Annotated in this window: 50 protein-coding genes, 1 tRNA gene and 1 pseudogene (1 of these 52 only partly in view); 22 read left to right on the forward strand and 30 right to left on the reverse strand. The window is 71.3% G+C overall.

Annotation, left to right across the window (positions count from 1 at the left end; genetic code table 11):
• Positions 1-85: 85 nt before the first annotated feature.
• Positions 86-1,387, reverse strand: coding sequence for a hypothetical protein (locus IF67_RS0131345; RefSeq protein ID WP_030991406.1), 1,302 nt, complete (start codon positions 1,385-1,387; stop codon positions 86-88).
• A 162-nt stretch (positions 1,388-1,549) separates the two neighbouring features.
• Between IF67_RS0131345 and IF67_RS0131350 the strand changes: the two genes are divergently transcribed.
• Entirely contained in the window at positions 1,550-2,431 is an 882-nt protein-coding gene (locus IF67_RS0131350; RefSeq protein ID WP_030991408.1) for an LppU/SCO3897 family protein, read from the forward strand.
• 49 nt (positions 2,432-2,480) lie between these two features.
• Here the strand turns inward: IF67_RS0131350 and IF67_RS0131355 are convergent, their stop codons facing one another.
• The gene (locus IF67_RS0131355) at positions 2,481-3,152 is read right to left on the reverse strand and encodes a TetR/AcrR family transcriptional regulator (RefSeq protein ID WP_037840110.1); all 672 of its coding nucleotides are present in this window, start codon (positions 3,150-3,152) and stop codon (positions 2,481-2,483) included.
• Positions 3,153-3,293: 141 nt separating this feature from the next.
• Between IF67_RS0131355 and IF67_RS0131360 the strand changes: the two genes are divergently transcribed.
• On the forward strand, positions 3,294-5,882 hold the full coding sequence (locus tag IF67_RS0131360) for a beta-glucosidase family protein (protein WP_030991412.1): 2,589 nt from the start codon (positions 3,294-3,296) through the stop codon (positions 5,880-5,882).
• Positions 5,883-5,980: 98 nt separating this feature from the next.
• Here the strand turns inward: IF67_RS0131360 and IF67_RS0131365 are convergent, their stop codons facing one another.
• The 3 genes from IF67_RS0131365 to IF67_RS0131375 all read right to left on the reverse strand — a co-directional run bounded on the left by IF67_RS0131365 (position 5,981) and on the right by IF67_RS0131375 (position 8,792).
• Entirely contained in the window at positions 5,981-6,679 is a 699-nt protein-coding gene (locus tag IF67_RS0131365) for a DUF4097 family beta strand repeat-containing protein (protein ID WP_030991414.1), read from the reverse strand.
• A gap of 121 nt (positions 6,680-6,800) precedes the next feature.
• Positions 6,801-7,844, reverse strand: a complete 1,044-nt coding sequence (locus IF67_RS0131370) for an aldose epimerase family protein (protein ID WP_030991416.1) — start codon at positions 7,842-7,844, stop codon at positions 6,801-6,803.
• Between the two features lie 57 nt (positions 7,845-7,901).
• A complete protein-coding gene (locus tag IF67_RS0131375; protein ID WP_030991417.1) occupies positions 7,902-8,792 on the reverse strand; it encodes an SGNH/GDSL hydrolase family protein in 891 nt (296 codons plus the stop codon).
• Between the two features lie 322 nt (positions 8,793-9,114).
• Between IF67_RS0131375 and IF67_RS0131380 the strand changes: the two genes are divergently transcribed.
• Both IF67_RS0131380 and IF67_RS0131385 read left to right on the forward strand, forming a co-directional pair.
• The gene (locus IF67_RS0131380; RefSeq protein ID WP_030991420.1) at positions 9,115-9,609 is read left to right on the forward strand and encodes a DUF3145 domain-containing protein; all 495 of its coding nucleotides are present in this window, start codon (positions 9,115-9,117) and stop codon (positions 9,607-9,609) included.
• A 67-nt stretch (positions 9,610-9,676) separates the two neighbouring features.
• Positions 9,677-10,567, forward strand: a complete 891-nt coding sequence (locus IF67_RS0131385; protein ID WP_030991421.1) for an NAD(P)-dependent oxidoreductase — start codon at positions 9,677-9,679, stop codon at positions 10,565-10,567.
• A gap of 58 nt (positions 10,568-10,625) precedes the next feature.
• Here the strand turns inward: IF67_RS0131385 and IF67_RS0131390 are convergent, their stop codons facing one another.
• The 5 genes from IF67_RS0131390 to IF67_RS0131410 form a co-directional block, all read right to left on the reverse strand.
• Positions 10,626-11,891 (reverse strand): beta-ketoacyl-[acyl-carrier-protein] synthase family protein, encoded by a 1,266-nt coding sequence (locus IF67_RS0131390; protein ID WP_030991423.1) that lies wholly within the window; start codon positions 11,889-11,891, stop codon positions 10,626-10,628.
• A gap of 77 nt (positions 11,892-11,968) precedes the next feature.
• Positions 11,969-12,217 carry an acyl carrier protein gene (locus IF67_RS0131395; protein WP_030991425.1) on the reverse strand — a complete coding sequence of 83 codons (249 nt, stop codon included), beginning with the start codon at positions 12,215-12,217 and terminating at the stop codon, positions 11,969-11,971.
• A 105-nt stretch (positions 12,218-12,322) separates the two neighbouring features.
• Entirely contained in the window at positions 12,323-13,369 is a 1,047-nt protein-coding gene (locus IF67_RS0131400) for a ketoacyl-ACP synthase III (protein WP_030991426.1), read from the reverse strand.
• Positions 13,370-13,382: 13 nt separating this feature from the next.
• Entirely contained in the window at positions 13,383-14,324 is a 942-nt protein-coding gene (locus tag IF67_RS0131405; protein WP_030991428.1) for an ACP S-malonyltransferase, read from the reverse strand.
• Positions 14,325-14,413: 89 nt separating this feature from the next.
• Positions 14,414-15,598: a PucR family transcriptional regulator gene (locus tag IF67_RS0131410; protein WP_030991430.1), complete on the reverse strand. Its 1,185-nt coding sequence runs from the start codon at positions 15,596-15,598 to the stop codon at positions 14,414-14,416.
• Between the two features lie 57 nt (positions 15,599-15,655).
• On the opposite strand from IF67_RS0131410, the gene IF67_RS0131415 reads away from it, so the two are divergent.
• Positions 15,656-16,327, forward strand: coding sequence for a pirin family protein (locus IF67_RS0131415; RefSeq protein ID WP_030991431.1), 672 nt, complete (start codon positions 15,656-15,658; stop codon positions 16,325-16,327).
• 75 nt (positions 16,328-16,402) lie between these two features.
• On the opposite strand, the gene IF67_RS0131420 is transcribed toward IF67_RS0131415, so the two are convergent.
• Entirely contained in the window at positions 16,403-17,224 is an 822-nt protein-coding gene (locus tag IF67_RS0131420) for a serine hydrolase domain-containing protein (RefSeq protein ID WP_030991432.1), read from the reverse strand.
• A gap of 184 nt (positions 17,225-17,408) precedes the next feature.
• Here IF67_RS0131420 and IF67_RS0131425 point away from each other — a divergent pair, with 184 nt between their 5' ends.
• Together IF67_RS0131425 and IF67_RS0131430 are read left to right on the forward strand one after the other, a co-directional pair.
• Entirely contained in the window at positions 17,409-17,894 is a 486-nt protein-coding gene (locus IF67_RS0131425) for a MerR family transcriptional regulator (RefSeq protein WP_030991433.1), read from the forward strand.
• Positions 17,895-17,901: 7 nt separating this feature from the next.
• Positions 17,902-18,927 (forward strand): aldo/keto reductase, encoded by a 1,026-nt coding sequence (locus IF67_RS0131430; RefSeq protein WP_030991434.1) that lies wholly within the window; start codon positions 17,902-17,904, stop codon positions 18,925-18,927.
• A 148-nt stretch (positions 18,928-19,075) separates the two neighbouring features.
• Here the strand turns inward: IF67_RS0131430 and IF67_RS0131435 are convergent, their stop codons facing one another.
• The 7 genes from IF67_RS0131435 to IF67_RS0131465 all read right to left on the reverse strand — a co-directional run bounded on the left by IF67_RS0131435 (position 19,076) and on the right by IF67_RS0131465 (position 27,258).
• Complete coding sequence (locus IF67_RS0131435; protein WP_030991435.1) at positions 19,076-20,314, reverse strand: acyltransferase family protein; 1,239 nt, start codon at positions 20,312-20,314, stop codon at positions 19,076-19,078.
• A gap of 116 nt (positions 20,315-20,430) precedes the next feature.
• The gene (locus tag IF67_RS0131440) at positions 20,431-21,597 is read right to left on the reverse strand and encodes an alpha/beta hydrolase (protein ID WP_030991437.1); all 1,167 of its coding nucleotides are present in this window, start codon (positions 21,595-21,597) and stop codon (positions 20,431-20,433) included.
• Between the two features lie 205 nt (positions 21,598-21,802).
• Entirely contained in the window at positions 21,803-22,483 is a 681-nt protein-coding gene (locus IF67_RS0131445; RefSeq protein WP_030991439.1) for a response regulator, read from the reverse strand.
• Entirely contained in the window at positions 22,480-23,856 is a 1,377-nt protein-coding gene (locus IF67_RS0131450; RefSeq protein WP_234341453.1) for a sensor histidine kinase, read from the reverse strand. Before IF67_RS0131450 ends, IF67_RS0131445 begins: the two co-directional genes overlap by 4 nt.
• A gap of 189 nt (positions 23,857-24,045) precedes the next feature.
• Entirely contained in the window at positions 24,046-24,924 is an 879-nt protein-coding gene (locus tag IF67_RS0131455; RefSeq protein ID WP_030991443.1) for a DUF4429 domain-containing protein, read from the reverse strand.
• 208 nt (positions 24,925-25,132) lie between these two features.
• Complete coding sequence (locus IF67_RS0131460; protein WP_030991445.1) at positions 25,133-26,347, reverse strand: alpha/beta hydrolase; 1,215 nt, start codon at positions 26,345-26,347, stop codon at positions 25,133-25,135.
• Between the two features lie 245 nt (positions 26,348-26,592).
• Entirely contained in the window at positions 26,593-27,258 is a 666-nt protein-coding gene (locus IF67_RS0131465) for a TetR/AcrR family transcriptional regulator (protein ID WP_030991447.1), read from the reverse strand.
• Positions 27,259-27,373: 115 nt separating this feature from the next.
• Here IF67_RS0131465 and IF67_RS0131470 point away from each other — a divergent pair, with 115 nt between their 5' ends.
• Both IF67_RS0131470 and IF67_RS0131475 read left to right on the forward strand, forming a co-directional pair.
• Positions 27,374-28,975 carry an MFS transporter gene (locus tag IF67_RS0131470; protein WP_030991449.1) on the forward strand — a complete coding sequence of 534 codons (1,602 nt, stop codon included), beginning with the start codon at positions 27,374-27,376 and terminating at the stop codon, positions 28,973-28,975.
• Between the two features lie 577 nt (positions 28,976-29,552).
• Positions 29,553-29,972 (forward strand): peptidase inhibitor family I36 protein, encoded by a 420-nt coding sequence (locus IF67_RS0131475; protein ID WP_030991450.1) that lies wholly within the window; start codon positions 29,553-29,555, stop codon positions 29,970-29,972.
• A 128-nt stretch (positions 29,973-30,100) separates the two neighbouring features.
• On the opposite strand, the gene aceE is transcribed toward IF67_RS0131475, so the two are convergent.
• A complete protein-coding gene (aceE, locus tag IF67_RS0131480) occupies positions 30,101-32,833 on the reverse strand; it encodes a pyruvate dehydrogenase (acetyl-transferring), homodimeric type (RefSeq protein WP_030991452.1) in 2,733 nt (910 codons plus the stop codon).
• A gap of 516 nt (positions 32,834-33,349) precedes the next feature.
• On the opposite strand from aceE, the gene IF67_RS0131485 reads away from it, so the two are divergent.
• From IF67_RS0131485 to IF67_RS0131510, 6 genes are all read left to right on the forward strand, one after another.
• Complete coding sequence (locus IF67_RS0131485) at positions 33,350-33,781, forward strand: DUF3052 domain-containing protein (protein WP_030991454.1); 432 nt, start codon at positions 33,350-33,352, stop codon at positions 33,779-33,781.
• A 149-nt stretch (positions 33,782-33,930) separates the two neighbouring features.
• A complete protein-coding gene (locus IF67_RS0131490) occupies positions 33,931-34,389 on the forward strand; it encodes a peroxiredoxin (RefSeq protein ID WP_030991456.1) in 459 nt (152 codons plus the stop codon).
• A 171-nt stretch (positions 34,390-34,560) separates the two neighbouring features.
• Complete coding sequence (locus IF67_RS0131495; RefSeq protein ID WP_030991457.1) at positions 34,561-35,136, forward strand: TerD family protein; 576 nt, start codon at positions 34,561-34,563, stop codon at positions 35,134-35,136.
• A 185-nt stretch (positions 35,137-35,321) separates the two neighbouring features.
• Positions 35,322-35,897: a TerD family protein gene (locus IF67_RS0131500; RefSeq protein WP_030991459.1), complete on the forward strand. Its 576-nt coding sequence runs from the start codon at positions 35,322-35,324 to the stop codon at positions 35,895-35,897.
• Positions 35,898-35,950: 53 nt separating this feature from the next.
• Entirely contained in the window at positions 35,951-37,078 is a 1,128-nt protein-coding gene (locus IF67_RS0131505) for a DUF475 domain-containing protein (RefSeq protein WP_030991461.1), read from the forward strand.
• A 99-nt stretch (positions 37,079-37,177) separates the two neighbouring features.
• On the forward strand, positions 37,178-37,921 hold the full coding sequence (locus IF67_RS0131510) for a TerD family protein (RefSeq protein WP_030991462.1): 744 nt from the start codon (positions 37,178-37,180) through the stop codon (positions 37,919-37,921).
• A gap of 111 nt (positions 37,922-38,032) precedes the next feature.
• Here the strand turns inward: IF67_RS0131510 and IF67_RS0131515 are convergent, their stop codons facing one another.
• Positions 38,033-39,178 (reverse strand): TerD family protein, encoded by a 1,146-nt coding sequence (locus IF67_RS0131515; protein WP_030991463.1) that lies wholly within the window; start codon positions 39,176-39,178, stop codon positions 38,033-38,035.
• 217 nt (positions 39,179-39,395) lie between these two features.
• On the opposite strand from IF67_RS0131515, the gene IF67_RS0131520 reads away from it, so the two are divergent.
• The 4 genes from IF67_RS0131520 (at position 39,396) to IF67_RS0131535 (ending at position 45,001) form a co-directional block, all read left to right on the forward strand.
• Positions 39,396-40,568 (forward strand): HpcH/HpaI aldolase/citrate lyase family protein, encoded by a 1,173-nt coding sequence (locus tag IF67_RS0131520; protein WP_030991466.1) that lies wholly within the window; start codon positions 39,396-39,398, stop codon positions 40,566-40,568.
• Between the two features lie 15 nt (positions 40,569-40,583).
• Positions 40,584-43,259 (forward strand): phosphoribosyltransferase, encoded by a 2,676-nt coding sequence (locus tag IF67_RS0131525; RefSeq protein WP_030991468.1) that lies wholly within the window; start codon positions 40,584-40,586, stop codon positions 43,257-43,259.
• On the forward strand, positions 43,259-44,134 hold the full coding sequence (locus tag IF67_RS0131530) for an HAD family hydrolase (protein WP_420708730.1): 876 nt from the start codon (positions 43,259-43,261) through the stop codon (positions 44,132-44,134). Before IF67_RS0131525 ends, IF67_RS0131530 begins: the two co-directional genes overlap by 1 nt.
• 243 nt (positions 44,135-44,377) lie before the next feature.
• On the forward strand, positions 44,378-45,001 hold the full coding sequence (locus tag IF67_RS0131535) for an O-methyltransferase (protein WP_199812807.1): 624 nt from the start codon (positions 44,378-44,380) through the stop codon (positions 44,999-45,001).
• 149 nt (positions 45,002-45,150) lie between these two features.
• Here IF67_RS0131535 and IF67_RS0131540 read toward each other — a convergent pair whose 3' ends face one another.
• From IF67_RS0131540 to IF67_RS0131570, 7 genes are all read right to left on the reverse strand, one after another.
• Positions 45,151-45,369 (reverse strand): FmdB family zinc ribbon protein, encoded by a 219-nt coding sequence (locus IF67_RS0131540; RefSeq protein WP_030991474.1) that lies wholly within the window; start codon positions 45,367-45,369, stop codon positions 45,151-45,153.
• 25 nt (positions 45,370-45,394) lie between these two features.
• Positions 45,395-46,642: a sugar kinase gene (locus IF67_RS45305; protein ID WP_267959236.1), complete on the reverse strand. Its 1,248-nt coding sequence runs from the start codon at positions 46,640-46,642 to the stop codon at positions 45,395-45,397.
• Positions 46,630-47,250 carry a bifunctional 4-hydroxy-2-oxoglutarate aldolase/2-dehydro-3-deoxy-phosphogluconate aldolase gene (locus IF67_RS0131550; protein ID WP_030991478.1) on the reverse strand — a complete coding sequence of 207 codons (621 nt, stop codon included), beginning with the start codon at positions 47,248-47,250 and terminating at the stop codon, positions 46,630-46,632. Before IF67_RS0131550 ends, IF67_RS45305 begins: the two co-directional genes overlap by 13 nt.
• Positions 47,251-47,571: 321 nt before the next feature.
• Positions 47,572-48,717 carry a galactonate dehydratase gene (gene dgoD / locus IF67_RS0131555; RefSeq protein ID WP_030991480.1) on the reverse strand — a complete coding sequence of 382 codons (1,146 nt, stop codon included), beginning with the start codon at positions 48,715-48,717 and terminating at the stop codon, positions 47,572-47,574.
• A 322-nt stretch (positions 48,718-49,039) separates the two neighbouring features.
• Positions 49,040-49,774, reverse strand: coding sequence for a FadR/GntR family transcriptional regulator (locus IF67_RS0131560; protein WP_030991482.1), 735 nt, complete (start codon positions 49,772-49,774; stop codon positions 49,040-49,042).
• 147 nt (positions 49,775-49,921) lie between these two features.
• Entirely contained in the window at positions 49,922-50,575 is a 654-nt protein-coding gene (locus IF67_RS39645) for a DUF4383 domain-containing protein (RefSeq protein WP_030991485.1), read from the reverse strand.
• A 218-nt stretch (positions 50,576-50,793) separates the two neighbouring features.
• Positions 50,794-52,179 carry a hypothetical protein gene (locus tag IF67_RS0131570; protein WP_051818804.1) on the reverse strand — a complete coding sequence of 462 codons (1,386 nt, stop codon included), beginning with the start codon at positions 52,177-52,179 and terminating at the stop codon, positions 50,794-50,796.
• A gap of 142 nt (positions 52,180-52,321) precedes the next feature.
• Here IF67_RS0131570 and IF67_RS0131575 point away from each other — a divergent pair.
• Positions 52,322-52,396, forward strand: a tRNA-Val gene (locus IF67_RS0131575).
• A gap of 68 nt (positions 52,397-52,464) precedes the next feature.
• On the opposite strand, the pseudogene IF67_RS42205 reads toward IF67_RS0131575, so the two are convergent.
• Positions 52,465-53,260: pseudogene (locus IF67_RS42205) on the reverse strand (tyrosine-type recombinase/integrase); the annotation flags it as partial.
• Between the two features lie 190 nt (positions 53,261-53,450).
• On the opposite strand from IF67_RS42205, the gene IF67_RS45310 reads away from it, so the two are divergent.
• Complete coding sequence (locus IF67_RS45310; RefSeq protein ID WP_234341455.1) at positions 53,451-53,597, forward strand: hypothetical protein; 147 nt, start codon at positions 53,451-53,453, stop codon at positions 53,595-53,597.
• A 485-nt stretch (positions 53,598-54,082) separates the two neighbouring features.
• On the opposite strand, the gene IF67_RS0131590 is transcribed toward IF67_RS45310, so the two are convergent.
• On the reverse strand, positions 54,083-54,823 hold the full coding sequence (locus IF67_RS0131590; protein WP_030991492.1) for a GntR family transcriptional regulator: 741 nt from the start codon (positions 54,821-54,823) through the stop codon (positions 54,083-54,085).
• Positions 54,824-54,904: 81 nt separating this feature from the next.
• Here IF67_RS0131590 and IF67_RS0131595 point away from each other — a divergent pair, with 81 nt between their 5' ends.
• Complete coding sequence (locus IF67_RS0131595) at positions 54,905-55,999, forward strand: DUF1152 domain-containing protein (protein ID WP_199812805.1); 1,095 nt, start codon at positions 54,905-54,907, stop codon at positions 55,997-55,999.
• A 20-nt stretch (positions 56,000-56,019) separates the two neighbouring features.
• Here the strand turns inward: IF67_RS0131595 and IF67_RS0131600 are convergent, their stop codons facing one another.
• Positions 56,020-56,436, reverse strand: partial view of a LysR family transcriptional regulator gene (locus IF67_RS0131600; protein WP_030991495.1) — the 3' portion only. 483 nt of this gene lie beyond the right edge of the window; only the last 417 of its 900 coding nucleotides appear in the window; its start codon lies beyond the right edge, outside the window; it ends in the stop codon at positions 56,020-56,022.

Genomic DNA, 56,436 nt, shown 5'->3' on the forward strand with positions numbered 1-56,436 from the left:
GGGGCGGGGCGGGCGGTCCGGGCCATCGGGCAGCCTTCGCCGCGCCCGCGCCCCCTCCGTCCCGCCCCGCCTCCGAGACGTCCGGCTACCCCCGTGCGCCCCGTGCGCCCCGCGCCGCCGCGGTCTGCGACGCCGCCACCGTCACGATCGCCCGCACCTGCCTGGTGATCGCGACCCGGTTCTGCACGAAGGCCGGATCGGTGACCTGGCCGTTCGCCGGGTCCGTGTTGCCGGGGCCGAACTCCAGCACGGGGGTGTGCAGATGCCCGCCCGGGAGCCCCGGGCGCACCGCATCCCTCAGCAGGGTCGCCCGGTAGGCGATCTCGTTGGACAGATAGTCGCCGCCGCCCCCGGCACGGGCCGTGGAGCCCGGGGTCGGGCCGTCCGGCCGCACGACCGGTCCGGTGCCGCCCGCCGGGATCTCGGTGACCTCGGTGTGGTCGGCCACCGGGAACGGACCGGTCCCGGCCGCCACGATCCGCGCGTAGGGCAGGCTGGTGGTCGTCCACTGCGGCTGCGGCCGTACGGTCGGCACCCCCGCCGGAATCGGCACGGTCTCCGTACGGGAGTCCCGCGCGTTGTCCGGATAGCCGCCCCGCCAGGCCCCGTTGGTCCGCTCGACGTCGAACCGGCCCGGCCGCCCCTGGCTGACCGTCGTGAACAGGTCGGCCTGCCGCGGCCCGCTCCGGAAGTGCGGCAGCAGCGTGCGCTCCACGGTGCCGTCGGCGAAGTCGGCCCACCGTACGGGGAAGACCGCGGTCTCGATCCGGGCCTGCTGCCCCGAGGCGGTACGCACCGTCGTCCCGTCCAGTGCGAGCGCCGCGGCCCCCGACGGGTTGCTGCGCCGCGCGTCGGCGTCCAGCTGGAACGGGTCGAACCCGGTCACCACGATCCGCAGGATGTGCTGGCCGGCGGGCAGTTCGATCGAGTCCTGGCCGCGCGAACCCCGCTCCAGCGACCCGAGCAGGGCGCGGCGCGCGGACTCGGGCAGTCCGAAGTCCGGCTGCCACTGCCGTAGTTGCTTCGTCATCCCCAGCCGGGCCCAGTACAGCGGCCGGTCGTCGTCACGGCTCAGGTCGCCGCCGTCGGGCCCGCGCCCCTGCGCCCGGTCCACGGCCCGCCGCCACAGCGCCCGCCCCCCGTCCGCGACATAGCGCCGGGCCTGCTCGTACGTGGTCACCCGCGCCAGCCCGCGCCCGAACTCCCGCTCCGCCGCGTCGAATCCACTGCGCCGCAGGATCTCCTGCGGCGCGGCCTGCGTCAGCCGGCCCTCCTCCACCGTGACATCCGCCGGGGCGGCCGCGGCGGCCGGCGCCGTCAGGGACAGCGGGACGGTGGCCAGCAGCGCGACACCGAGCGCGCCGATCCTGGTACGTATGCGTCTCATGGGGCGAGTAAAGCGGTGCGCGCCGCGGGGCGGTAGGGGTCCTGGCCTGTGCCCGGCGCCCTGAACCGCACCCGCCGGCCGGCCGCGGATAGGGTTCCTGGTTCAGTCCGCCCCGGTACGCCACCGCGTCCGGCGATATCCACGAGACTCAGGGGGATCTCTGTGGCCACCCCGCCACCACCGCACGGCCCGTACCCGCACGCCCAACCGCCCGCGGGGCCCTACCCGCAACCACCCGCGGGGCCCTACCCGCAACAGCCCGCCGGTGCCGCTCCGCACCAGCCGCCGGGTGCCTACCCGCACCAGCCTGCCGGCCCGTACGCCCCGCAGCCGGGATACCCGGCCCAGGCCCCGTACCCGTACGCCCAGCAGCACCCGCACGCGCACCCGCAGCAGCACCCGCAGGCGTACGCCGCCGCCCCGGGGTGCCGGCTCTGCGGTGCTCAGCCCGCCGTGCAGGCCACCGTGCGCGGGCATCAGGGCCTCCTCTTCCTGATGCGGTTCCTCAGCCGCCGCGGCATGTTCTGCCGTTCCTGCGGGCTGGCCACCTACCGCGAGATGTCCGCGAAGACGCTGTGGCAGGGCTGGTGGAGCCCGCTGTCCGTGGCCATCACCCCGCTCACCCTGCTGATGAACCTCGGTCCCCGGGGCCGCTTCCGCAAACTGGCCGCCCCCGTAGGCGGCTTCGGACCCTCGCTCGACCCGGGCAAGTCGCTGCTGCGCCGGCCGGAGGCGCTGCTGTTCCTGGTGCCGATGGCCCTCGTGGTGCTGGCGATCCCGGCCTTGTTCGTGCTCGGCGCGTTCGTCCAGGGGGCCGGCATCGGGAAGGTGCCCACTCTCGCCGTCGGTGACTGCGTACGCAACGAAGGCGACTGGAAGGACCAGGACCTGGAGATCGTGGACTGCGGTTCGGCCGACGCGGAGTACAAGGTGACCCGCAGGCTCGACGCCCCCAAGGACGAGTGCACCGACGGTGAGCTGCTCGCCGACCTCGAATACAGCCCGGACAAGATGACGGTTTCCTGTCTCGCCCCCGCCCGCTAGGGGCACCGCGGCACAGAGGCGCAGCGGCACAGGGCATACGGGTACGGGGTCAGCCCCCGTCCGGCTCCTCGCCGGATGTGTCGCCGTCGCCCTCCCCGCGCCCGAGCAGCGCCAGGAAGTCCCGGAACGCCGCCGGCATGTCCACCTCGTCCGGGTCCAGCAGCCATTGCAGTTGCAGGCCGTCCATCACGGCGGTCAGCAGCGGCGCCGCCCGCTCCGGGGTCAGGCCGCCGGGCAGGGTGTCGCCGTACTCGGCCCGCAGCACCTCGGCCATCGACGCCCGTACGGTGCGGAAACGGGATTCGAAGAAGGCGCGGGCGGGGTGCTCCTCGGTGACGCTGTCGGCGGACAGCACCGTGTAGGTCCGGACGATGCCGGGACGGGTGGCGTTGTAGTCGACGAGCTGGGCGAGGGCGTCGGTGCGCAAGGTGTCGGACGCCGCGGCGGCCGAGGCCAGGTCCCAGCGGTCGCGCGCCTCCAGCACGCCGACCAGCAGCAGCTCCTTCGTCGGGAAGTGGTGCAGCAGTCCCTGCTGGGTCAGTCCGGCGCGCTCGGCGACGGCGGCGAGCGAGGTGCGGCGGTAGCCGCGTTCGGCGATGAGCTCCATGGCGGCCTCCAGGAGGGCCTCGCGCCGCTCCGCGCGCTGGGCCTCCCGCCCGCCACCGCCCTGCCGGGTGCCCGCCCCGCCGCGGCGGGGCCCGTCCTGGTCTTGTGCAGTCACCGGCCGAGCGTAACTCTCGCGTGGAGATCCCGTACGACTGGTGTAACGGAAAAGTAACGGCACCTACCGGCCGGGAGGTGGGGCGGCAAGAATCCGGGACAGGGGGCCTGCCCGTCCACTGAGGAAGTACCGGAGAGCCGCATGACCGACGCCCAGCCCCACGATCCCACTGATCCCGCCGCTTCCACCGATGCCGATGCCCGTCGCCTTGCCCGTGGCCGCACGCAGGACCACACCGCAGCGGTCGAGCGGGCGCTCGCCGCGCTCGACCTCGACACCAAGGCCGGACTGCTGTCCGGCCAGGACATGTGGACCCTGCCGGCCGTGCCCGCGATCGGGCTGCGGTCGCTGGTGATGTCGGACGGCCCGGTCGGTGTACGCGGCCAGGAGTGGAACGCCGAGGACCCGTCGGTCGCCCTCCCCAGCCCCACCGCGCTGGCCGCCACCTGGGACCCCGGGCTCGCCCGCCGGGCCGGCCACCTCCTCGCCCAGGAAGCCCGCCGCAAGGGCGTGCACGTACTCCTCGCGCCGACGGTCAATCTCCACCGCTCACCGCTGGGCGGCCGCCACTTCGAGTGTTATGCGGAAGACCCGCTGCTCACCGGCGTGATCGGCGCCGGGTATGTGCGCGGTGTGCAGGAAGGCGGTGTGGGCACGACGGTCAAGCACTTCGTCGGCAATGACGCCGAGACCGACCGGTTCACGGTCGACAACTGCATCGCTCCGCGCCCGCTGCGTGAGCTCTATCTCGCGCCCTTCGAGCACATCGTCGAACACGCCCGCCCCTGGGGCGTCATGACCGCATACAACCAGGTCAACGGCGTGACGATGACCGAACACCGCGCGCTCGTGCAGGACGTCCTCCGCGGCGAATGGGGCTTCGACGGCGTCAATGTCTCCGACTGGACGGCCGCCCGCGACACCGTGCGCGCCCTGCGCGGCGGCCTGGACGTGGCGATGCCGGGGCCCCGTACGGTCTACGGGGCGTCGCTCGCCGAGGCCGTCCGTGCGGGTGAGGTGGCCGAGTCGGAGGTGGACGACGCGGTGCGCCGGGTGCTGCTGCTCGCCGCCCGTACCGGATGTCTGGAAGGGGTGCCGGCCGCGGTCGGCCCGGCCGAGGTGCCGCAGGGGATCGACGGCCGGGCGGTGGCCCGCGAGATCGCCCGGCGGGGGTGCGTCCTGCTGCGCAACGAGCCGGTGGGCGCGGCGCGACGGGCGCTGCCGGTCGACGCCTCGGCCGTCCGCAGGGTCGCCGTCATCGGGGCGGCCGCCCGTGACGCCCGGGTGCTCGGCGGAGGTTCGGCGACCGTCTTCCCCGACGCGGTGGTCTCCCCGCTGGAGGGACTGCGCGCCGCGCTCCCCGATGACGTCGAGGTCACCTTCGCGCTCGGCGCGGAGCCGCGCACCTGGGTCCCGTACGCCCGCGAAGGCTTCACGCTGCGTGCCCGCTACCTGGCCGCCGACGGCCAACTGCTCGCCGAGATTCCCCAGTTCGACGGCCAGGTGCGGGTGATGGGCCGCCTCCCCGCGGGCGTCACCCGGCAGAACCTGGGCGCCGTCGAGCTGGCCGGCAGCTTCACCCCGCACAGCACCGGCCGCCACACCCTCGCCGTCTCCGGCACCGGCGCGCTGCGGCTGACCGTCAACGGTGCGGTCCTCTTCGACGACCGCTGCGCGCCGGACGGCAACGACCCGTTCGAGGCGTTCATGCACCCCGTCGAGCGGCGGCTGACGGCGGAGCTGACGGCGGGCGAGAGCGTCGGGGTCACCCTGCGGTTCGTGCCCGGCGGCCCGGACCTCGGTGAGGGCCTGGACGGGCTGAACTTCGCCCTCGGCCACAGCGCACCGCAGCTCGATGACGACGCGGAGATCGCCGAGGCCGTCCACGCCGCGGCCGAGGCCGATGTCGCGGTCGTGGTCGTCGCCACCACCGACGAGGTCGAGTCCGAGGGCTTCGACCGCCGCGATCTGCGGCTGCCCGGCCGTCAGGACGAGCTGGTCACCCGGGTCGCCGCCGCCAACCCGCACACCGTCGTGGTCGTCAACTCCGGCTCCCCGGTGGAGCTTCCGTGGCGCGAGCAGGTGCCTGCCGTGCTGCTGAGCTGGTTCCCCGGTCAGGAGGCCGGCGCGGCGCTGGCCGACGTCCTGCTCGGCGCCCACGAGCCGGGCGGCCGGCTCCCCACCACCTGGCCGGCCCGTCTCGGCGACGCCCCGGTCACCGCCGTCACCCCGGCCGGCGGCCAACTCGCGTACTCCGAAGGGGTGCACATCGGCTACCGCGCCTGGCAGCGGTCCGCTCCCGCGCCCGCCTACCCCTTCGGCCACGGACTCGGCTACACCGACTGGGAGTACGAGTCGCTGGACACCACCCCCGACTCGGTGCGGGTGCGGGTGCGCAACACGGGCGACCGGACCGGCCGCGAGGTCGTCCAGGTCTATCTGGCGCCCACCGCGGACGCCGCCCCTGACGCTCCGGAGCGCCCGGCCCGCTGGCTGGCCGGCTTCGCCGTCGTCGAGGCCCGCCCCGGGGAGAGTGCGGAGGCCGAGATCCCGCTGCCGGACCGGGCCTTCGCGGTCTGGGACGAGGGCGACGGCGGTGGCGGTGGCGAAGCGGGGGACGTCGGGGCGGCGGAGGAGGGCGGCTGGCGCCGGGTCAAGGGCGTCTACCTCGTCGAGGCGGCGCACAGCGTCGACGACCGCAGGCTGACGGCCGAGGTCACGGTCGGCTGACGGGGCCGCGTCCGGCGACGGGGCCGGGGCCAAGGCCGGAGACGGGGGCGCTCCTCCCCAGGAACGCCCCCCGCGCCCGCTGCGTCCCCCGCACTCCCTCATGAGGTCACCACCGACACATCACCGCCGCTCGTCCGGGCCGTCACCTTGTGCGCGGAGTTTTCGTCCGTCGGGACGGAGACCTTGCGGGTGCCGCCGCTGGTCGTGGCGTTCACCGCGTAGGAGCCCTTCGGGAGGCGGATGGTGACATTGCCTCCGCTGGTCCGGCCCGACACCTCGTCGGGCGCCGCGGACAGCGCGAGGTCCACATCTCCGCCGCTGGTCTTCGCCTTCGCCGTGCGGGCCGTGGAGTCCGCGACGGTGATGTCGCCGCCGCTGGTCTCCGCGGTGATCCCGCCCGCGGCGCCGTGGACGGTGATGTCCCCGCCGCTGGTGCGCAGGTCGACCGAGGCGTTGCGTGGCAGCAGGACCCGGTAGTTCACCTCGCACTTGCGCCCCATGCCGCAGTCCTCGGCCTTGAGCGTCAGCCGGCCGCCCTCGACCCCGTGTTCGGGGTTCGGCTTCTGGTCGTTGTACACATACTTCTCCGTCACCTTGACCGACCCGCCGGCGTCGACCGGCACGACCTCGATGTTCCCGCCGTGCGTCGTCGCCGACAGCGCGGTGACCGTGCCGCGCACGGTGTACGTCCGCTCCGCGTCCTTCGTCGGGCCGTATCCCGACAGCGAGCAGCCGGTCATCAGCACGGTCAACGCCGCACAGGACAGCACGAGATGGGGAACGCGAAGGCGGGCCATGGTGAGAGGTCTCCCGGAGCAGGCAACGGACACGAAGACCGGATATCCGGTCACTGCTCATCGTTCCTTCCCCGCCACCCCGCGTCGTCGCCGTGCAGTATGACCTTGTGCGGCCCCGCCCTTAAGGGTCCCCCGCACCCCGCGCCCGCACCGAGAACGCGTACACGGTCTCCGAGCGATAGCTCTCGCCGGGCCGCAGCACCGTGCTGGGGAAGTCCGGACGGTTCGGGGAGTCCGGGAAGTGCTGGGTCTCCAGGGCGAGACCGGCCGCCGGGCCGTAGGGGACGCCCGACGTACCGGTCAGGGTGCCGTCGAGGTGATCTGCGGTGTAGAGCTGGAGTCCGGGCTCGGTGGTGGCCAGCTCCAGAGCGCGGCCCGAGCGCGGGTCGTACAGCTCCGCGACCGTGCGCGGCGCCTCGCGCACCCCGCCGTCCAGGGCGAAGTTGTGGTCGTACGCGCCTGCCACCGCGCGCGCCGCCCGGAAGTCGAAGCGGGTGCCGGTGACGTCGGCGGGCGCGCCGGGCACCGGAATGCCGGTGCCGTCGTCCGGCGTGTACCGGGACGCCGCCAGCCGCAGCTCATGGCCCGCGGCGCTGCCGCTGCCGTCCCCGCCCAGATTGAGGTACGTGTGGTTGGTGAGGTTGACGACGGTCGGCGTGTCGGTCGTCGCGCGCGAGACGATACGCAGCGCGCCGGGGGAGAGGGTGTACGTCACGCGCACGTCCAGGGCGCCGGGGAAGCCCTCCTCGCCGTCCGGGCTGACCCGGTGCAGCTGCACACCACCGTCGACCTCCCGGGCGTCCCACACCACCCGGGAGAAGCCGCCCGGCCCGCCGTGCAGACTGTGGCGCCCGTTGTTCGGCGTCAGCGCGCAGGTCCTGCCGTCGAGGACGAAGGACGCCCCGGCGATCCGGTTCGCGTACCGCCCGACCAGCGCGCCGAAGTGCGACCCGCCGTGCGCGGCATACGACGCGAGGTCGGCGAAGCCCAGGGCCAGCTGCCCCCGTACCCCGTCCCGGTCCGGCGCCTCCACCGTCTGGACGATCCCGCCGTAGGTGAGGATGCGGACCCGTAGCCCGGCGGGGGCCGACTCCAGGGTCCAGCGGTCGATGCGGGTGCCGTCGTCCAGCGTGCCGAAGGGTTCCCTGCTGACCTGCGTCCTCATGCGCGTGAGCCTATGCCCGCGGCCCGGCGAGCTGCGTCCGGGGACCGCGCGCAGGCGCTACGGCCGTGCCCGGGTGATCGTGCGGAACGCCAGTGCGGCCAGCTGCTTCTGACCGTTGGTTCCCGGGTGGAACCAGTCCCAGGTGCTCAACTGGCGCCCCGTGAAGCGGTAGTCGAAGACCGACTGGTCGAAGCGGCACAGCGGATCCTTGCCGCACACCTCCGCCAGCGCCGAGTTGTAGGCCCTCACCTGCTCCTGCACCGTTGCCCGGCGGTCCTGCGCCGCCTTCGTCAGATCGTCCGGCTCGCGCAGCATGGACCCGCAGATGCCCAGCTTCCACACCTGTTTGCCGAGCGGGTTCTTGCGCCCCTCGGACCACAGCCGCAGCAGATCAGGGACCGCCGCGACATACACCTGGGTGTGCGGCAGCGCGCGCCGCAGATACTTCATGGACCGCGCGAAGTCGGCCTGGAAGGCGGCCTTCGGGGTCATCGCCGCGACATCGCGCCGGCAGGCGTCGTTGGCGCCGATGAGGACCGTGACCAGCTCGGGCCTGTGGTCGACGGCCTTGGTGAACTGGTCCGGCAGATCGCTCATCAGCGCACCGGTCCTGGCGAAGTTCCAGCTGTGCGTGGCGGGGTGTTTGACCAGCCGTCGGGTGAGGCTGTCGACCCTGGGATCGGTGCCGGTGGCCCAGGAGACCTGGGGGCAGTCGGAGAGCAGCGTACAGGCGTCGAAGCCGACGGTGATCGAGTCGCCGAGTGCCGCGATCGAGCGGGGGGCGGTGCGCCAGACGGGCGCCGGCTTGGCGTGCCGCTTGCCGGGGTCGCCGCCGGAGCTACAGGAGGTGAGGGCGATCACCAGCACGGACGCGACGGCGACGGTGCGTGAGGAGCGGAGGCCGAAACGGCGGTGCCGGGGGCGAAAGGGCCGATCGATCCGCGCCATCCCCTGTCCCCTCCGGCGTGCGAGTGATATCTCTTCGGGTACCGACGGTACGTCACCCCCTCGACCGGCACCGCGCGGTAGCTTTGCCCCGTGCCTGCCGGGCGGTGACCCAATGTGGCCAGTGCAGTCGGCACAGACAAATTACATCACGTCATTTCCTGTCCCTTTTGCGGCAAATTCCGCCCAATGGTGTTTACTGTAGGTCACCAGCATGCTGGTGCCGAAGTGACCACTGGGGCAGAATGACAACTGTCCCGGCCGCAACCGGAACGGGCACGAGGCCGCTGGGGAAGGCGAACCTCGAACCGCACTGGAGGTCCCGGTGACGACACGTGGAGTTCTGTACGTCCACTCCGCTCCGCGCGCGCTGTGCCCGCATGTCGAATGGGCCGTGGCGGGCGTCCTCGGTGTGCGCGTCAATCTCGACTGGATCCGCCAGCCGGCGTCCCCGGGCACCTGGAGAGCGGAGTTCTCCTGGCAGGGGGAGGTCGGTACGGCCTCCAAGCTGGCCTCCGCGCTGCGCGGCTGGCATCTGCTGCGTTTCGAAGTGACCGCGGAACCCTGCTCCACCGCCGAGGGCGAGCGCTACAGCTCCACCCCCGAACTGGGCATCTTCCACGCCGTCACGGGCATCCACGGCGACATCCTCATCCCCGAGGACCGGCTGCGCGCCGCGGCCGCCCGCTCGGCGCGCGGCGAGACCGAGCTGGCCGCCGAGGTCGACAAGCTCCTCGGCAAGCCCTGGGACGACGAACTGGAGCCGTTCCGGTACGCGGGCGAGGGCGCCCCGGTCCGCTGGCTCCACCAGGTCGTCTAGCGCCCCCTGGGCTGCGACACGCGGCAGTGGTTGCCCTGGAGTCCGCTCCACCGCCTAGCGTGCCGTCATGGCCGACAACAACTCTTCCGACGCCCTTTCCGTAGCGGTGCTCGGCACCGGAATCATGGGTGCGGCGATGGCCCGCAACCTCGCCGGGGCGGGCCACGACGTCCGTGCCTGGAACCGCACGCGCGCCAAGGCCGAGCCGCTGGCCGCCGACGGGATCCGCGTCACCGGCACTCCCGCCGAGGCGGTGGACGGCGCCGATGTGGTCCTCACGATGCTGCTCGACGGCGAGGCCGTCCTCCAGGCCATCGGGCAGGCCGCCGCCGCGCTGCCGGCCGGCGCCCTGTGGCTCCAGACGAGCACGGTGGGCACCGAAGCGCTGCCGTCTCTCGCCCGGTTCGCCGACGCGCACCGCCTGCGGTTCGTGGACGCCCCCGTGCTCGGCACCAAGGCGCCCGCGGAGAAGGGGGACTTGACGGTCCTGGCGGCCGGCCCGCAGGACGTACGGGAGCGCGCCGGGCGGGTTTTCGACTGCGTCGGGAGCCGGACCCTGTGGGTCGGTGAGGACGCTGCGAGCGGAGCGGCGAGCCGTCTCAAGCTCGTCGTCAACAACTGGGTGCTGACGGTCATCAGCGGTACGGGTGAGTCCGTCGCGCTCGCCGGGGCGCTCGGTGTGGACGCCCGCGACTTCCTCGACGCGGTCGCCGGCGGGGCGCTCGACATGCCGTATCTCCGGCTGAAATCCGAGCTGATCCTGGCCGAGAACTACCCCGCGAGCTTCACGGTGTCCGCGGCCCGCAAGGACGCCCGGCTCATCCTGGAGGCGGCCCGGGACACCGGAGTGCGGATGGATCTGGCGACGGCGGCCGCGGAACGCCTCCGCCGGGCCGAGCAGCAGGGCCACGGCCAAGAGGACGCAACCGCCGCGTACTTCGCCAGCTTCGACGGCTGAGACATGCACAGGGCCCGCCCCGGTGACGTATCACCGGGACGGGCCCTGACGGTGCGGGTCAGACCGTCCGGAAGGCCAGCACCACGTTGTGGCCGCCGAAGCCGAACGAGTCGTTCAGGGCCGCGATGCGGCCCTCGGCGGGCAGCTTGCGGGGCTCGCCGCGGACGATGTCCGCGTCGACCTCCGGGTCGAGCTCGTCGACGTTGATCGTCGGCGGTGCCACCCGGTGGTACAGCGCCAGGATCGCGGCGACCGTCTCGACACCGCCGGCGCCGCCCAGGAGGTGGCCCGTCATCGACTTCGTGGCGGAGACCGCCATGTGGTCGGTGTCGTCGCCGAACACCTTGCGCAGCGCCTTCAGTTCGGCCAGGTCGCCCTGCGGCGTGGAGGTGGCGTGCGCGTTCACGTGCACGATCTCCGCCGGGTCGAGGTCGTTGGAGTCCAGGAGGTTCTGGAGTGCGTGTGCAATGCCGTTGCCGGACGGCTCGGGCTGCACGATGTCGTGGCTGTCGGCGGAGATGCCCTGGCCGACGGCCTCGGCGTAGACCCGGGCGCCGCGCTTGGCGGCGTGCTCGGCCGACTCCAGGACGATCACGCCGGCGCCCTCACCCATGACGAAACCGTTGCGCGCGGTGTCGAAGGGCCGGGAGGCGCCCTGCGGGTCGTCGTTGGACTTCGACATCGCCATCATGTTGCCGAAGGCGGCGATCGGCAGCGGATGGATGGCCGCCTCCGTACCGCCCGCGATGACGATGTCGGCGCGGCCCGTACGGATCATCTCGATGGCGTAGCCGATCGCCTCGGAGCCGGACGCACAGGCGCTGACCGGGGTGTGCACACCGGCGCGGGCGTTCACATCCAGGCCGACGTTGGCGGACGGGCCGTTGGGCATCAGCATCGGCACGGTGTGCGGGGAGACGCGGCGGACGCCCTTCTCCTTGAGCACGTCGTACTGGCCGAGCAGGGTGGTCACGCCGCCGATGCCGGAGGCAATGACGGCGCCGAGCCGGTCGGGGTCCACCGAGGTGTCCTCACCGGCCCTGGCGGTGAAACCGGCGTCCGCCCAGGCCTCGCGGGCCGCGATCAGCGCGAGCTGCGCCGAGCGGTCCAGCTTGCGGGCCTGCGCCCGGGGGAGGACCTCCGCCGGGTCCACGGCCGCCTGTGCGGCGATCCGGACGGGAAGCTCGGCCGCCCAGTCCTGGTCGAGCGTGCCGACACCGGAACGTCCGGCGAGCATGGCCTCCCAGGACGAAGCGCTGTCGCCACCCAGCGGTGTGGTTGCGCCGATACCGGTGACGACCACGGTGCGATTGGTCGCGTTCACGGGAATTCTTACTCCACGGGTAGAGGGGTCTGAATCGACGGCGCCACCGCGGGGTGGCGACATGCGCAGGAGCTGGATCAGCTCTGGTGCTTGAGGATGTACTCGGTCGCGTCGCCGACCGTCTTGAGGTTCTTGACGTCGTCGTCCGGGATCTTCACGTCGAAGCGCTCTTCGGCGGCGACGACGACCTCGACCATGGACAGCGAGTCGACGTCCAGGTCGTCGGTGAAGGACTTGTCCACCTGGACGTCCTCGGTGGGGATCCCGGCGATCTCGTTCACGATCTCGGCGAGACCGGCAACGATCTCTTCCTGAGTGGCGGCCATGATGGCGCTCCTTCGGTCATTTTATGGGGAAACTGCGTTACTTGCGGTGAAGATCCGTGCGACGGCCGACACATCCGAGGACGTACGGCGCTGCGCAGATCTTGCCTAGGGGAGGGTAACGACCGTCGCGGCGTAGACGAGACCCGCCCCGAAGCCGATGACCAGCGCGGTGTCGCCGCTCTTGGCCTGTCCGGTCGCCAACAGTCGCTCCATGGCGAGCGGAATGGAGGCGGCCGAGGTGTTGCCGGTGGTCTCCACGTCGCGGGCGACCGTCACGCTCTCCGGCAGCTTCAGAGTCTTCACCATCGAGTCGATGATCCGCATGTTGGCCTGGTGCGGGATGAAGACGTCCAGGTCGTCCGGGCTGACTCCGGCCGCGTCCAGCGCCTGCTGGGCGACCTTCGCCATCTCGAACACCGCCCACCGGAAGACCGACTGGCCCTCCTGCGTGATGGCGGGGTAACGGATCTCCTCCGGAGCGGGGCGCCCCTCAGGGGCATCCCCTCCGGGGAGCGGATGGGAGCGGTAGACGTCCCAGCCGAGGGTCTGCTTGATGGTCTCGGACTTGTCGCCCTCCGAGCCCCAGACGGTCGGGCCGATCTCGGGCTCGGTGGCCGGGCCGACGACCACCGCGCCGGCACCGTCACCGAAGAGGAAGGCCGTCGCGCGGTCCTCCAGGTCGGTCAGGTCCGAGAGCCGCTCGACGCCCAGGACCAGCACATACTCCGCCGAGCCCTCGGTCACCAGGCCCTTGGCCAGGGTCAGGCCGTAGCCGAAGCCCGCACAGCCCGCCGAGATGTCGAACGCGGCCGGCTTGCCGGCACCGATGCGGTGCGCGATCTCGGTCGCGATCGCCGGGGTCTGCTTGAAGTGCGAAACGGTGGAGACGATCACGGCGCCGATCTGCTCGGGCGTGATCCCGGCGTCGGCGATGGCCTTGCCGGACGCCTCGACCGACATGGTCGCGACGGTCTCCTCGGGGCCCGCCCAGTGGCGGGTCGCGATACCGGACCGCGAGCGGATCCACTCGTCGGACGAGTCGATGTGCTTGAGGATCTCCTCGTTGGGCACGACCCGGGTCGGGCGGTAGCCGCCGACGCCCATGATCCGCGCGTACGGGGCGCCCTTCGAGGGCTTGATCTTCGAGGTCATGCGCTTCGGACTCCTATTCGGCCGGTGCAGATTGCTCGGCGATCAGCGTGCGGGCCGCGTCGAGGTCGTCGGGCGTCTTGAGGGCGAGGGTCCGCACGCCGGGCAGCGCGCGCTTGGCCAGGCCGGTGAGCGTGCCACCGGGAGCCGCCTCGATGAGCGCGGTGACCCCGAGCTCCTTGAAGGTCTCCATGCACAGGTCCCAGCGCACGGGGTTGGCCACCTGGCCCACCAGCCGCTGCACCAGTTCCCGGCCGTCGGAGACCAGCTGCCCGTCCTTGTTGGAGACGTAGCGGGTGTGCGGATCGGCGACCGACAGCTCGGTGGTCGCGGATTCCAGGGCGGAGACGGCGGGTGCCATGTGGTGAGTATGGAACGCGCCGGCCACCTTCAGCGGTACGACCCGGCGAGTGCCCTCCGGCTTGTTCTCGACCAGCGCGGCGATCTGCTCGGCGGTGCCCGCGGCGACGATCTGTCCGGCGCCGTTCACATTCGCCGGGGTCAGGCCCAGCTGCTCCAGATGCGGGATGACGACGGCCTCGTCGCCGCCCAGCAGCGCGGCCATACCGGTCTCGGTGACGGCGGCCGCCTCGGCCATCGCCTGGCCGCGCCGGCGCACCAGCCGCATCGCGGCCTCGTCGGAGACCGTGCCGGTCAGCGCGGCGGCGGCCAGCTCACCGACGCTGTGGCCGGCCGCCGCGCCGACCTGCGCGGCAACGTCGTCGGCCGTCGCGAACAGCTGCCGGGCGGAGATCAGGGCGGACGCCACCAGCAGCGGCTGCGCCACCGCGGTGTCGCGGATCTCCTCCTCGTTCGCCTTGGTGCCGTAGTGGACCAGGTCCAGGTCGATGGCGTCCGACCAGGCACGGAGCTGGTCCTCGACACCGGGGAGGTCGAGCCAGGGAGTCAGGAAGCCGGGCGTCTGAGCGCCTTGGCCGGGAGCGACGAGTACGAGCACCCTCACACTCTCTCTTGTGGGTGGTTCCGCCCGCCCGTGGGGACAGGGACGAAGAACCATCGGGGGAATTGTTGATGTCCGACAAAAGTCTAGGGTTGCGCCTCACTGTCAGCCAGACGCCCCAGAATCAAAGCGATACGGAGGGTGAACGCCGAGCGCACATCGGAGGGTGACCAGCCGGTGACGTCCGTCACACGTCGCAGCCGATAGCGCACGGTGTTGGGGTGCACGAACAGCATCCGGGCGGCGCCCTCCAGACTGCTCGCCTGCTCCAGGTAAACGCTCAGCGTCTCCAGAAGTGCCGACCCGGCTTCCTCCAGCGGTCTGTAGATCTCCTCCACCAGCTGCTCGCGGGCAACCGGATCAGAGGCCATCGCGCGCTCCGGAAGCAGGTCGTCCGCGAGCACCGGCCGCGGGGCGTCGGGCCAGGCGGCACACGCCCGCAGCCCGGCGGCCGCGGCCTGGGCCGAGCGGGTCGCGGCCAGCAGATCGGAGACCACCGGACCGGCCACCACGGCACCGGCGGCATACGGGCCGATCAGCGCCTTCGCGGCCTTCAGCGGATTGTCCGAGCCGCCCGCGATCACCACCAGGCGGGAGCCCAGCACGCCGGTCAGCACCTGGAGCTTGGCGTGCCGGGCGGCCCGCCGGATCGCCTCCACGGTCAGTTCGCTGTCCCCGTCCGGGGCGGTGCCCAGCACCACACACACATGCTCGGGGGAGTTCCATCCCAGTGCCGCCGCACGGGAGACCGCGCCCTCGTCGGCCTCGCCCGACAGCACCGCGTTGACCACCAGCGACTCCAGCCGGGCGTCCCACGCGCCGCGGGCCTCGGCGGCCTGGGCGTAGACCTGGGCGGTGGCGAAGGCGATCTCCCGGGCGTAGACCAGCAGCGCCTCGCGCAGCACGGACTCGTCGCCCGGGGCCGCGACCTCGTCGATCGCGGACTCCATGACCTCGATCGTGGTCCGGACCATTTCCACGGTCTGCCGCAGCGTGATCGCCCGGGTCAGCTCGCGCGGCGCCGTGCCGAAGACATCGGTACTGATCGCCTGCGGGGTCTCCGGATGCCGGAACCATTCGGTGAAGGCGGCGATACCGGCCTGGGCCACCAGGCCGATCCAGGAGCGGTTCTCCGGGGGCATCGCGCGGTACCACGACAGCGTGGCGTCCATGCGGGCGATGGCCGCGGCCGCCAGTTTGCCGGAGGAATTCTCCAGGCGCCGGAGGGTGGCGGAGTGCGGGTGCGCGTCGCGCGATGCGGGTTCAGACACGGGACAAGCCTGCACTATCGGGGCGGGGAGGTGAGGGGGCGGGGCTACGGTGGCCCCATGATTCAGGTGCGTAGAGGCCATGAACGGTATCCGGGCGGGGACGCGGAGGCCGGGATCGAGTCGCTCCACGCGTTCTCCTTCGGGCCTCATTTCGACCCGGAAAATCTGCGCTTCGGCGCGCTGATCGCCTGCAACGAGGAGCGGCTGACGGCCGGCGCCGGCTTCGACGAGCATCCGCACCGCGACACGGAGATCGTGACCTGGGTGGTCGAGGGCGAGCTGACCCACCGCGACTCGGCCGGCCACGAGACCACCGTACGCCCCGGTGATCTCCAGCGGCTCAGCTCGGCCGGTGGCGTGCGGCACGTGGAGCGCAACGACGGGGCGCAGCCGCTGCGCTTCGTCCAGATGTGGCTGGCGCCGCTCGAATACGGCGGGGAGCCGTCGTACGAGGTGGTGCGCGGTATCGCCGACGGCACCCCGTACGCGGTCGCACGGGCCGGCGCCCTGCTGCATCTGCGCCGCCTCGCCGAGGACGAGCGCACCGCGGTCCCGGATGCCGCACGGGCGTATGTGCACGTGGTGCGCGGCGCCGTACGGATCGGTGCGGAGCGGCTGGAGGCCGGTGACGCGGCGCGGATCACCGACGGGGTGGGGCAGGAGCTGAAGGGGCTGACGGCGGCGGAGTGCCTGGTGTGGGAGATGGGGGCGGAGTCGGCGTACGGGTGAGAGCCGAGCCGACGGACGGGTGAGGAGGGCCGCGGGCCCGGAGCCGCCGGTACCGGTCCGGGCCGTACGGCGCCGTCAGGCGCTCTGTGCCAGCTCGGCCAGCACCGCGTCGGTCAGCTGCGGCCAGGCCTCGACGGCCCACGGCCCGAAGGCCCGGTCGGCCAGCGCCACACATGCCGCGCGCGCGTCCGGGTCCACCCACAGGAACGTTCCGGACTGCCCGAAGTGCCCGAAGGTGCGGGGCGAGGAGGCGCTGCCCGTCCAGTGCGGTGACTTGCCGTCGCGGATCTCGAAGCCCAGCCCCCAGTCGTTGGGCTTCTGGTGGCCGTAGCCGGGCAGCACACCGGTCAGGCCGGGGAAGGCCACCTCGGTCGCCGCCGCGAGCGTCTGCGGCGCGAGCAGCCGCGGCGCCTGGAGCTCCGCGGCGAAACGGGCCAGGTCGGCGACGGTGGAGACGCCGTCCTTGGCGGGGGAGCCGGGAAGGTCCGTCGCGGTCATCCCGAGCGGTGCGAGCACCGCCTCGTGCAGATACTGCGGGAAGGGGATGTCGGTGGCCTTGGCTATGTGGTCGCCCAGTGCCTCGAAACCGGTGTTGGAGTAGAGCCTGCGGGTGCCCGGCTCGGCCATCGTGCGCTGCTCGTCGAAGGCCAGCCCCGAGGTGTGGGCGAGGAGATGACGGACCGTGGACCCCTCGGGTCCGGCCGGCTCGTCCAGCTCGATGGCGCCCTCCTCGACGGCCAGCAGGGCGGCGTACGCGGCCAGCGGCTTGGTCACGGACGCCAGCGGGAAGCGGTGCTCCAGGGGGCCGTAAAATCCGGCCACCGATCCATCGGCTCGTACGACGGCGGCCGCAGCGGTGGGCACCGGCCAGTTCTCGATCATCCGCAGGCTCTGCATGCCCACGAGCCTAAAGGCTGTCCGGACCCGGCCCACGGACAGGCCCGCGCTCCCCAATTTCCGGTCAAGTCTGCCCGTGATCCGCACTTGCCTGGAGTGCACTCGAAGTCTCTAGCGTTGAGGACGTCGAGAGGCACCCGGCGAAGAAGCCGGGAGACATCCGGCGATACAGGGGAGACGGGGCATGACGGTAACGCAGAGCGAACGGGTCACGAGCGGGGCCGCGGCCGGGAGGCTGCCGGCGAGGCCGCGCGACTGCGGCCCCACGCTCTCGCACCCGCGGCCCGCCGGCCGGGACCAGTACACGATCAGTGAGGTGGCGGACCACACCGGGCTCAGTGCGCACACCCTGCGCTGGTACGAGCGCATCGGCCTGATGCCGCACGTGGACCGCACCCACACCGGCCAGCGGCGCTTCACCAACCGCGATCTGGACTGGCTGGGCCTGGTGACCAGGCTGCGGCTGACCGGCATGCCGGTCGCGGACATGGTCCGCTACGCCGAGCTGGTGCGGGCCGGGGAGTGCACCTTCGCCGAGCGGGAGCAGCTGCTGACCGCGCATCGCGAGGACGTACGGCAGCGGATAGCCGAGCTCCGGAGCACGCTGGACGTACTCGACTACAAGATCGACATCTATGCCGACGCCCGTCGGGCGTCCGAGAGGTTCTGAGATCTCCATGGGTAGCAACAAGATCGAGACGGTCGAGCTGGGCACCGGCGGACCGCGGGTCGGGGTGCAGGGCCTCGGCTGTATGGGCATGAGTTTCGCCTACGGTCCGACGGACGCCGACGAGGCACGGGCCACGCTGGAGCGGGCCCTGGAGCTGGGCGTGACGCTCTTCGACACGGCCGACATGTACGGCATGGGGGAGAACGAGAAGTTCATCGCCCCGTTCATCCAGGCGCACCGCGACGAGGTCGTGGTGGCCACCAAGTTCGCGATATCCCCCGACCCGGACCACCCGGACAACCCGTACAAGCGCGTCATCCGCAACGACCGGCCGTACATCCGCCAGGCCGTCGAGGGCAGCCTGAAGCGCCTGGGCGTCGACGAGATCGACCTCTACTACATGCACCGGCGCGCTGTGGACGTCCCCCTGGAGGAATCGGTCGGCGCCATGGCCGAGCTGGTGGCCGAGGGCAAGGTCAAGCACCTGGGACTGAGCGAGGTGACCGGCTCCGAGCTGCGCGCGGCGCAGGCCGTGCACCCGATCGCGGCGCTCCAGTCCGAGTGGTCGCTGTTCAGCCGGGACATCGAGGACGGTGTGGTGCAGACAGCGGCCGAGCTCGGTGTCGGCCTCGTTCCGTATTCGCCGCTCGGCCGGGGCTTTTTGACCGGTGCGTTCGTGAGCGCCGACAAGGAGCTGACGAAGGATGACTTCCGGCGGACCCAGCCCCGCTTCACCGGCGACAACGCGACGGCCAACGCCGCGCTGCTGGAGCCCGTCCGCACGGTCGCCGACGCCCATGGCGCGACCCTCGGCCAGATCGCGCTGGCCTGGTTGCAGCACCAGGCCGCGGCCCGCGGCCCGGCCGTCGTACCGATCCCCGGCACCCGTAAGCGCAGCCGCGTCGAGGAGAACACCGGGGCGGGCCGGATCGCGCTGACCGAGCAGGACCTGGCGCTGCTGGAGCCGATCGCCGGCCAGGTCGCGGGGGCGCGGTACGCGGACATGACGCTCACCTCGGCGGGACGGGAGTAACACCTCGCGTACGGGGCGGGGCAGGGTTTCCGCCCTGCCCCGCCCCGTTTCGCCGTGGCCCGCCCGGCCGCCTCGGGGGATTCCGCGGCGGGCGGCCCGTGCCGCACCGGCCGCCCACCCGGGGCCCCGTCGGGTACTCACGCGGTACTCACGCCAGCCGCAGCGCGAAGACCGCGAACCCGGCGGCCAGCAGCGCCGCGGCAGCCCGGCGGGACCGGGTGACACCGGTCCAGGGGGCCTCGAAGCGGCGGGTGGTGCGGCCGATGAGGAGCAGCGCCGCGGCGAAGACCGGCAGCCAGGCGAGCCGGGCGAGGAGCCAGCCGAGGCCGGCGGGCGGCGCGGTCAGCCCGGGGACCCCGCCCAGGAAGGACGCGGGCACGGCCGCCGAGAGCATCGCCGTCTGGTGCCAGCACAGGACCGTCATCGCGGAGAGATTGACGATCGTGACCGGTGCCCACAGGGCAGACCGCCGCAGGAGCCGGCCGAGCCGCTCACGGAGCAGGACGGCGGCGCCGGACTGGGCGGCGGCCAGCGCCAGGACCAGCAGCGACGGCGGGTGGGAGTTCGTCCGGTCCTGACCGGGGACACCGACCATGCTCGCCGGGTAGTGGAAGAACAGCAGCAGCGCGGCGAACAGCGCGGCACCGCCGAGCAGCAGCGACCAGGCCGCGCGCCTGCCGAGCCGCCGCTCGCCCCAGGAGACCCCGAGCTGATACGCGAACAGCCAGCCGGGCAGCAGATTGAGCAGACTCAGCCAGGACGGCATGGCGTCGGCGAACGGCCCGTAGCGCAGGAAGTCCACGACGGCCACGGCTGCCGCCAGCGGTGCTGCGGCCCAGGCGCCCGTCCGCCGGGCGGCACGCATGCAGTACGGCGTCAGCGCGGTGACCGCCGCGTACACACCGACGAACCACAGCGGCTGGATCACCAGCGTCGCCCCGGTCCGCAGCGTCGCCTCCGGCACCCCCAGGCCGTACAGGACCGGGAGCAGCATCGCCCAGACGGCCGTCACCCCGAGCGCCGGGCGGCCCAGCCGGACGATCCGGCCGCGCAGCCAGGTCCCGGTGGGCTCCCCCCGCTCGGTGGCGCGCCGCAGCGACAGCACCGACGCATGGCCGCCGACCAGGAAGAAGATGCCCAGCATCTGCAACACCCAACTGGCGGGCGAGAGCGCGCCGAAGGCCGTCAGCAGGCTGGTGTTGTGCAGCCCGCCGTCGGCGTCGCGGGTGAAGCCCTCGATCAGCCAGTGGCCGACGGGCACGGCGAGCAGTGCCAGCGCGCGCAGCCCGTCGAGGGCGCGGTCGCGGTCCGCGGGCGTGCGGTCCTCGATCGTGCGGACCGTCGTACGGGCGGCGCCTTTGAGGCGCACGAGGAAAGCGGTGTCCATGAGGCGTCCTTGAGTCCTTGGACCGGTGGGGTGAGGAGCGGCGGAGGGGCCGGGGAAGGAACGGCCTCCCGGGGCGGCAGGCGTGCGTCGGCGGCCGGCGCACGGGCGCGTCGGTGTCAGTGCACGGCGCCGTAGCGGCCCAGCACGATGGCGGCGAAGTTGCGGAGGGAGTCCGTACCGGGGGCGAGATAGCCGGTGTGGCCCACGGCCCGCTCGGCGGGGACCCGGCGGGCGCCGAAGGCGGGGTCGGTGGGATCCGCGCCGTGGCCCAGGCCCAGCAGTTCGACGTTCGGGATGTCGCCGATCCAGTCGGAGGCGTCCCGTGCCGCCCAGACCCGGGCCGAGGTGTGCAGCTCCGCCACGTTGTCCCGGCGGATACCGGGGGAGCCGAAGACGACCAGGTCGGCGATGCCGCCGCCGTCCAGCTGCGGTATGGCCAGCCCGCAGACCACCGAGCCGTAGCTGTGGCACAGCACGACCGGTGCCGGCGCGCCGACGGCGGCCAGGCCGGACAGGAAGCGGGCCAGCCGCGGTGCTCCGGCGTCGGCCAGCCGGCCGGTGGTGGCGTCCGGCGCGATGCCGACCGGCGTGGTGTATCCCGCCCAGGCGATGACCGCGGTACGGGCCCGGGGCGCGTCGGCGCCCAGCCGGGTCCGCAGCGACCTGGCCATGCCGGCCGGAGTGCCGTAGGGGTCCCTGGCACGGTCGAAGGAGGAGAGGTCGATGTCCGAGCCCGGCACGATCACGGCGGTGCGTCCGGCGGCGGCCAAGTCGCCGTACACCTCGGCCACTTGGCCGCGGCCGCGGGGGTCGAAGGCGAGAATCCGGCGGCCGGGGGAGAGCAGCGAGGCACAGCGGGCGGCCGCCTTCCTGGCCCGCCGGTGGTCCTGGGAGGTGCCGGCCGGATCGGTGGCGCGGGCGAGCTGGCGGTCCCGTTCCGCCTTCAGTGCAAGGGAGTTGGCCGCGTACCGCAGAGCGGGGGGCGCACCGTCGAGATTGCCGACGGTGAGCGGGTGCCGGGCCACCAGTGCCCGGCGCTGCCCGTCCGTCAGCGCGGCGAAGAAACGGGCGACATCGGCGGGCCGTGCGGTCGCCGGGTCCGGCAGCCGTACGCCGAGGGAACGGTCGGCGCGCCAGGCGGCGGCGCCGGGCGCCGGGCCCGTGACGGCACTCTGCGCGGTGCCGAACGCCCAGCCGCCGGTGGCGGCGACCACGGCCACCGCGAGCGCGGCGCCGATGAAGGTACGCCGACCGCGTCGAGCGACGGTTCGCAGCCTGGACATGGTGGTGTTCCCTCCCGTTGGTGTGGCGGAGGGAAACGTAGGAAGAGGACGTATGACGCGGCGTCACACCGGAGAGCCAACTGCCGGGTGATACCGGGGTACGGGGGGAGCGGCCTCCCTCGTCCTCAAGGAGGAGCGGAGCGGAGGGGGCCGTCAGGGGCGCGCCACCGTCCCCGTTACCGCTGCTACCGCGCCCGTTACCCCTCTACCGCTCCCCGGGCGACACCAGCCCCGACTCGTACGCGAAGATCACGGCTTGCGCACGGTCCCGCAGCGCCAACTTGGCGAGCACCCGGCTGACATGGGTCTTCACGGTCTGTTCGGCGACGATCAGCGCATCGGCGATCTCCTGGTTGGACAGACCGCGGGCGATCAGCTCCAGGACCTCCGTCTCGCGCGGGGTGAGCCCCTTCAGCCGGAGCGCGTCCCGGCCCTTGCGGGGCGCCGGCCGCCGGCGGGCGAAGTCGGCTATCAGCCGCCGCGTCACGGACGGCGCGAGCAGCGCCTCCCCGGCCGCCACGACCCGGACCGCGGAGATCAGATCGCCCGGCGGCGCATCCTTGAGCAGGAACCCGGACGCCCCCGCGCGCAGCGCCTCGTAGACGTAGTCGTCCACGTCGAAGGTGGTCAGCATCAGCACCTTCGGACGGTGCAGCACACCGGGAGGCGGATCGAGCAGCCGCCGGGCCGCCTCCAGACCGTCCATCTCCGGCATCCTGACATCCATCAGCACCACATCGGGGTGCGTCCGACGGCTCAGCTCCACACCCTGCACACCGTCCGGTGCATCGCCCACCACCTCGACATCGCTCTGCGCGGCGAGGAGGGCGGCGAAGCCCGCGCGCACCATGGCCTGGTCGTCGACGATGATCACGCGCGTGGTCATACGGAGCCGGAGTCCTTCGGTGAAAGCGAAGCCGCCGGGGCGGGCGGCAGGGAGAGGGGGAGCTGCGCGGCGACCCGGAAGCCGCCGTCGGAGAGCGGCCCGGTGTCGAGCGACCCGTCCACCAGCCGCACCCGCTCCCGCATACCGATGAGGCCATGGCCGGTGCCGGTGGTCTCCAGCGGCGCGGACGGTGCGGACGGTGCGGGCGGCGGCGAGTTGACGACCAGCACGGTCAGCCGTGAGCCGTCCGCCGCCGTCGTCACCGACACCCGGGTCCGGGCGCCCGGGGCATGCCGCACGACATTGGCCAGCGCCTCCTGCACGATGCGGTACGCCGACAGATCCACCGCAGGTTCGAGCGGTACCCGGTCCTCGGGCAGCGACAACTCCACCGGTACACCCGCCCGTACGGTCCCCTCGACCAGCTTCGGCAGCATGCCGATACCGGGCTGGGGAGCCTTCTCCGGGCCGCCGTGCCGCTCCGTCTCCTCGCTGCGCAGCACCCCGAGCAGCCGGCGCATCTCCGCCAGCGACTCGCGGGCGGTCGCCGCGATCGACCCGAACTCCTCCTCGGCCTCCCGGGGAAGCCCGCTGAGGCGGTACGGGGCGCTGTCCGCCTGGACCGTGATCACCGACATGTGGTGGGCGACGACATCGTGCAGCTCACGGGCGATGCGGGTGCGCTCCTCCAGCAGCGTGCGACGGGCCCGCTCGGCCTCGCTGATGGTCTCCTGCTCGATCAACTTCCGCTGGGCGTCGCCCCGTTCCCGCAGCGTGGCGCCCATCATCAGCACCACACCGGTGAGGACGAACAGCAGCACCCAGGTGCCGTTGCTCCGGTCCGGTGCCCTCGGTTCGAAGAGGATGCCCGCCACGCCGGTCGTCAGCCAGACGGCGATCAGGGTGCGGCTGCGCTCGCGCAGCGACAGCGCCACCATCAGCGCGAGATATCCGACGATCACCATGGGCGGCCAGGGCCAGGCGCGGCCCGCGACGCCGTCCGAGCCGGTGAGCGCCAGGGCACAGAGGATGTCCGCCGTGAAGATCACCCACCAGGCCTGGAGCGGCCGGGTCACCGCGAGCAGCAGCGGCGCGGTCTGCGCCGTGGCCAGCGCGCTGGCGAGTCCGCCGTCCAAGCCGTAGTCGTGGCTGAGGATGGTGATCGTCGTCGGCAGCAGGGACACCGCGAACCCGAACGCGACGAGATACGGCAGCCGGCGCAGCCAGGGCTTCTGGACGCTGCCGAACAGCGGGGTGCCGGGCTCGGTCGGGGTGCCGAGTTCGACGACGAGGACGTGCAGCGCCTGCCGTGCGGCGCGCAGCACCCGTTGACGGGTCGGCTCGTGTGCTGGGGTGGGAGAGGGTCCGCTCATCGCGCCCTCCATCTAAGCGGAGCCCGGCGGCCACGGCGTCATACCAGGGTCCGGGCTTCCACCCCCTACCACGGTATGAGTCCCCCGGCCGGTCCCCGGCTCCGGCACGTCCCGCAACGCTTCCCCGCAAACTCAGGGAGCCGAGCCGCCATGATCCGTGAAGTGCCCTGGGTGTTGTCCGGACAGGCCCTAAAGCTCCGCCAGCAGCTCGGCCTTCTTCGTGCTGAACTCGTCGTCGGTCAGCAGGCCGGCCCCGTGCAGCTCACCGAGGTGCCGTATCCGGTCCGCGATATCGGCGGGGTCCCGGCGCGCGTCCCCGGTCCGGCGGCGCGGCTCGCCCTCCGGCGTGTCCTGTTCCGGTTCGGCGGCACGTACGGCCTGGAGCACCGCGGCCGCGAACGGCAGCGACTCATGAACGAGGCCGTAGCCCAGTCCGAACACCACCGCGGCCGGATCCTGGTCCGGCTCGCCCGTTCCCGGCTCGTGGGCGCCGCGCTCCAGCAGGCGCAGATAGCCGTTGAGGATCTCCGGTGACCGCCACTCGACCCCGGCCAGCTCGCCGACCGTGAAGCTCTGGTCGCCGCACTTCCATTTCGCCGAGGACGCGCCCGTCCAGAACCACCGGAAGGCGACCGAACGCCCGTCGAAGGACGCCTTGCCGTCGTACGCCTTGAAGTGCAGCGGTGGCTCCGGCGCGGCTACCAGATGGCGGTCGGCGGGCTCCTTCGCGTCGGGGCCGAGCACCGTGCGCAGCTCGTCGGCGTAGTACTCGGCCAGCGTCTCGCGCTCGGCCGGCAGCACCAGCCGGTACGGGTCGGAGTCCTCCTTGAGCTGCCCGTCCGCCGCCTCCATCAAAGGATCGGCGCCGGGCCGGGGCACGGCGTGCAGCACCACCGTGCCGCGTCTGCCCCCGGTCACTTCGACGGAGCTCAGCGCCTCGTACGGAATGCGTCGCTCGCCGAGCGCCTGGAACAGCTTCGGCTTACGGATTCCCCGTTCGAAGCGGATGAGTACGGAGTCCGTGTCGAACTCCCAGACGGCATGAAAACCCGCCAGCACATCACCCATGCGGCTCATCGTATGCGGGCGGTTGCCCGCCCGTCCCCCTTCCGGAAAGCTCGGGGGCGTCTGCCGGAGCCGCGCGCCTCGCTCCGGCCTCCCGCCTCGTCCCTTGCCTCGTGGACGTCCCGGGCGCCGCGGACGGTTCCCGCGGGCACGGCCCGTCCCCGGGCGCCGGGCCGTGCCCGCGGCCCGCCGGTCGTCGGGCCTTGCGGCCTCAGAGCAGGTCCGAGCGGCAGTGCGGGTCGGCGGAGGCGCAGGCGACCGTGCCGGTCGCGCCGACCCCGAGCAGGGCGAAGTTGCGCAGGCTGCCGGTGCCCGGCGCGAAGTAGCCGGCGTGCCCGACGGCGCCGTCGGCCGACAGGATCCGGGAGCCGAAGGACGGGTCGACCGGGTCGGCGCCGTGGCCGAGACCGCCGACCTCCAGGTAGGGCACGTCCTGGATCCAGTCGTCGGAGTCCCGCATGGCCCAGACACGGGCATGGGTGCCCAGTCCTGCGCGGCTCCCGGCCCGCATGCCGGGGCTGCCGGCCACCGCGATGTCCTCGACGTTGGACGGCAGGTCACGGGCCGCGACGCCGCACACCACGGACCCGTAGCTGTGGCAGAACAGCGAGACGGTGTCGGAGGAGGGCAGCGAGTCCACCAGGGCGCGCAGCCGGACCGCACCGGCCTCGGCGAGCTGCCCGGTGGCGGCCTCGACGCCCATGCCGGCCGGTGAGGTGTAGTCGGCCCAGGCGATCACCGCGGTACGGGTGCCGGGCCGGGCCTCGCGCTCGGCGCCGTAGAGGGATTGCGCCATGCCGACAGGGGCGGTGTTCGCCCGCGCGGTGCGCTCGAAGGTGGAGAGGTTGGTGTCCACACCGGGCACCACGACCGAGACGCGTTGTGCCGCCGGGAGGTTGCCGAAGACCTCGGCGGCCCGGCCCCCGCCCGCCGGATCAAAGGCCAGGATCTGCCGGCCGGAACTCATCATCGACTCGAGGCGGTGCATCAGCCGGCCCGCTTCCTGACGGCCGACGGGCGTGAGCCGGTGGTCGCCGGTCCGCTGTTTCTCGATGCGGCGGGCGTCGTCGATGGCCATCCGGTTGGCGCGGTAGCGCAGCTTCACGGGGGCGCCGTTCATATTGCCCACGACCAGCGGATAGCGGTCGGCGAGCTGCCGCTTCTCGGCCCGGCCGAGCGTGGCGAAGAAGGCCCGCAGCGCGGCCGGCGAACCGCCCGCGTCGGGCAGCGGACGGCCGTGGAAGGTGGCGTGCTGCCAGGCGGTCTTGGCGGTGGCCAGCGGGTTGGCGTCTCCCTTGGTACCTCTCACGGCAGTCCAGCCGGTCGTGGCAAGCATCACGAACACCACCGCCAGGGCGAGCGTGGCGCGCCACGGGGAGGACTGGAGGAAGCTGGAGGAGGGGCCGAGGGCCGGGAAGGAAGTCACCGCGAGCCACCCTAGGAGACGCGGCAGGCTGCTCGCTGTGACCGTGAGTGAGATCACGTTCCACAGTGGGTATTTCGACCAAACCGGACACTTGTCGGTCGTTTCCGGTGCTCAGCCGTGCATAGGCGGTCTCATGGGACAACGGAAATGATCGCTTAGCGGTGGATTTCCGTTACGGAGAGTGGGATCATCGGCGCGGGCCGGCTTTCGGGCGGGCCGGCCGCCGGGCCCGCTCGCCGGGCCTGTCAGCGGTGTCCTCGCCCCGTCCGCCAGTCGTCGTCCATCGCCGGCCCGAGGTGGTCCAGATAGGACCGGGTCAGCTCGCGGATGGACGCCACGGTGCAGTCCTGCCCCTCGCCCCACACCTTGCCCGCCACCCGCATCACCCCGCTGAACGCGGCGACCAGCACCCGCGGCCGCGGATCGGCGTCCACGTCCAGCCCCTCGCGCCCGGCGATCAGCCGCGCTATCTGCTCCTCCAGCTCGGAGGAGCGCCGCAGATGCGCGGCGACCAGCGCGGGCGTCGACTCGATCATCTGGAACGAGCGCATGTACAGCTCCACCGGGATCACCGACTCGATCGCGCTGCCGATGTCGTCCCAGGCCACCATCACGGCGCTGCGCAGGGCGATGAGCGGCGCCTCCGCCGCGGGCCGCGCGCGCAGCTCGTCGAGGAAGCGGGCCTCGACCATTTCCTGGACGGCGAAGGTGACGTCCTCCTTGTTGGCGAAGTAGCGGAAGTACGTCCGCTGGGAGACATCCACCGTCTCCGCGATCTCGTCGATCGTCGTCGCCTCGTAGCCCTGCTCCGTGAACAGTTCGAGCGCCGCGCGGATCAGCGCGTCGCGGGTGCGCTGCTTCTTGCGTTCTCGCAGGCCCGTGGGTGCCGTATGCGGCGTCGGGGTCGCCATCCTGAGCCGCCTCTCCGTGGTGTTCTCGCTGCTCAGGTTACCTGTGAGCGAGATGACAGTTACCGACTCATGAATTGCTTTGTCAACTGTCAGTGGCTGACATTAGCCTCGTCGTATGAGTTCTCAGACCCCGGTTGCCGTCGCTGCGCCGGACCTTCCCGCACCGGAGCCCCCGAAGGGGCTGCGCGGCCATCCGTGGCTGACCCTCTTCTCCGTCGCCATCGGCGTCATGATGGTCGCCCTGGACGGCACGATCGTCGCCATCGCCAACCCCGCCATCAAGGAAGATCTCGGCGCCTCGCTCGCCGACGTGCAGTGGATCACCAACGGCTACATGCTCGCGCTGGCCGTCTCACTCATCACGGCGGGCAAGCTCGGTGACCGCTTCGGCCACCGCCAGACCTTCCTCATCGGCATCCTCGGCTTCGCCGCCGCCTCCGGCGCGATCGGGTTCTCCCACGAGGTCTCGCTGGTCATCGCCTTCCGCGTGCTGCAAGGCCTGTTCGGCGCGCTGCTGATGCCCGCCGCGCTGGGCCTGCTGCGCGCCACCTTCCCGGCCGAGAAGCTCAACATGGCCATCGGCATCTGGGGCATGGTCATCGGGGCCTCCACCGCCGGCGGCCCGATAGTCGGCGGACTGCTGGTCGAGCACGTCAACTGGCAGTCCGTGTTCTTCATCAACGTCCCGGTCGGCGTGCTGGCCCTGGTTCTCGGCCTGGTGATCCTCAAGGACCACCGCGCGCAGAACGCCCCGCGCTCGTTCGACATCCCGGGCATCGTGCTGCTCTCCGGAGCGATGTTCTGCTTCATCTGGCCGCTGATCAAGGCGTCGGAATGGGGCTGGGGCGACATGAAGACCTGGGGCTTCCTGATCGGCGCGGTGGTCCTCTTCGCGCTGTTCGCCGTGCTGGAGACCAAGGTCCGCGAACCGCTCATCCCGCTGCGGATGTTCCGCTCCCTGCCGCTCACCGCCGGCACCGTCCTGATGGTGCTGATGGCCTTCGCCTTCATGGGCGGCCTGTTCTTCGTGACGTTCTACCTCCAGAACGTCCACGGGATGACCCCCGTCGACAGCGGTCTGCACCTCCTTCCGCTCACGGGCATGATGATCGTCGGCTCGCCGCTGGCCGGCGCCCTGATCACCAAGTTCGGCCCGCGCATCCCGCTGGTCGGCGGCATGGTCCTCACCGCCGTCGCCATGTACGGCATGTCCGGCCTCGACACCCACAGCAGCACCGGCCCGATGTCCCTGTGGTTCGCGCTGCTCGGCCTGGGCCTGGCGCCCGTCATGGTCGGCGCCACCGAGGTCATCGTCGGCAACGCCCCGCTGGAGCTCTCCGGCGTCGCCGGCGGTCTCCAGCAGGCCGCGATGCAGGTCGGCGGCAGCCTCGGTACGGCCGTGCTCGGCGCGGTGATGGCCTCCCGCGTCGACAACGACCTCCCGGGCAACTGGAAGTCGGCCGGCCTCCCGCCGGTCCCGCCCGCGAAGATGTCCCAGGCGGCGGACGCCGTCTCGGCCGGTATCGCGCCGGTCCCGAAGGGCACCCCGCCGGAGTTCGCCCAGAAGATCACGTCCGTCGCCCACGACACCTTCGTGTCCGGCATGGGCCTGGCCTTCACGGTCGCCTGCGGTGTGGCGGTCGTCGCCGCCGTCGTCGCCGTCTTCACCAAGCGTGGCGCGAACGCCGAGGCGGGCGCCGGCGTCGGCCACATCTGACCGGCGTCCCGGCCGTACGGCACAGGAACCGCGGCCGGGTACTCGCTGCGGGGCGTGGCACGGTCCGCGGCGCGAGGCACGACCGGCATCAGTGCGCGGCGCCCGGCGCGCGGCAGGCACGAGGCTTCTTTCCTCGTCCGGCCGCGCGCCGTCGCGTGCCGCCGTCAGCACCGGGCGTCAACCGGCCGTCCCGGACCGCTCCCGGCCCCTCCCGCCGTGCGCCCCGCGGCAGTTGGCCGCCGCCGGAGCGCCGCATCCCTCATCCGGATGAGCCCTTCCGGGAACCGGACCGGGCACCGGCCGCCTCCAGGGGCGGCGCGCCCCCTCCCGAACCCCGGCAGGCCAGGGGACGAACGGTTTCCGCAGTCGGCCCGCCGCTCCCTCCCCTCCGTCAACGCCGTGCACCGGCGCCCCGCTCCGCGCCGTTGCGCGTATCCACATACCTGATCCGGGTGGCGGCCCCGCCACGGCCTTGGCAACCGCGCCGCACCCTCGCGAAGCTCGACACGCAGCACCCCGCCGCGGGCAGACCGCCCGCAGCGGGACGCCATCGTCGTACTTCACGGGGGAGATTCCTATGCGTCTGCGTCTGCGCACGTCCCACACCACCGCGCTCCTCACCGGCCTCGCCGCGCTCACCGCGGCCCTCGCCGTCCCGCCCGCCCTCGGCACCCCCGCCGCACACGCGGCCGGCGGCGGCCGTACCGCGGCCGCCTCGGGCGACTGCGCGGCCGGACAGCTGTGCCTCTGGCCGAAGGCCGACTTCGGCGGCGAGCGGCGCACCTACGAGCTGTCCGACACCGACATCGAGAGCTGTGTCCGGCTGCCCGGGAACACCAGCGCCGCCGCGCTCGCCAACCGCACGGGCCGGCCGGTCACCACCTACCAGAGCGCGGAATGCGCCGAGACCGCCGAGTTCGACACCTACCCGGGCGGCGGCAGCTGGGTGCCCCGGTCGCCCTACCAGGTACGGGCGTTCAAGGTGTGGGAGCGCTGAGCCGGCCGCCCGCCGGCCGCCCTGTACGCACCCTCCGGCCCCACCGCACGGCGCCGCGCCCCCCGACCGGCGGAGAACGCTGGTCGGGGGGCGCGGCGGAAGGGATGCGGCGGACGGCCGCGGAGAGATCAGGCGTCGCCGCCGGCCTCTCCGGCTTCGGCGGCCGAGACGTCCAGGAGCTGGTAGCGGTCGATCGCCTGCTTCAGCAGCGACCGGTCGACCTTGCCCTCCTTGGCGAGCTCGGTGAGCACGCCAAGGACGATGGACTGCGTGTCGATGTGGAAGAAGCGACGGGCCGCACCACGGGTGTCCGCGAAGCCGAAGCCGTCGGCGCCCAGCGACTGGTACGTGCCGGGAACCCAGCGCGCGATCTGGTCCGGCACGGACCGCATCCAGTCAGAGACCGCGACCTTCGGGCCCTCGGCGTCCTGGAGCTTCTGCGTCACATACGGGACGCGCTGCTCCTCCTCCGGGTGCAGAAGGTTGTGCTCCTCGATCTCCACCGCATCGCGGCGCAGCTCGTTCCAGGACGTCGCCGACCAGACATCGGCCTTGATGTTCCACTCGTCCGCGAGGATCTGCTGGGCCTCGACCGCCCACGGCACCGCGACACCGGAGGCGAGGATCTGGGCCGCGTGCTCGCCCTTCTCACCGGCCTTGATGCGGTGCAGACCCTTGAGGATGCCCTCGACGTCGGCGTCCGCCGGCTCCGCCGGGTGCTGGATCGGCTCGTTGTAGACGGTCAGGTAGTAGAAGATGTCCTCGGCGTTCTCGCCGTACATCCGCCGCAGACCGTCCTTGACGATGTGCGCGATCTCGTAGCCGTAGGCCGGGTCGTAGGCGACACAGGCCGGGTTGGTCGAGGCCAGCAGCTGGGAGTGGCCGTCGGCGTGCTGGAGACCCTCACCGGTCAGCGTCGTACGGCCGGCGGTCGCGCCGAGCACGAAGCCGCGTGCGAGCTGGTCGGCCATCTGCCAGAACTGGTCGCCGGTGCGCTGGAACCCGAACATCGAGTAGAAGACGTAGACCGGGATCAGCGGCTCGCCGTGCGTAGCATAGGCCGAGCCCGCCGCGATCAGCGACGCGGTGCAGCCCGCCTCGGTGATGCCGTCGTGCAGCATCTGGCCGGTCGGCGACTCCTTGTAGGCAAGGAGCAGTTCGCGGTCGACCGACTCGTACTGCTGGCCCAGCGGGTTGTAGATCTTGGCCGACGGGAAGAACGCGTCCATGCCGAAGGTGCGGTACTCGTCGGGCGCGATCGGCACGAAGCGCTTGCCGATCTCCTTGTCCCGCATGAGGTCCTTCAGGACACGGACGAACGCCATGGTCGTGGCGATCTTCTGCTGCCCCGAGCCCTTCTTGGCACCCGCATAGGCCTTGTCGTCCGGCAGCTGGAGCGGCTTGGCGCGCACGACACGGGTGGGCACATAGCCCCCCAGCCCCTTGCGGCGGTCGTGCATGTACTGGATCTCTTCGGAGTTGCGGCCCGGGTGGTAGTACGGCGGCAGGCCGTCCTCCAGGTCCTTGTCCGGGATCGGCAGGTGCAGCCGGTCACGGAAGCCCTTGAGGTCCGCGACCGTCAGCTTCTTCATCTGGTGGGTCGCGTTGCGGCCCTCGAAGTTCGGGCCGAGCGTCCAGCCCTTGACGGTCTGCGCGAGGATCACCGTCGGCTGGCCCTTGTGGGCCTTGGCCGCCGCATACGCCGCGTAGATCTTCTTGTGGTCGTGACCGCCGCGGCCCAGGTGCAGGATCTGGTCGTCGGTCATGTTCTCGACCATCGCGCGCAGCCGCTGGTCGTCGCCGAAGAAGTGGTCGCGGATGTACGCACCGGTCTCGGTGGCGTACGTCTGGAACTGACCGTCGGGCGTGCTGTTGAGCTTGTTGACCAGGATGCCGTCGCGGTCCTGCCCGAGCAGCGGGTCCCAGCTGCGGTCCCACACCAGCTTGATGACGTTCCAGCCGGCGCCGCGGAACTGCGACTCCAGCTCCTGCATGATCTTGCCGTTGCCGCGGACCGGGCCGTCGAGGCGCTGGAGGTTGCAGTTCACGACGAAGGTCAGGTTGTCCAGGCCCTCACGGGCGGCGATGGACAGCTGGCCGAGCGACTCGGGCTCGTCCATCTCGCCGTCGCCGAGGTAGGCCCATACGTGCGACTTGGAGGTGTCGGCGATACCGCGCGCCTCCATGTAGCGGTTCATCCGCGCCTGGTAGATCGCGCCGAGCGGGCCGAGGCCCATCGAGACGGTCGGGAACTCCCAGAAGTCCGGCATCAGCCGCGGGTGCGGGTAGCTGGACAGGCCGTTGGGAGCCTTGGACTTCTCCTGCCGGAAGGCGTCGAGCTGCGGCTCGGTCAGCCGGTCCAGGAGGAACGCGCGGGCGTAGACACCGGGCGAGGCATGGCCCTGGAAGAAGATCTGGTCGCCGCCGTCACCCTCGTCCTTGCCCCGGAAGAAGTGGTTGAAGCCCACGTCGTAGAGGGAGGCGGAGGAGGCGAAGGTGGCGATGTGGCCGCCGACGCCGATGCCCGGACGCTGGGCGCGCGAGACCATCACGGCGGCGTTCCAGCGGGTCGCGTTCAGGACCTTGCGCTCGATCTCCTCGTTGCCCGGGAAGAACGGCTCGTCCTTGGTCGCGATGGTGTTGACGTAGTCCGTGCTGCGCATCTCGGGCACGGCCACACGCTTCTCGCGCGCACGCTCGATCAGGCGGAGCATGAGGTAGCGGGCACGTTCCCGGCCCCGCTCGTCGACGGCTGCGTCGAGCGAGTCGAGCCATTCCTGGGTCTCTTCGGGATCGAAGTCCGGGACCTGGCTGGGAAGGCCGCCAATGATGATCGGGTTTCGATCGGATCCGGAAGCCACGCTGTTCCTTCGTGTTCGGTTCGTGTCGTGCTTCGCAAACTATTGATGCTGCACACGGGACGAATGCTGTCGCTGCCTTGGTGTCGCGCCGTCTTCCATCGTGTACCGAGCCACAGGGATACGTCACCTCTACTGATGGGTAACCCATCCGTAGAGAGATGGCGCTGAAAAGGCCGATTTCTCGGGTCGGCCAAATCGCAACCATACGCCCATGTCGAAAGTGCTTCGCGTACGGACGTGCGGCACCCGAAATCAGGTCCGGAACCGGCCGCCGCCCCCCGAAGGGACCAGTCCGGCGCGAGTACCCGATAAACTTCACAGAAAGCTGTGGTGTGAATCACTTCAGCCTGGCCTGCTGGGGTCGCGCTTGCGGCGAGACGCCTCCAAACGTCACCGTTTCGGCGGTCTGAACCGCCGGGTACTTGCGCGATCCGCCCGGCCCGTGTGGACTACGCCCAATGCTCCGCGCACGCGCGGGGTCCCCGAGCATTTCCGAAACATGACAGGAGGCAATCCGTGAGCGCGACCGCGGACCACGCGGAGGAGCGGACCAACCCTGCCGCCAGGCTGGGGTTCGAGCCCGGACAGGTGGTCCAGGAGATCGGATACGACGACGACGTCGATCGGGATCTCCGCGAAGGCATTGAGACCGTGATCGGCCAGGAACTCGTCGACGAGGACTACGACGACGTGTGTGACGTCGTTCTGCTGTGGTTCCGCGACGAGGACGGCGACCTCACGGACGCGCTGGTGGACGCCATCGGGCTGATCGACGAGGGCGGGCAGATCTGGCTGCTGACCCCGAAGACCGGCCGCGACGGCTACGTCGAGCCGAGCGACATCAATGAGGCCGCGCAGACCGCGGGTCTGTCCCAGACCAAGAGCATCAACGCGGGCAAGGACTGGGCCGGCAGCCGACTGGTCACCCCCAAGGCCGGCAAGCGCTGAGCCGTACCGTCCCCAATATTCGCCACCGAGCCCCCTCCGCCCTGTTCCGGAGGGGGCTCCGCCCTGTTCAGGACAGGTTCCCCGGACGTGCACCCCGGCGCGTAGGGTTGGTCGCGTCCTGTTGCGAGTGAGCGGAAGGGAAGCACCCCATGGCGATCGAGGTCGGCACGAAGGCTCCGGATTTCGAGCTGAAGAACCAGCACGGCGAGCTGGTCAGGCTCTCCGACTTCCGCGGCGAGAAGGCCGTCGTCCTCCTCTTCTACCCCTTCGCCTTCACCGGTGTCTGCACCGGCGAGCTCTGCGCGCTCCGTGACGAGCTGCCGAAGTTCGTCAACGACGACGTCCAGCTGCTGGCCGTCTCCAACGACTCCCCGTTCTCGCTGCGCGTCTTCGCCGAGCAGGAGGGCCTGGAGTACCCGCTCCTGTCGGACTTCTGGCCGCACGGCGAGGCCTCGCGTGCGTACGGCGTCTTCGACGAGGAGAAGGGCTGCGCGGTGCGCGGCACGTTCATCATCGACAAGGAGGGCGTGGTGCGCTGGACGGTCGTCAACGGCCTGCCCGACGCCCGCGACCTGAACGAGTACGCCAAGGCGCTCGACACCCTCTGAGACGGGCGCGCCCCCAGGCATCGCCGCGCCCGCCTGGCCGACATCCGCACCGATCCAGGTGCGATACCTGCGATCGGCGGGAACCGGTCACTAGGATCAATTCGTTGATCCGATGCCATGCACGATGGGGGCGCAAATCTTTACGTACCCCTCGAATCTATGGGAGGACTCGTGGGAGTCAGCCTCAGCAAGGGCGGCAACGTCTCGCTGACGAAGGAAGCCCCCAATCTGACCGCCGTCGTCGTCGGTCTGGGCTGGGATGCGCGTACGACCACCGGTACGGACTTCGACCTGGACGCCAGCGCCCTGCTGGCGAACGACCAGGGCAAGGTGGCCAACGACCAGAACTTCGTGTTCTTCAACAACCTGAAGAGCCCCGACGGTTCGGTCGAGCACACCGGCGACAACATCACCGGTGAGGGCGAAGGCGACGACGAGCAGATCAAGGTGAATCTGGCCGCGGTGCCGGCCGATGTCTCCAAGGTCGTCTTCCCGGTGTCGATCTACGACGCCGAGACCCGCCAGCAGAGCTTCGGCCAGGTCCGTAACGCCTTCATCCGCGTGGTCAACCAGGCCGACAACGTCGAGCTGGCCCGCTACGACCTGAGCGAGGACGCCTCGACCGAGACCGCCATGGTCTTCGGCGAGCTGTACCGCAACGGCGCCGAGTGGAAGTTCCGGGCCATCGGCCAGGGCTACGCCTCGGGTCTGCGCGGCATCGCGCAGGACTTCGGCGTCAACGTCTGACCGACAGATCGCCATCTGATCGTCGACGTCCGGACCGGGCAGCGATGCCGCAGCCGCTGCCCGGCCAAGAGTGACCGCGTCCGGCGCCGTACGCCCCTGCCCGGGGAGTGCGGCGCCGGACGCGCTCGAAGGGTTATGGGCCGCGCCGGACACGGCCCGCACCGACACCGGGGAGGAAGCGAACGATGAGTGTCACGCTTGCCAAGGGGGGCAATGTCTCGCTTTCCAAGGCCGCTCCGAATCTCACACAGATCATGGTCGGCCTCGGCTGGGACGCGCGGTCCACGACCGGCGCACCGTTCGATCTCGACGCCAGCGCGCTGCTGTGTCAGTCGGGGCGGGTGCTGGGGGACGAGTACTTCGTCTTCTACAACAACCTCAAGAGCCCCGAGGGCTCCGTCGAGCACACCGGGGACAACCTCACCGGTGAGGGTGAGGGCGACGACGAGTCGGTCCTGCTGGATCTCTCGCAGGTGCCCGAGCAGGTCGACAAGATCGTCTTTCCGGTCTCGATCCATGAGGCCGATGCGCGCGGCCAGAGCTTCGGCCAGGTCAGCAATGCCTTCATCCGCATCGTCAATCAGGCCGACGGCTGTGAACTCGCCCGTTACGACCTCAGCGAGGACGCCTCCGGCGAAACCGCGATGATCTTCGGCGAGGTGTACCGCTACAACGGCGAATGGAAGTTCCGGGCAGTAGGACAGGGGTACGCGTCAGGCCTGCGGGGCATCGCTCTAGACTTCGGGGTCAACGTTTCGTAAAGCGCCGCGCGCACCGCGCGGGGGACCCCATACAGCGAGGGATTGGGTAGGCAGTGCTCCTGAAAACCTTTGGCTGGTCGTTCGCCATCACGGTGGCCGGCCTCGCCTTGGCGGGCGTGCTCTGGGGGTGGCAAGGGCTCGCGATTGTCGGGATCCTGTCCATCCTGGAGATCTCGCTCTCGTTCGACAATGCCGTCATCAACGCAGGCATCCTGCGCAAGATGAACGCCTTCTGGCAGAAGATCTTCCTCACCGTCGGCATCCTCGTCGCGGTGTTCGGCATGCGGCTGGTGTTCCCGGTCGTCATTGTCGCGATCACCGCGAAGCTGGGACCGATCGAGGCGGTCAACCTCGCCATCAACGACAAGGCGCAGTACCAGGAACTGGTCACCAGCGCCCACCCCGCCATCGCGGCCTTCGGCGGCATCTTCCTGCTGATGATCTTCCTCGACTTCATATTCGAGGAGCGCGACTACAAGTGGCTGTCGTGGATCGAGAAGCCCATGGCCAAGCTGGGCAAGCTCGACACGCTGTCGGTGATCATCGCGCTGGTCGTCCTGCTGGTGAGCGCGATGACGGTGGCCACCGAAGCCGCGCACGGCGCCGGTGACAAGAGCGCCACGGTCCTGCTGGCCGGGGTCGCGGGCCTCATCACGTATCTCGTCGTCGCCGGTATCTCCGGCTACTTCGAGGACAAGCTGGAGGACGCGGACGAGGAGAGCGAGGAAACCGCGGCGGCTCCCGCGAAGACGGGCAACGGCGCGGTCGTGGGCCTGGCCGGCAAGGCCGCGTTCTTCATGTTCCTCTACCTCGAGGTCATCGACGCGTCCTTCTCCTTCGACGGCGTCATCGGTGCCTTCGCCATCACCAACGACATCTTCATGATGGCGCTGGGTCTGGGCATCGGCGCGATGTACATCCGTTCGCTGACGGTCTTCCTGGTCCGCAAGGGGACCCTGGACGACTACGTCTACCTGGAGCACGGCGCCCACTACGCGATCGGCGCGCTGGCCGTCATCTTGCTGGCCACGATCAGGTACGAGATCCCCGAGGTCGTCACCGGCCTGGTGGGCATCGGGCTGATCGGTCTCTCCTTCGCTTCGTCCGTGATCCGGAACCGGCGGGAGGGCAAACCGGGGGAATCCTCGGAAGCGCAGTCGGAAGTCGCGCGCGGAGTGTGACGCGACGCTGATTGAGGAACGCTCTCTGCGGGGCGGCCCTGAGGTGCAGACCTCGGGCCGCCCCGCAGTGATGTGGGGTCTAGCAATGGGGTGGGCAACGTGTCGTTCCTGGGGAACCTGTGGCGTGGTGGCACGTCGAAGTTCGACTTCGACAGCGGCGGAGCGTCGTATGTCGTCGAGCTGACGAAGCGGAATCCGGTGGTCTCGCTGACCAAGCAGGGGGCGGCGACCGGGCATCTGCGGGTCAATCTGCACTGGCAGATGAGGACGTCGGACCTGCATGAGCGGGGCGGGCCCGGCAAGGGCAGTCTGCTGCGGCATCCGGGCAAGCTGTTCAAACCCGAGGTGGTGCAGGCGCAGGGTCCTGCCGTGGTCAATGTCGACCTGGACCTGGCCTGTCTGTACGAGCTCAAGGACGGCACCAGGGGCGTGGTGCAGCCGCTGGGCAACTTTCTGGGCGACCTCAACGGACCGCCCTTCGTCAAGCTCAGCGGTGATGACCGCTTCGGTTCGGGCTCCGGCGAGACGCTCTACATCAACCTGGACCACCGCGATGAGATCAAGCGGATGCTGATCTTCGTCTACATCTACGACGGCACGCCGGCGTTCGACCGTACGCATGCGGTCGTGACGCTCTATCCCAGCAGCGGACCACGGGTGGAGCTCAAGCTGAACGAGCGGGCGCCGCAGGCCCGCTCCTGCGCCGTCTTCATGCTCGAGAACGTCAAGGGCGAGCTGATGGTGCGCCGCGAGGTGAAGTACGTCTACGGCTTCCAGGCGGAGCTCGACCGGCTGTACGGATGGGGGCTCCAGTGGGGGCGGGGTTACAAGACCACCGCGTGAGCCGCGCGTGCTGCGGTCCGCCGGTGCCGGGGACCGCTCCTGCCGCGTCCCGCCCGTACCGCGTTCCGCCCGCCCTGCGCCCGCGCCGTCAGGCGGCCCGGCCGGGTATCCCTAACGGCGCTGGAACTGCGGGCCCTGGGGCGGCAGGACGAAGGACGGGTCCGGCACGAAGGGCTGCTGCAACGGGTAGCCGTACGTCGAGGCCGGGTGCGGCTGTTGCTGCGGCGGGACGCCGTACGGGGCCTGCGTGGGCTGCTGGGGCTGGTACTGGGGCGGCGGCCCCGGGTAGCCGTAGGCGGGCTGGGCCGGGGGCTGCGTGGGCGGTGGCGGAACGTTCTGCGGGTAGCCGTAGCCGCCGCTCGTGGGCGCCGGCGCCGCCGGGGACGTGGTGGCGGACGACGGCAGCGGGGCGGACGAGAACGGCTCCGGCATGGCATCGGCCACATGCTGGGTGACCGCTTCCGGGTCCGACGCCGGAGGTGCCTGCGGGTCCGCCGCGGACGGGGGGTTCGAGGCCTCTTCGGGCCAGGTGCTGGGCGGCGGGGTCGCGGCGGACGCGGGCGGGCCGCTCGCCTCCGCCGGGGCGGCGGTGGCCGGGTCGGTGGAGGGGCCGGGGTCGTCCCGGGGAGCCGGGTCGACGGGCGCCGCGGGCTCCGGGCCGGGGGGCGCCGACACCGGTGCCTCCGAGGACGGCGGACCGTCGGCGGCCGCTTCGTTCTCGTCCACCGAGATCCCGAACTCGGTCGCCAGACCGACCAGGCCGCTCTCGTACCCCTGGCCCAGGGCGCGGAACTTCCAGCCCTCGGCGCGGCGGTACAACTCGCCGCAGATCAGGGCCGTCTCATCGCCCGTCTCGGGCACCACGTCGAAGACCACGAGCGGCTCGCCGTCGCTCGCCGTCGCGTCGTACAGCAGGACCCGCAGATCCGTGACGCCGGCGAACGCGCCACCGTCCGACGACGCGGCCAGCACCACCCGGTCCACCGACGCGTCCAGCGCCGTCAGATCCGCCTCGATGGTGTCGGCCAGACTGTCCGCGACCCGGGTCTTGGGCAGATGCCGCACCCTTCCGCTGGGGTGCCTCGGTTGGTTGTAGAAGACGAAGTCCTCGTCGGATCGCACGCGTCCCTCCGGCCCCACCAGCAGAGCCGAGGCGTCGACATCAGGGACACCGGCGCCGGGCGTCCAGCGCAGGACAGCCCGGACAGCCGTGGCATCGAGGGGTACGTTCGACCCTTTCAGCATCGCGTGCGTCATGCGGCAATCCTGCCTTCCCTGAGGTCGCAGCGACAACGCGGGGGGCCGCGAGCCGTGCCGGGGGCGCGGCGGCGGACACCCGGATGCCTCGTGCGGGTTACGTGATTTTCACTCACGCGGGAACTAACCACGCCCCCACACACGTACGATTACCGGCTGGATCCAGACAGCGAGACGCAGCGGGGGGCCCGGGTCCCGCATGGAGACGGGGAGTTATATGCGTCATTTTGGGCACCTTCCGCCCGACATCCGGAAGACACTGTTCCACCAGGAGCCGGTGGAGTTCACCGCCGACTCCCCGGCCCGCACGCTCGCGGTCGCCCTGGGTGCCACGCTCTACAGCCCTGCCACCCGCCCGCGACTCGCCGCCGATGTGCTCAAGCAGGCCGGTCTTGGCGTGAAGTCCATGGTGTTGTGTCTGGAAGACTCCATAAGCGACGGGGATGTCGAGGCCGGCGAGGAGAACCTCGTGCGGCAGCTCGGCCTTCTCGACGAGGCGGCCACCGCGGGCTCGGACCTTCCGCTGCTGTTCATCCGCGTCCGCACACCCGGTCAAATACCGGACCTGACGCGCCGGATGGGCGCTGCCGTCCACAGACTGTCTGGATTTGTACTTCCGAAGTTCACCGAGGAGCGTGGAGTCCCCTTCCTCGAGGCGCTGGCCACGGCCGAGTCCGACTGCGCCCGGCGGCTGTATGCGATGCCGGTGCTGGAATCCCCGCAGCTGCTGCATCTGGAGAGCCGGGCCGAGACCCTCCAGGGCATCGCCGGGACCGTGGACAAATACCGGGACCGGGTGCTGGCCCTGCGGCTCGGCGTGACGGACTTCTGCTCCGCCTACGGACTGCGCAGAGCCCCCGACATGACGGCGTACGACGTCCAGATCGTCGCCTCGGTGATCTCCGACGTGGTGAATGTGCTGGGGCGGGCGGACGGCACGGGCTTCACGGTCACCGGCCCGGTGTGGGAGTACTTCCGGCTGCAAGAGCGGATGTTCAAGCCGCAGCTGCGACGCAGCCCGTTCCTCGGACGCGCCGAGGAACTGCGTACGGCACTGATCGAGCACGACATGGACGGTCTGCTGCGCGAGATCGAACTCGACCGTGCGAACGGCCTCCAGGGCAAGACCTGCATCCACCCCTCGCATGTCGCGCCGGTGCATGCCCTCTCCGTCGTCAGCCATGAGGAGTTCAGCGACGCGGTCGACATCCTGCGGCCCGAACGCGGCGACGGCGGGGTGCTGCGCTCCGCCTATACGAACAAGATGAACGAGGTGAAGCCGCATCGTGCCTGGGCCGAGCGGACCTTGCTGCGCGCGGAGGCGTTCGGGGTCGCCCGGGAGGGCATCGGGTTCGTGGAGCTGCTGACGGCGAGCCTGCCGCAGACGTGAAATGCGGTGAATGACATGAACGCTACGACGGAGGAGACGGAACGCGTGGTCTGGACGGGAGAATGGGTCGCCGGTCGGCTCGGAGTCTCGCTGAGCGGCGGGGACGAGCTGCCGGAACTGCTGGGACTTGCGCTGCGGCGCAACCCCAAGCGGGCCCATCTGCTCGTGTCGAACGTGCTCGGCAAGCACGTGCCACAGCGGCCGGGTGTGGTCCATGGCGCCGGCTACGGGCTGGGGCTCCGGGTGCGGAAGCTGCTGGGCGACGAGGCCGCGGCCCGCTCCGTCGTCCTGGGGTACGCCGAGACCGCCACCGGCCTGGGGCATTCGGTGGCCGACGGCCTGGCGCTCGCGCCCTGTCTGCACTCCACCCGCCGGCCCGTGGCGGGCGTGGCGCAGGTGGGCGGGTTCGAGGAGGAGCACAGCCACGCCACCTCGCATCTGCTGCTCCCCGAGGACCGCGAACTCCTCGCCGGGGACGGCCCGTTGGTGCTCGTCGACGACGAGTTCTCCACCGGCAGGACGGTCCTGAACACGATCAAGGCGCTGCATGCGCACTTCCCCCGCGAGCGGTATGTGGTCGTCGCCCTCGTCGATATGCGCTCCGACGCGGACCGCAGCCGTCTGGAGAAGTTCGCCGCGGAACTGGGCGCCCGCGTCGACCTCGTGGCACTGGCCGCCGGCGGCGTACACCTGCCCGCGGACGTCCTCACCCGCGGCCAGGAACTCGTCGCCGCGCAGGAGGCCCTTGCGGCGCAGGCTGCCCCGGCGCCTGCCACGGGGAGCACGTCCGGGAGCACGTCCGAGGGCGTGGGCCCCGTGTCCGTCGGTTCCGCACCTGCTGGTTCCGCACGTGCCGAGTCCGGTTCGGCGAGTGCTCCGCCGGCGGCCGGCGGCCGTGGTGCGGACGTCGTACGGGTGGACCTCGACTGGCCCGCCGGGCTGCCGGACGGCGGGCGGCACGGTTTCACACCGGCGCACCGCGAACGGCTGGAGGCCGCACTTCCGGGCATGGCGATCCGGATCGCCCAGGAGCTGGACGGCGCCCGCCGCATCCTCGTCCTCGGCAACGAGGAGTTGATGTACGCGCCGCTGCGGATGGCCGAGGCCCTGGACGCTCTCGTGACCGGGGAGGGGCGCGGCGCCACCCCGACGACGACGGACGACGGCACCGGGGCGGGGAACGGCGCCATCGCGCCACGCCCCGGTCGGCTGTCCGCCCCGACCGGGGGCACGGGCATCTTCTTCTCCACCACCACCCGGTCGCCGGTGCTCGCCGTCGACGACCCGGGTTACGCGATACGGACCCGGCTCTCCTTCCCCGCCCACGACAGGCCGGCCGACGGACCGGGGGAGCGGTACGCCTACAACGTCGCGGCCGGCGCCGACCCGGAACGCCGCTTCGACGCCATCGTGGCCGTCGTCGACTCGCACGGCGACCTCCCGGAGCTGCACGCCACCGACGGTCTGCTGGACCGGCTCGCCGCACACACCGACCGGCTGCTGCTCGCGGTCGTCCCCTCGTACGCCCCGCAACCACAGGCCGGATCCATGCCCCTCCCCGAGCCGCTGCGCGGCCCCGCCTTCTCCTCCTACACCGCCGACGAGGTCGGCTGGCTGCTCCAGGACCTTTCCGACGTCACCCTGGAAGCGCCGACCGAGGAACGCGAGGAGGCGATTCAGCGCGGTGGTGCCCACTACGCCGAGTCGCTGCCCGTCGAATACCAGCCGAACGAGCAGTACCAGGCGCTGTTCCACAGCGCGCTGGAGACCTCCGCGAGCCGGATCGCGCGGGCTGTCGGGACCGTCACCGAGACCGTGCTCGCGGAACGCAGCCCGCGACCCGTGCTGGTGTCGCTGGCGCGGGCCGGCACACCCGTCGGGGTGCTGATGCGCCGCTGGGCCCTGCACGCCCACGGCCTGGAGGTTCCGCACTACGCGGTCTCGATCGTCCGCGGCCGGGGCATCGACACCACCGCGCTGCGCTGGCTGGCCGCCCATCACGACCCGGCGGATGTCGTCTTCGTGGACGGCTGGACCGGCAAGGGCGCCATCACCCGCGAACTCGCCCAGGCCCTGGAGGACTTCCCGGGCTTCGATCCGCGGATCGCCGTGCTCGCCGACCCCGGCGGCTGTGTCGACACCTATGGCACCCGGGACGACTTCCTCATCCCGTCCGCCTGCCTCAACTCCACTGTTTCCGGCCTCATATCCCGCACCGTCCTGCGCGACGACCTCGTGGGGCCGGACGACTTCCACGGCGCGAAGTTCTACCGTGACCTGGCCGCGACCGATGTGTCGCGCGCGTTCCTGGACGCGGTCAGCGCCCGTTTCGACGACGTGGCCGCGGACGTCGCCGCGGAGGTGAAGGAGCTGGCCGCCGCCGACCGGGCCCCCACCTGGGAGGGCTGGGCGGCCGTCGAGCGGATCAGCGAGGAGTACGGCATCCATGACGTCAATCTCGTGAAGCCCGGGGTCGGCGAGACCACGCGCGTACTGCTGCGCCGGGTCCCCTGGAAGATCCTGGCCCGGCAGGGCGCCGGGGCCGACCTCGATCATGTGCGCCTCCTGGCGGAACAACGGGGCGTGCCCGTCGAAGAGGTCGACGAACTGCCCTACACCTGTGTCGGGCTGATCCACCCCCGCTTCACCCGCGGAGCGACGGGTGCCGACGGCAAGGCGGTGACCTCCTGATGAGCGGCCGGCCCCTCGCCCACCACCACCCTTCCCTGGAAGCGCTGCGCGCTGCCCCTCTTTTGGTCGCCAGCGACCTCGACCGCACGCTGATCTATTCGGCCGCCGCGCTCGGCCTCGCCATGCCGGACGCCGAGGCACCCCGGCTCCTGTGTGTCGAGACATATGAGCGCAAGCCGCTGTCCTATATGACGGAGACGGCCGCCGGGCTGCTCGCCGAACTGGCCGGCAGCACCACCTTCGTGCCGGCCACCACCCGCACCCGGGAGCAGTACGGCCGCATTCATCTCCCCGGACCGGCACCGGAGTTCGCCATCTGCGCCAACGGCGGCCATCTGCTCGTACGGGGCGAGTCGGACCCGGACTGGCAGCGCACCGTCGCCGAGCGGCTCGCCTCGCAGTGCGCCCCTCTGGACGAGATCCGCGCGCACCTCGTCCGCACCGCCGACCCGGCCTGGCTCCTCAAGGAGCGCGTCGCCGAGGACCTCTTCGCCTACCTCGTCGTGGAGCGGCCGCTGCTGCCCGACACCTGGGTGAAGGACCTCACCGGCTGGGCGGACGAACGCGGTTGGACCGTGTCCCTGCAAGGCCGCAAGATCTATGCCGTGCCGCGGCCGTTGACCAAGAGCGCGGCCGTGGCGGAGGTGGCGCGCCGTACCGGGGCGTCCGAGATCCTCGCGGCCGGGGACTCTCTTCTCGACGCCGATCTGCTGCTGGCCGCGGACCGCGGATGGCGGCCCGGCCACGGCGAGCTGGCGGACTCCGGCTGGCACGCCCCGCATGTCACGGCGCTCGACGAGCGGGGTGTCGCGGCCGGCGAGGAGATCGTGCGGGCCTTCCTCCGCGGCGCCGCATCCCCGGGCCACGCCGGCTGACCCGGGCGGCTGTGAAGACCGCCACCGCCGGCGCGGCCGCCGCAAGGACCACCCTCGAATGCACCTCCACCAGCGAGGGCCCGGCACGCGGGGGGAGCGGGCGAATAGCGGCCGGTGGAGGCGGGGCTCGGGTTAGTCTCGCGAGGCGGTCGGCTGCATCGTCCGGTGATCGGCCGAGACCGCAATCCTTGATCAAGAGGAGAGCCCGTGGCTGAGTCCAAGAGCACGCCGATCACGGCGGAGATGTACGAGTACATCCTCGCCCACAACCCACCGTTGGACGCCGTACAGCGGGACATCGTGGAGATCACCCGCCAGCAGTTTCCCGAGGCGGCGGGGATGCAGTCGGCGGAGGAGCAGGGACCGCTGCTGGCGTTCCTGGTGCGCCTGATCGGGGCCCGGCATGTCGTCGAGGTGGGGACCTTCACGGGGTTCTCGGCGCTGTCCATGGCTCAGGCGCTGCCCGCGGACGGCACGCTGATCGCCTGCGATGTGTCCGAGGAGTGGACGGCCTACGGCCGGGAGGCATGGGCCAAGGCCGGTGTCGGGGACCGTATTCAGCTGCGGATCGCGCCCGCACTGGAGACCCTGCGGGCGATGCCGGCCGGCCCCCACATCGATCTCGCCTATCTCGACGCGGACAAGGGCGGCTATATCGCCTACTGGGAAGAGCTGGTGCCCCGGCTGCGGCCGGGGGGCCTGATCGTGGCGGACAACGTGCTGTACCACGGGGAGGTCGCCGACCCGGCCGCGACCGGGAGCGCCCTGGCGATCAGGGCGTTCAACGACCACGTCGTGGAGGACCACCGTATGGAGGCGGTGATCCTCACCGTGGCGGACGGCGTGACGCTGGCGCGCAAGCGGTAGCGAACCGAGGCGTCAGGAAGCACGGCAGCGGGGCATGGCCTCGGACCGACTGTGGTCCTGGTCCTGGCCCTGCCCCCGGACATGGCGGGGCCGCTCCGCAGTGCGCCGCCGGGACGTGTCACGGCCGGGCCCCAGGGCGCGGCTCGGCCTCAGCCGCAGCAACCGCCTCCGCAGCAGCCGCCGCCTCCGCCGCCCCCGCCCTTCGGGGCAGGAGCGGTTGCGGAGCCGCCGACGGCGACCGTGGAGAGGAGCTTCACGGTGTCCTCGTGCCCCTGGGGGCAGACGGCCGGGGCGGAGGACTCGGCCATCGGCCGGTTCAGCTCGAAGGTGGAGCCGCAGGGGCGGCACCGGTATTCGTAACGGGGCATGGGCACAGGTTAGCCGTGGCGTTCCTCAGCGGACGACGGTGCCGGGCGGCGCGCCCAGCATGCCCAGCTCCGAACGGGTCGGCGCGCCTTCCCAGTCGCCGCGGGACGCGACCGCGAACGCTCCGGTGGTGACGGCGCGCTCCAGGCATCCGGCCGGCTCCTCGTCGTCCAGCAGTGCCGACAGATAGCCCGCCACGAAGGCGTCGCCGGCGCCCACGGCATCCACGGCCCGTACCGTCTTGGCGGGCTGGTGCAGGGAGCCGCCGTGGGTGAAGGCCGTCGCCCCGTCCGCGCCGAGTTTGACCACGACTTCGCCGACCCCCAGGTCCAGCAGGAGCTTGGCCTGCGACGCAAGGGTGGCGGCGGCGCCGTGGGTGGCTCCTTGGGGTGCGCTCTCGGCTCCCTGTGCCCCCTCGGTCCCGTGTGCCCCCTCGACTCCCTGTGCCTCTTCGATTCCATGGGACCCGCCCGGCGACCCTGTCCCGCCCGGCGACCCTGCCTCATCCGATGACCCGGCCTCACCCGGCGACCCGGCCCCGCCTGCCCCTTCCGGCAGGCAGAGCGGCAGCTCGTCATCGGAGGCGATCAAGACATCCACGGAGGGAATCCACTCGCGCAGGATCCCGGCGGCCTGCTCGGCGGTCCACAGCCGAGCGCGGAAGTTGACATCGAGGCAGACCAACGAGCCGTAGTCCTTGGCAAGTTGGAGGGCGTGCCGGGCCGCCGAGTGGGCCGTGGGGCTCAGGGCAGGGGTGATGCCCGTCAGGTGCAGCACGCGGGGCGGGGCGGCGGCGAAGGCGCGCTCGACCACGCCTGCCGTGAGCCGTGAGCCGGCCGATCCCGCACGGTAGTAGTGCACCCGGGTGACCTCGGGCAGCCGCGGCTCGAAGAGGAGCAGCCCGGTCGGGGCACCGGGATCGGTCGCGGCGCCGGACACCCCGATGCCCTCGGCGCGCAGCGTACGCAGTACCAGCTCCCCGGCCTCGTCCTCGCCGACCGCGCCCGCCCACCGGACGTCGTGCCCGAGCCGGGCCAGGCCGATCGCGACATTGCTTTCCGCTCCGGCGATGGAGACGTGCATCGTGCCGCCGAGCTTCAGCGGCCCGCTGCCGCGGAGCGCGACCATGGTCTCGCCGAAGGTGAGGACGTCCGGGCGCCCCGGTTGCCGGGGAACCCGTGGGCGGCCGGACGCGGCCCCGGGCCGGGGAGCGGCGCCGCCTCGCTCCGCGTCCTGCCCGCCGCCGGAATTCGGCTGCCCCGTCATCGTGCGCACACCGCCCTGAACTCCGCGGCGCGCTTGCGCAGCCCGTCCAGGTCGCCGCCGTCCGCCGCGTCCCCGACCAGCGGCGAACCGACACCCACCGCGACCGCCCCGGCGGCGAAGTACGCCTGTGCGGCGGCCGCGTCCACGCCACCGACCGGCACGAACGGCAGCTCGGGGAAGGGAGCGCGCAGCGCCCGCAGGTACGCGGGCCCGCCGACCGACGCCGGGAACAGCTTCAGGGCCGAGACACCCAGCGCATCGGCCGCGATCACCTCGGACGGCGTCATCACTCCGGCGAGCGTCGGCAGCCCCTGGCGTACGGATTCCTCCAGACCGGCTCCCAGACCGGGCGTGACGATGAGATTCGCCCCCGCTTCGGCGGCGCGCCGGGCGTCGGATGCGGTCAGGACGGTGCCGGCGCCGAGCCAGGCCGCGTCGCCGAGCTCGGCGCGTGCCCGTCGGATCACGGTGAGGGCGTCGTGTCCGCTGAGCGAGATCTCGATCAGCGGCAGGCCCGCTTCCGCAAGCGCCATGACCGTGCGGAAGGACGCCTCCGCATCCTTGCCCCGGATGATGGCGACCAGCCGCTCGGTCCGGAGCGCTGTGCTGAGGTCCATGGCGTTTCCTGCTTTCTCCTGCACCCCGCCGCGTGCGTACTGCGCGGCTGGGTCGTTCGGGCGCGCGGGTGACACCTTCGATTATTCCGGGCCGGAGGGACGGGCGGGGGGAGTGTGCAGCATGGGACAAGCCTGGAGTGTTGGGGTTGACCTGTGTGTTCGCCGCCGGTACCGGTCGCGGGTACCAGGGGCGCGTGCACCGGCGGGCCGGGGTTACGGGTTCCCCACGACGGGGGACAGGCCTTCCCATACGGCGGCAGGTCTTGCCTTACGGGGACAGGTCGTCTCCTGTGGGCGCACGTCTTCCCCTACCGGGACCCCTCACCATTCCGCGAACGCCCCGTCCTCATGGCGCCACACGGGGTTCCGCCAGGCGTGGCCCCGCTCGTCCGCCGCCCGCACCGCGGCCTCGTCCACCTCCACACCGAGCCCGGGGCGGTCGGTCCGCAGCAGTGACCCGCCGTGGAAGCGGAACGGCTCCGGGTCCACCACATAGTCCAGCAGCTCGGCGCCCCGGTTGTAGTGGATCCCGATGGAATGCTCCTGGATGAGGAAGTTCGGGGTGGTGAAGGCGACTTGGAGGCCGGCGGCCAGTGCGACCGGGCCGAGCGGGCAGTGCGGGGCGAGCTGCGCTCCGTACACCTCCGCGAGCGCGGCGATCCGGCGCAGCTCGGAGATGCCGCCCGCATGCGAGATATCGGGCTGGAGGATCGCGACGCCGGCCTGGAGAGGGGCCAGGAACTCTCGCCGGGTGAAGAGACGTTCACCGAGTGCGATCGGGATGCTGGAGGCATTGACCAGATCAGGGAGGGCCTGCATGTGATCGGAGAGGACCGGCTCCTCGACGAACATCGGGGCGCAGTCGGCCAGCAGGGGGAGGAGCCTGCGGGCGTTGGCGGGCGAGACCCGGCCGTGAAAATCGAGGCCGAAGTCTCTTTCGTCGCCGAGGACTTCGCGGGCTGTCTCGGCGCGCAGCAGGCATTCCCGTACCTCGGCGCGGGTCGCCACGGGCGTCATCCGCCCGCAGCCGTTCATCTTGACGGCGGTGAAGCCCGCCTCGATCTGCGCGGTGACCGCGTCGCGGATGGCATGCGGTTCATCGCCGCCGACCCATGCATAAGCGCGGATCCTCTCGCGGACCGGCCCGCCCAGCAGCTGATGGACCGGGACACCGTGCCGCTTCCCCTTGATGTCCCACAGCGCCTGGTCCAGGCCGGCGACGGCGGACGACAGGACGGGCCCGCCGCGGTAGAAGCCGCCCTTGGTCATGACCTGCCAGTGGTCCTCGATACGCGCCGGATCCTGGTCCAGGAGGTACTCGGACAGCACCTCCACGGCCGCCCTGACCGGCTCGGCCCGTCCCTCGACCACCGGCTCACCCCAGCCGACGACGCCCTCATCGGTCTCCACCCGTACGAACATCCAGCGCGGCGGGGCGAGGAACGTCTCGATGCGGCTGATCTTCATGGACCGGTCCGTCCTTTCGGCGTGCGGCGTGCAACGGCGGCGTGCGATGTGCGGCGTACGGCGTGGCGCGCGCGATGCGTTCCGCGGTGTCCGGCCCGTGCGGCGCGTTGCGCCCGGCCCGTGCGCGGTGTTCTGCCCACCGAGGTCATCGCGGTAACCGGTGCCGCGCTGCTGCCCTGCCGCCCTGCGGACGTACCGGGCGGACGTACGGGGCGGACGCGCGCCGGGTGGACGCACAGGCCCTATCGGAAACCCGCCCCGGAACGCGGAACTCAGAACGCCGCCGCCGTCCCGGAAGCCCCCCGCCCCCACGGCCCGCCCCCTACGGATGCTCCCGCGCCGACAGATCAAGCAGTTCGAGCATCGCCATATAGGCCCCGTCGACGTCCCGGTTCCGTACGGCCTCGACGACCGCGGCATGGACCGCGTGCGGATGCTCGAACGCGCCGTCCGCGGCGAGCACCGCCCGGTCGCGCTGGACGAGTACCGGCACGATCACCCGGTGCATCTGCGCGTAGAAGCGATTGTTCGACGCGATCAGTATCGCCGTGTGGAATGACGCATCGGCGCGGATGAGCAGCACCGGATCGTCGTCGGTCGCGGCCATCGCGCTGAGTGCGGCGTCCAGTGCCGCCAGATCGTCGTCCGTACGGCGCTCCGCGGCGAGCGCGGCCGCCGCGGGCTCGATGGAACGGCGCAGTTCGAGCACATCGGCGAAGAAGTCGGACGAGACACCGGCCGCGAGCTTCCAGCGCAGTACGTCCGAATCCAGGAGGTTCCAGTCCTCGCGGGGGCGGACGAACGTGCCACGCTTCTTGTCGGTATCGAGGAGGCCCTTGGTGGTCAGCACCTTGACCGCCTCACGCAGTACGGTCTGGGTCACGTCCAGCTCCGCCCTCACCTCCGGCATGACGAGGCTGTCGCCCTCGCGGTAAGTGCCCTTCAAGATCCGCCTGGCGAGCGCTTCGACCGCCACATTGTGGCTCCCGTGCCCCAGGATGGAGGAGTCGGCGTCGTGCCCCATGGAGGAGTCGGCGTCGTGCCCCGAACGGCTCATCATGTGCTCCCTGCTCCACTCCCCGTGTCCGCCGGCCCGGCCGTCCCGCCCGCGCCGTCTCCCGCGCCACCGTGCCGGACCAGCCGTCAGGGCGTACCGAGCACCCCAATCCCACCTCGGTACGCCCTGGCGTCTCCTCGCCCCGGCTCAGGACTTCTTGCCGCCGGTACCGGTGCCGGTGCCCGTACCGGTACCGGTGCCCGTGCCGGTACCGGAACCCGTACGGGATCTGCTCCCGCTGGTGCCGGCGCCGAGCGAACCGCGTCCGGCATGCGAGGCGCCCTGCATCCTGACCCGCGCGGCCTGCCGTGCGGCCGTCATGCCGGAGACGGGACGCAGCTGTCCGCGGTCGAACCGCTGCGCTTCCTCCGGGTGCCGGGCGCGCCAGTACGGATTGTCGTGGGGAAGGCCGCCGCTGACCCGTCCGTACATCCCGAAGACCAGCAGCATCAGCCCGACCACGAAGCTGAAGAGGACGTTCTGGAGCTGGAAGGCGAGGAAGTTCGCGTCGGTCTCCAGCAGCGCCAGGTTCACAAAGCCGCTCAGAAGGAAGAGGCAGCCGAACACGATGTTGAGGGTCGAGGCGAAGTTCCCGCCGAACACCATGCCCGCGACGAGAATCGCCCCGAAGACGATCGAGAGCACGCTCAGGGCACCGTTGGTGTTCAGCCCGGCCACGGTGTCGCCGCCGGTGTCGAAGAGCCCGATGTGGTGGGTCAGTCCGAGCACGCCGAATGCGACCAGGACCAGGCCCATCAGCCCCGCGCCGATGCGGTAGACCTTGCTGAGCCGGTGGTCCACGGGAAGATGCTCATCGAGCCGTGTGTGGTGGGTTTTCACCCGGTGCAATGGGTTCGAGGGCCCGTGCAGGGTCTGGCCAGTAGCCCCTGTAGCCATCTCCGGCCTCCTTTGCGCAGGTGTGCCGCCTGGGCCGTGCTTCTCTCCAGGATCCGTCCACGTGGGACATCACGCCATCGCGCCCGGACAGCGAGCAAAGCAGGCCGGGCCCCCGCGGGTCCTCAGCCGTTGGCCCCGGTGCCGCCCCTGGCGTCGCGAATCTCCTGCACCACCCGGGCCGCGGTCTGCCGTACCGCCTCGGTCTCCGTCAGGAAGTGCCACCAGTCCGGATGCCGTCCCTCCAGATCCGCCACGGCACGGTCCAGCCGCGCCACCGCATCGTCCAGGGGCCCGGCATGCCGCGGATCGGGGGTGCTGCGTCCGGCCATCGCCAGCCGCTGGGCGTCCCGGATCGCGAAGCGCGTCCGCTCGATCTCCTTCTGCCGGTCGAACGACACCGCATCCAGCCGCTGCAACCGGTCACCGGCCGCCGACACCGCCTCGTCGGTGCCGTCCAGCAGCGCCCGTACGGTCGCCAGCAGGCTCGTGGCGTCCGCCCAGCGCTGCTCGTCACGCGCCTGCTGCGCCTCCCGCAGTTTGACCTCGGCCTGCTGCACGGACTGTGTGGCCTGCTCCGGTACCTGCTGAAGGTCCTGCCAGCATGCCGCGCTGTACCGCCGGCGCAGCTCGCTGAGGACCGGGTCGACCTTGCCGGCACGCGTCGTGATCGCCTGCGCCCGGGTCCGCAGCGACACCAGCCGCTTGTCGAGCTCCGCCGCCTTCCCCGGCAGCCGCTCGGCCTCGGCCCGCACGCCCTCGGCCTTGCGCAGCACATCGTCGGCGCGCCGGATCGTCTCCTGCACGCCGTGCTGCCCGGCGCCCTGATTGAGCTTGGTCAGCTCGGGCCCGAGCGCCGCCAGCCGGGTCGCGAGATCATCGGCCCGCAGCCCCTGCGCACGGACCGCGTCCAGCGCATTGCTCGCCGCCAGCAGGGCCTGCCGCGCCCGCTCCACGGCCGGGGCCAGCCGCGCCAGCTGTGTCTCGGCGGTCTGCAACAGGGGGCCGAGCCCCTGCGCGAACCGTTCGAGCTCGCCCTTGACGCGGTCCAGCTCCTCCTTGGCCCGGGTCAGATCGGCGCGGGCCCGCGCCACCGCGGCGCCGTCCAGATCGTCACGGTCCAGATCGTGGGAGTCGACCGCGGTGATGTACCGCTGACTCGCCTCGTCGATCCGCCGGCCGAAGCCCTCGTAGTCCTCCGCCGCTTTCCGCGCAGACGGCGAACTGTCGACCGCGGTGATCGTCTCTATGGAGATCCGCAGGTCACGGTGCGCGGTGTCCAGCTCGTAGAACGCCGCCGCCGCGGCATCCTTCGCGGCCTGCGCATCGGCCCGCTGGCTCTCCCCGCGCCCGAACCAGCGCCGGGTCCCGCCGCCCGCGAACGACATCGGCGCCATCGCCACCAACAAGGGCAACGGCAGCAACACGAGCCCCACCACGTCCCGGAGCGTGCCCCCACGGCCGCGACGGCGTTCTCGCTGCTCATGCGGCTGCGTGTCTGTCGCCGTCACTTCCCTCTCCCGATCGGATCGCCCCAGAACCGAATGTCATTCTCCCACTCACCGGAAACGAACACACCGGCCGGTAAGTTCGCACTTCGAGCACTGGTTTGCAGTGCAGCCCAGAAGGCAAGGTAGTCTGTCGGCTCGGCCAGGGCGCATAGCTCAGCGGTAGAGCGCTGCTCTTACAAAGCAGATGTCGGCGGTTCAAATCCGTCTGTGCCCACCAGTCAAAAGACCCCCTACTGATCATGGTAGGGGGTCTTTGACATCCGGAATTGACATCAACGGCACGGGTCAGCCGGCAGCGGGCCGCCTCTTCAGCAGCCGGTCCATGTGGCTCACAGCCTCACGCTGCGTGTCCTGCACGACGTGCGTGTACGTGTTCATGGTGATGGCGATCTGACTGTGTCCCAAGATCTCCATCACCACTCGGGGAGCGACGCCGGCTGCGGTGAGCAGCGTGGCGCAGCCATGCCGGGCGTCATGCAGGCGGATCACACGAAGGTCCGCGTTCTTCGCTACGCGAGTGAATGATCGGTACAGATTCCGCGGCTCGATCGGCCGACCCGTGCGAGTCGTGAATACATATCCGGTCTCCGCCCAGCTCTCCCCGGCACGCTCCCGCATGCCGGCCTGCCTCATTCGCTGCCACCGGAGCGGGGCGAGGCATATGGCCGGCAGCGGAAGAGTCTGCCGACGTCGAGCGCGATGGCGAGCACGAAGGCTGCATACAGCGGGTCGCGACGGGAGGCCGAGAGGAACGCCAACGTCCCGTCCAGCGACCAGGGCGAGAGATCGCGAGACTCCGGCGACGGCGGCTCGACGAGGGTGGCGACGTTCCGGGTGATCAGCTCTTCCCGGCAGGCCGCCATGAGCGCAGTACGCAGTACCCGGTGAGACTCCTTGGCGGTGGCGGCCGACTTCTGCTGTTCCACCTGTCGCAGGAATCGCCGTACGTCGCCGACGCTGAGCGATTCGAGCCGCTCGTGCCGAGTATTGGCACCAGGTAGAGCCGCACGTGGATCTCATACTTCGCGTACGTCGTGCGCTTGCGACGCGGCCTGATGATGTTCTCCAGCCAGTACGGCAGCCGCACGTCCGCCCTTAGCTGAGACGCTCTGTAGCGCGGCCATTTGCGCTGTGAACGTCGGGGCCATCCGGGTTAGGAGGACACTGAGCGTATGGCCCTCCCCGAAACGCATCATTGCTCGGCCTGCTCGGACGGTCCCGCGCCGGGCACAGCCCTTCACGAAGACCTCGTCGTCGGAGCACCGTTGTCCATGGAGGATCTCACCGACGCGCAGCGCCTCGACCGGTTCGCCCGCAAGTATGCCCACGACGGTTGCCAGGTCAGAGAAGTCCGGCGGGTCCCGCACGACTGCTCGAGCGGCTACGCCTGGTCCGTCCGCTTCACCGAGAGTTCGTGACAAGTTGATCCCCGAGCAGCTCCGGGAAGGTGCATGAGGAGGAGCCCGACCCGATGGACATCGAGCTTCGCGTAGCGGGACGGCGACGCCGCGGCCTGTCTGAGCGGGGGCTTCCCCGTTCGCGGACTGACATCCACCGCTGACATCAACGACGGCGGACAGTCGCAGAAGTGGACGTCCGAGGACAGCCAGTCCGACGGGCGCTCCGCAGGCCAAGATCAGCCCCGCGCTCGAACTTACAAAGCAGATGTCGCAGGTTCAAATCCTGCTGTGCCCACTTACCCCGTAAATGACAAAGGCCCAGGTCATCCGGTATGAACCCGGAAACCTGGGCCTTGATCATTTATTTCCTCGAAGTGGTCCCGAAAGCCCCTGAAGCGGCTGGAGTCACTCGCCGGACGGCGGCCTCTGCCAGTCGAGGCTCACCCCTCGGATGTCCCTCGCGTGTCCCTCACGCGTCCGCGCGCGCCGACGATCACCGCTCGCTACCCGAGCGGATACCCCTGCTCGAACGCCCAGCGGTGGGGCGGATAGGCCGCCTCCACGAACTCCAGAGGATGATCCTGGAGGTCGTAGACGAGATGGTGCACGATCAGCACCGCGGACCCCGGCTCCAGCTCCAGGCCGGAGGCCTCGTTCTCGGTGGCGGGGCGAGCGCACATCCGGTCCTCGGCGTGGCTTCCCTGACGTCCGGTCATGTGCTCGACGTACCTCAGCGGCCCGTCCGGGATCCGGTCGGGATCCAGGAGCTTCGGCGCGCGGTCGCCCAGGTCAGGAGCGAACCAGGAGGTGGCGAGGGCGATCGGCCCGGAATCGCTCCTGGTGACCCATTGGCGGTGCACCGCGCGGGTGCCGGCTGCCAGGTTCAGCGACTTCGCCACGTGATCCGGGGCTTCCGAGCGGCCCGCCGACGTCATCACCGAGTGCTCGCCCTGCGGGGAGATCCTCGCGGGCTGTTTGGTGCGGCCGTGCAGGTCATGGGCGCGGCGATGGGCCGACGGGTCCCGCACATACGTGCCCGATCCCTGCCGCTTCTCGACCAGCCCCTGGTGCCTCAAGGTCTCCAGCGAACGCGCGGCGGTCGGTCGCGACACTCCCCAGTCCGCCGCCAGGTGGCGCTCCGACGGCACTTCGCCGCCGGGCCGCAAGTCGCCCCGCAGGATCTGATCGCGGAGGTGGTGGGCGATCTGAAGGTACTTGGGCCGGGTCTCCTCGATCTTCGGCATCCGTTCCCCTGAAGTAAGTGGCTATGGCCACTGGCCACTATAGAGTGAGTGGCCAGCACGGCAGCCCGTACGCTGACGCACGTGGCGCGCTTGATCGTGGCAGCAGGAGGAGGCGGTGACGCCGTCGCCGCCGCGATGCTGGATGCGGCCCTCTACGGGGGTGAGACTCCGGCGGTGGTGTTCACCTACGCATGGGACCGCCTCTTGGCCGACCCCGTGCCGGGCCCCAGAGGTCCGGCCAACTTCACCGGTCTTCGCCCCCTCACCCGAAGCGTCCGGGCCGTTCCCGCCGACGCCGCCCCGATCGCTCCCGCGGGCTCCACCCTTCCCCGGCTGGCCGCGGAGCTCCCGCAGACCTTCGCGCTCATCGACCCGCACCATGGCGCCGAGGGCGTCATTCGCCAACTCGAAGAGCTCGTACAGCACCTGGAGCCGGACACCGTGGACCTCCTGGACGTGGGCGGCGACATCCTCGCGCACGGCGACGAGCCCACCCTCCGCAGCCCTCTTGCCGATGCGCTCACCCTTGCTGCGTGCTGTGAACTCAACTTTCCGGTACGGCTTCTGGTCGCCGGCCCCGGCCTGGACGGTGAGCTCCCCGCCGACGTCCTGCGCGACCGCCTGGGCCCCGTGGCCCTGACCTTCACCGCCGAGCACGTCCAGCCGGTCGGCCCGGTACTGGAGTGGCACCCTTCCGAGGCCACGGCCATGCTGGCCGCCACGGCACGGGGCGCCCGCGGTATGTGCGAAGTGAGAGACGCCGGGCTCCCGGTCCCGCTCACCGACGAGGGCCCCACCGTGTACGAGGCCGGCCTCGACGCGGCCCTCGACCGCAACCAGCTCGCCGGTGCCATCCTCGCCACGGAGAACCTGCACGAGGTCGAGCAGCGGAGCCGCGAGATCTGCGGCTTCTCCGAAATCGACTACGAGCGCGAAAAGGCGGGCCGGATCGGCAGCCGGCCCGCCCAGCAGCTCGATCCGGAAGCCGTAGGCCGCCGGCTCGACGCGTTCGAGGCCGAGGCGCGGGGCCGTGGAATCACGCACACCACGTTCCGCCGGCTCACCGAGGCGTTCGGGCTCAGCGGCAACCAGCGCCAGAACCTCAGGTCCCTCCTGCTCAGCACCCGTCCCGAGCAGTATCGGGCCCCGCTCTGGCACATCCCGTCCGGAGCCTGAGGCACCGGAAGCGCAGCCTCCTACACCTCGGTTTCCGCGAGCTGCCGGATCAGGAGGTCGGCGAACGCGCTGACCACCGCCGGGAGTTGGCGGCCCGCCATGGCCTGGATCTGGATGGTGCGCAGGTGCATTTCCGGGTTGAGGAGGGGGATGGCCTTGAGGCCTTCGATGCGCAGGCGTTCATGCACGCTGATGTGGCCGGTCAGCGAGACGGCGTTCGTCTCCTTGACGAAGGTCGCCAGGGCGGTGGAACTCGAGCTGACCAGCAGGGGTTCGAAGGTGATGCCCTCGATGGAGCAGCAGAGGTCGAAGAGGCGTCGGTTCGTGGTGCCCACTTCGGTGAGTGCGACCGGGTAGGGGAGGAGGTCGTGGAGGCGGATCTCGTCGCGCTGGGCCAGTGGGTGATCGGATCTGACCATGGCCTGGATCGGGGCCCG

It is taken from the genome of Streptomyces sp. NRRL S-1813 (assembly GCF_000719605.1).
In the GTDB taxonomy this organism is placed as follows: Bacteria; Actinomycetota; Actinomycetes; order Streptomycetales; family Streptomycetaceae; genus Streptomyces; species Streptomyces decoyicus.

What these genes read in the sequence shown, in the direction of transcription:
- IF67_RS0131345 (WP_030991406.1), bottom strand. Translation starts at nt 1,387, where the DNA reads ATGAGACGCATACGTACCAGGATCGGCGCGCTCGGTGTCGCGCTGCTG.
- IF67_RS0131360 (WP_030991412.1), top strand. Translation starts at nt 3,294, where the DNA reads ATGACCGACGCCCAGCCCCACGATCCCACTGATCCCGCCGCTTCCACC.
- IF67_RS0131365 (WP_030991414.1), bottom strand. Translation starts at nt 6,679, where the DNA reads ATGGCCCGCCTTCGCGTTCCCCATCTCGTGCTGTCCTGTGCGGCGTTG.
- IF67_RS0131370 (WP_030991416.1), bottom strand. Translation starts at nt 7,844, where the DNA reads ATGAGGACGCAGGTCAGCAGGGAACCCTTCGGCACGCTGGACGACGGC.
- IF67_RS0131375 (WP_030991417.1), bottom strand. Translation starts at nt 8,792, where the DNA reads ATGGCGCGGATCGATCGGCCCTTTCGCCCCCGGCACCGCCGTTTCGGC.
- IF67_RS0131385 (WP_030991421.1), top strand. Translation starts at nt 9,677, where the DNA reads ATGGCCGACAACAACTCTTCCGACGCCCTTTCCGTAGCGGTGCTCGGC.
- IF67_RS0131395 (WP_030991425.1), bottom strand. Translation starts at nt 12,217, where the DNA reads ATGGCCGCCACTCAGGAAGAGATCGTTGCCGGTCTCGCCGAGATCGTG.
- IF67_RS0131400 (WP_030991426.1), bottom strand. Translation starts at nt 13,369, where the DNA reads ATGACCTCGAAGATCAAGCCCTCGAAGGGCGCCCCGTACGCGCGGATC.
- IF67_RS0131415 (WP_030991431.1), top strand. Translation starts at nt 15,656, where the DNA reads ATGATTCAGGTGCGTAGAGGCCATGAACGGTATCCGGGCGGGGACGCG.
- IF67_RS0131420 (WP_030991432.1), bottom strand. Translation starts at nt 17,224, where the DNA reads ATGCAGAGCCTGCGGATGATCGAGAACTGGCCGGTGCCCACCGCTGCG.
- IF67_RS0131425 (WP_030991433.1), top strand. Translation starts at nt 17,409, where the DNA reads ATGACGGTAACGCAGAGCGAACGGGTCACGAGCGGGGCCGCGGCCGGG.
- IF67_RS0131430 (WP_030991434.1), top strand. Translation starts at nt 17,902, where the DNA reads ATGGGTAGCAACAAGATCGAGACGGTCGAGCTGGGCACCGGCGGACCG.
- IF67_RS0131435 (WP_030991435.1), bottom strand. Translation starts at nt 20,314, where the DNA reads ATGGACACCGCTTTCCTCGTGCGCCTCAAAGGCGCCGCCCGTACGACG.
- IF67_RS0131440 (WP_030991437.1), bottom strand. Translation starts at nt 21,597, where the DNA reads ATGTCCAGGCTGCGAACCGTCGCTCGACGCGGTCGGCGTACCTTCATC.
- IF67_RS0131445 (WP_030991439.1), bottom strand. Translation starts at nt 22,483, where the DNA reads ATGACCACGCGCGTGATCATCGTCGACGACCAGGCCATGGTGCGCGCG.
- IF67_RS0131450 (WP_234341453.1), bottom strand. Translation starts at nt 23,856, where the DNA reads ATGAGCGGACCCTCTCCCACCCCAGCACACGAGCCGACCCGTCAACGG.
- IF67_RS0131455 (WP_030991443.1), bottom strand. Translation starts at nt 24,924, where the DNA reads ATGGGTGATGTGCTGGCGGGTTTTCATGCCGTCTGGGAGTTCGACACG.
- IF67_RS0131465 (WP_030991447.1), bottom strand. Translation starts at nt 27,258, where the DNA reads ATGGCGACCCCGACGCCGCATACGGCACCCACGGGCCTGCGAGAACGC.
- IF67_RS0131470 (WP_030991449.1), top strand. Translation starts at nt 27,374, where the DNA reads ATGAGTTCTCAGACCCCGGTTGCCGTCGCTGCGCCGGACCTTCCCGCA.
- IF67_RS0131475 (WP_030991450.1), top strand. Translation starts at nt 29,553, where the DNA reads ATGCGTCTGCGTCTGCGCACGTCCCACACCACCGCGCTCCTCACCGGC.
- IF67_RS0131490 (WP_030991456.1), top strand. Translation starts at nt 33,931, where the DNA reads ATGGCGATCGAGGTCGGCACGAAGGCTCCGGATTTCGAGCTGAAGAAC.
- IF67_RS0131500 (WP_030991459.1), top strand. Translation starts at nt 35,322, where the DNA reads ATGAGTGTCACGCTTGCCAAGGGGGGCAATGTCTCGCTTTCCAAGGCC.
- IF67_RS0131515 (WP_030991463.1), bottom strand. Translation starts at nt 39,178, where the DNA reads ATGACGCACGCGATGCTGAAAGGGTCGAACGTACCCCTCGATGCCACG.
- IF67_RS0131520 (WP_030991466.1), top strand. Translation starts at nt 39,396, where the DNA reads ATGCGTCATTTTGGGCACCTTCCGCCCGACATCCGGAAGACACTGTTC.
- IF67_RS0131525 (WP_030991468.1), top strand. Translation starts at nt 40,584, where the DNA reads ATGAACGCTACGACGGAGGAGACGGAACGCGTGGTCTGGACGGGAGAA.
- IF67_RS0131530 (WP_420708730.1), top strand. Translation starts at nt 43,259, where the DNA reads ATGAGCGGCCGGCCCCTCGCCCACCACCACCCTTCCCTGGAAGCGCTG.
- IF67_RS0131535 (WP_199812807.1), top strand. Translation starts at nt 44,378, where the DNA reads ATGTACGAGTACATCCTCGCCCACAACCCACCGTTGGACGCCGTACAG.
- IF67_RS0131540 (WP_030991474.1), bottom strand. Translation starts at nt 45,369, where the DNA reads ATGCCCCGTTACGAATACCGGTGCCGCCCCTGCGGCTCCACCTTCGAG.
- IF67_RS0131550 (WP_030991478.1), bottom strand. Translation starts at nt 47,250, where the DNA reads ATGGACCTCAGCACAGCGCTCCGGACCGAGCGGCTGGTCGCCATCATC.
- dgoD (WP_030991480.1), bottom strand. Translation starts at nt 48,717, where the DNA reads ATGAAGATCAGCCGCATCGAGACGTTCCTCGCCCCGCCGCGCTGGATG.
- IF67_RS0131560 (WP_030991482.1), bottom strand. Translation starts at nt 49,774, where the DNA reads ATGAGCCGTTCGGGGCACGACGCCGACTCCTCCATGGGGCACGACGCC.
- IF67_RS45310 (WP_234341455.1), top strand. Translation starts at nt 53,451, where the DNA reads ATGGAGGATCTCACCGACGCGCAGCGCCTCGACCGGTTCGCCCGCAAG.
- IF67_RS0131590 (WP_030991492.1), bottom strand. Translation starts at nt 54,823, where the DNA reads ATGCCGAAGATCGAGGAGACCCGGCCCAAGTACCTTCAGATCGCCCAC.